The organism is [Scytonema hofmanni] UTEX 2349, from assembly GCF_000582685.1.
GTDB classification, from domain to species: domain Bacteria; phylum Cyanobacteriota; class Cyanobacteriia; order Cyanobacteriales; family Nostocaceae; genus Hassallia; species Hassallia hofmanni.
Genome location: NZ_KK073768.1, coordinates 1,543,271 through 1,600,941, shown reverse-complemented (window position 1 = coordinate 1,600,941; position 57,671 = coordinate 1,543,271). Strand labels below are relative to the sequence as shown.

General features: G+C 40.6%; 50 protein-coding genes and 1 tRNA gene (2 of these 51 running past the window's edge). 36 read left to right on the top strand and 15 right to left on the bottom strand.

The genetic code is table 11. The annotated features are described in order from the left end of the window. Positions 1-438 carry the end of an iron uptake porin gene (locus TOL9009_RS0112300; protein WP_029633072.1) on the top strand. 1,299 nt of this gene lie to the left of the window's left edge, so only the last 438 of its 1,737 coding nucleotides appear in the window; its start codon lies beyond the left edge, outside the window; it ends in the stop codon at positions 436-438. A gap of 205 nt (positions 439-643) precedes the next feature. Here the strand turns inward: TOL9009_RS0112300 and TOL9009_RS0112295 are convergent, their stop codons facing one another. Beyond that, positions 644-904 carry a hypothetical protein gene (locus TOL9009_RS0112295; protein ID WP_029633071.1) on the bottom strand — a complete coding sequence of 87 codons (261 nt, stop codon included), beginning with the start codon at positions 902-904 and terminating at the stop codon, positions 644-646. Between the two features lie 50 nt (positions 905-954). Between TOL9009_RS0112295 and TOL9009_RS0112290 the strand changes: the two genes are divergently transcribed. Then, positions 955-1,569, top strand: coding sequence for a DUF3318 domain-containing protein (locus TOL9009_RS0112290; RefSeq protein WP_029633070.1), 615 nt, complete (start codon positions 955-957; stop codon positions 1,567-1,569). Positions 1,570-1,693: 124 nt separating this feature from the next. Here the strand turns inward: TOL9009_RS0112290 and TOL9009_RS0112280 are convergent, their stop codons facing one another. Both TOL9009_RS0112280 and TOL9009_RS0112275 read right to left on the bottom strand, forming a co-directional pair. Then, on the bottom strand, positions 1,694-3,202 hold the full coding sequence (locus TOL9009_RS0112280) for a hydroxysqualene dehydroxylase (protein ID WP_029633069.1): 1,509 nt from the start codon (positions 3,200-3,202) through the stop codon (positions 1,694-1,696). Between the two features lie 203 nt (positions 3,203-3,405). Further along, positions 3,406-3,478, bottom strand: a tRNA-Arg gene (locus TOL9009_RS0112275). 683 nt (positions 3,479-4,161) lie between these two features. Between TOL9009_RS0112275 and TOL9009_RS0112270 the strand changes: the two genes are divergently transcribed. Together TOL9009_RS0112270 and TOL9009_RS38955 are read left to right on the top strand one after the other, a co-directional pair. Then, positions 4,162-5,310 (top strand): glycosyltransferase family 4 protein, encoded by a 1,149-nt coding sequence (locus tag TOL9009_RS0112270; protein ID WP_029633068.1) that lies wholly within the window; start codon positions 4,162-4,164, stop codon positions 5,308-5,310. Positions 5,311-6,156: 846 nt separating this feature from the next. Beyond that, the gene (locus TOL9009_RS38955) at positions 6,157-7,488 is read left to right on the top strand and encodes a patatin-like phospholipase family protein (protein WP_051502879.1); all 1,332 of its coding nucleotides are present in this window, start codon (positions 6,157-6,159) and stop codon (positions 7,486-7,488) included. 103 nt (positions 7,489-7,591) lie between these two features. Here the strand turns inward: TOL9009_RS38955 and trmFO are convergent, their stop codons facing one another. Further along, positions 7,592-8,905, bottom strand: coding sequence for an FADH(2)-oxidizing methylenetetrahydrofolate--tRNA-(uracil(54)-C(5))-methyltransferase TrmFO (gene trmFO, locus TOL9009_RS0112260; protein ID WP_038296313.1), 1,314 nt, complete (start codon positions 8,903-8,905; stop codon positions 7,592-7,594). Between the two features lie 29 nt (positions 8,906-8,934). Here trmFO and rimJ point away from each other — a divergent pair, with 29 nt between their 5' ends. Continuing rightward, a complete protein-coding gene (rimJ, locus tag TOL9009_RS0112255) occupies positions 8,935-9,501 on the top strand; it encodes a ribosomal protein S5-alanine N-acetyltransferase (RefSeq protein WP_029633066.1) in 567 nt (188 codons plus the stop codon). A gap of 56 nt (positions 9,502-9,557) precedes the next feature. On the opposite strand, the gene TOL9009_RS0112250 is transcribed toward rimJ, so the two are convergent. After that, a complete protein-coding gene (locus TOL9009_RS0112250; RefSeq protein ID WP_038296311.1) occupies positions 9,558-10,214 on the bottom strand; it encodes an SMI1/KNR4 family protein in 657 nt (218 codons plus the stop codon). Positions 10,215-10,349: 135 nt separating this feature from the next. Between TOL9009_RS0112250 and TOL9009_RS0112240 the strand changes: the two genes are divergently transcribed. Both TOL9009_RS0112240 and TOL9009_RS38950 read left to right on the top strand, forming a co-directional pair. Further along, positions 10,350-11,804, top strand: a complete 1,455-nt coding sequence (locus TOL9009_RS0112240) for a protein adenylyltransferase SelO (RefSeq protein ID WP_029633064.1) — start codon at positions 10,350-10,352, stop codon at positions 11,802-11,804. 346 nt (positions 11,805-12,150) lie between these two features. After that, positions 12,151-12,864 (top strand): class I SAM-dependent methyltransferase, encoded by a 714-nt coding sequence (locus TOL9009_RS38950; protein WP_051502878.1) that lies wholly within the window; start codon positions 12,151-12,153, stop codon positions 12,862-12,864. 114 nt (positions 12,865-12,978) lie between these two features. Here the strand turns inward: TOL9009_RS38950 and TOL9009_RS0112230 are convergent, their stop codons facing one another. Together TOL9009_RS0112230 and TOL9009_RS0112225 are read right to left on the bottom strand one after the other, a co-directional pair. Continuing rightward, on the bottom strand, positions 12,979-13,905 hold the full coding sequence (locus tag TOL9009_RS0112230; protein WP_029633063.1) for a glycerate kinase: 927 nt from the start codon (positions 13,903-13,905) through the stop codon (positions 12,979-12,981). Positions 13,906-14,023: 118 nt separating this feature from the next. After that, positions 14,024-14,356, bottom strand: a complete 333-nt coding sequence (locus TOL9009_RS0112225) for a DUF565 domain-containing protein (protein WP_029633062.1) — start codon at positions 14,354-14,356, stop codon at positions 14,024-14,026. Between the two features lie 511 nt (positions 14,357-14,867). Between TOL9009_RS0112225 and iscB (TOL9009_RS0112220) the strand changes: the two genes are divergently transcribed. From iscB (TOL9009_RS0112220) to iscB (TOL9009_RS0112210), 3 genes are all read left to right on the top strand, one after another. Continuing rightward, entirely contained in the window at positions 14,868-16,139 is a 1,272-nt protein-coding gene (gene iscB, locus TOL9009_RS0112220) for an RNA-guided endonuclease IscB (RefSeq protein WP_029633061.1), read from the top strand. A 154-nt stretch (positions 16,140-16,293) separates the two neighbouring features. Beyond that, positions 16,294-16,881 carry a hypothetical protein gene (locus tag TOL9009_RS0112215; protein ID WP_029633060.1) on the top strand — a complete coding sequence of 196 codons (588 nt, stop codon included), beginning with the start codon at positions 16,294-16,296 and terminating at the stop codon, positions 16,879-16,881. Between the two features lie 232 nt (positions 16,882-17,113). Continuing rightward, entirely contained in the window at positions 17,114-18,394 is a 1,281-nt protein-coding gene (gene iscB, locus TOL9009_RS0112210) for an RNA-guided endonuclease IscB (protein WP_029633059.1), read from the top strand. 34 nt (positions 18,395-18,428) lie between these two features. Here iscB (TOL9009_RS0112210) and TOL9009_RS47210 read toward each other — a convergent pair whose 3' ends face one another. Beyond that, positions 18,429-18,599 (bottom strand): hypothetical protein, encoded by a 171-nt coding sequence (locus TOL9009_RS47210; protein ID WP_186227542.1) that lies wholly within the window; start codon positions 18,597-18,599, stop codon positions 18,429-18,431. Positions 18,600-18,803: 204 nt separating this feature from the next. On the opposite strand from TOL9009_RS47210, the gene TOL9009_RS0112205 reads away from it, so the two are divergent. Continuing rightward, a complete protein-coding gene (locus TOL9009_RS0112205; RefSeq protein ID WP_029633058.1) occupies positions 18,804-20,717 on the top strand; it encodes an ArnT family glycosyltransferase in 1,914 nt (637 codons plus the stop codon). A gap of 95 nt (positions 20,718-20,812) precedes the next feature. Here the strand turns inward: TOL9009_RS0112205 and TOL9009_RS0112200 are convergent, their stop codons facing one another. Beyond that, the gene (locus tag TOL9009_RS0112200; protein WP_029633057.1) at positions 20,813-24,235 is read right to left on the bottom strand and encodes an ATP-binding protein; all 3,423 of its coding nucleotides are present in this window, start codon (positions 24,233-24,235) and stop codon (positions 20,813-20,815) included. Positions 24,236-24,812: 577 nt separating this feature from the next. On the opposite strand from TOL9009_RS0112200, the gene TOL9009_RS0112195 reads away from it, so the two are divergent. The 9 genes from TOL9009_RS0112195 to TOL9009_RS0112155 all read left to right on the top strand — a co-directional run bounded on the left by TOL9009_RS0112195 (position 24,813) and on the right by TOL9009_RS0112155 (position 34,245). Continuing rightward, positions 24,813-25,118: a circadian clock protein KaiA gene (locus TOL9009_RS0112195; protein ID WP_029633056.1), complete on the top strand. Its 306-nt coding sequence runs from the start codon at positions 24,813-24,815 to the stop codon at positions 25,116-25,118. 171 nt (positions 25,119-25,289) lie between these two features. Beyond that, a complete protein-coding gene (kaiB, locus tag TOL9009_RS0112190) occupies positions 25,290-25,607 on the top strand; it encodes a circadian clock protein KaiB (protein ID WP_029633055.1) in 318 nt (105 codons plus the stop codon). A gap of 72 nt (positions 25,608-25,679) precedes the next feature. Beyond that, a complete protein-coding gene (gene kaiC / locus TOL9009_RS0112185) occupies positions 25,680-27,242 on the top strand; it encodes a circadian clock protein KaiC (RefSeq protein ID WP_029633054.1) in 1,563 nt (520 codons plus the stop codon). 70 nt (positions 27,243-27,312) lie between these two features. Then, complete coding sequence (locus TOL9009_RS0112180; protein WP_029633053.1) at positions 27,313-29,475, top strand: TolC family protein; 2,163 nt, start codon at positions 27,313-27,315, stop codon at positions 29,473-29,475. Between the two features lie 659 nt (positions 29,476-30,134). Then, positions 30,135-31,505, top strand: coding sequence for a hypothetical protein (locus TOL9009_RS0112175; protein WP_029633052.1), 1,371 nt, complete (start codon positions 30,135-30,137; stop codon positions 31,503-31,505). 140 nt (positions 31,506-31,645) lie between these two features. Then, on the top strand, positions 31,646-32,317 hold the full coding sequence (locus TOL9009_RS0112170; protein WP_029633051.1) for an OmpA/MotB family protein: 672 nt from the start codon (positions 31,646-31,648) through the stop codon (positions 32,315-32,317). 197 nt (positions 32,318-32,514) lie between these two features. Further along, on the top strand, positions 32,515-32,988 hold the full coding sequence (locus TOL9009_RS0112165; RefSeq protein WP_029633050.1) for a type II toxin-antitoxin system VapC family toxin: 474 nt from the start codon (positions 32,515-32,517) through the stop codon (positions 32,986-32,988). A gap of 4 nt (positions 32,989-32,992) precedes the next feature. After that, a complete protein-coding gene (locus tag TOL9009_RS0112160; protein ID WP_029633049.1) occupies positions 32,993-33,181 on the top strand; it encodes a hypothetical protein in 189 nt (62 codons plus the stop codon). Positions 33,182-33,513: 332 nt separating this feature from the next. After that, a complete protein-coding gene (locus TOL9009_RS0112155) occupies positions 33,514-34,245 on the top strand; it encodes a TerC family protein (RefSeq protein ID WP_029633048.1) in 732 nt (243 codons plus the stop codon). 103 nt (positions 34,246-34,348) lie between these two features. Here TOL9009_RS0112155 and ndk read toward each other — a convergent pair whose 3' ends face one another. Continuing rightward, positions 34,349-34,798 carry a nucleoside-diphosphate kinase gene (gene ndk / locus TOL9009_RS0112150; RefSeq protein ID WP_029633047.1) on the bottom strand — a complete coding sequence of 150 codons (450 nt, stop codon included), beginning with the start codon at positions 34,796-34,798 and terminating at the stop codon, positions 34,349-34,351. 204 nt (positions 34,799-35,002) lie between these two features. Here ndk and speA point away from each other — a divergent pair, with 204 nt between their 5' ends. Then, positions 35,003-37,027, top strand: a complete 2,025-nt coding sequence (gene speA, locus TOL9009_RS0112145; protein WP_029633046.1) for a biosynthetic arginine decarboxylase — start codon at positions 35,003-35,005, stop codon at positions 37,025-37,027. Between the two features lie 16 nt (positions 37,028-37,043). Then, positions 37,044-37,172, top strand: coding sequence for a hypothetical protein (locus tag TOL9009_RS49265; protein ID WP_260675884.1), 129 nt, complete (start codon positions 37,044-37,046; stop codon positions 37,170-37,172). Here the strand turns inward: TOL9009_RS49265 and TOL9009_RS0112140 are convergent. The 3 genes from TOL9009_RS0112140 to TOL9009_RS0112130 form a co-directional block, all read right to left on the bottom strand. Further along, positions 37,152-38,321 carry a sugar phosphate nucleotidyltransferase gene (locus TOL9009_RS0112140; protein WP_029633045.1) on the bottom strand — a complete coding sequence of 390 codons (1,170 nt, stop codon included), beginning with the start codon at positions 38,319-38,321 and terminating at the stop codon, positions 37,152-37,154. The genes TOL9009_RS49265 and TOL9009_RS0112140 overlap by 21 nt on opposite strands. A 336-nt stretch (positions 38,322-38,657) precedes the next feature. Then, positions 38,658-39,446 carry a segregation/condensation protein A gene (locus tag TOL9009_RS38945; RefSeq protein ID WP_038296307.1) on the bottom strand — a complete coding sequence of 263 codons (789 nt, stop codon included), beginning with the start codon at positions 39,444-39,446 and terminating at the stop codon, positions 38,658-38,660. Between the two features lie 65 nt (positions 39,447-39,511). After that, complete coding sequence (locus TOL9009_RS0112130; protein ID WP_029633044.1) at positions 39,512-39,877, bottom strand: lipopolysaccharide assembly protein LapA domain-containing protein; 366 nt, start codon at positions 39,875-39,877, stop codon at positions 39,512-39,514. 213 nt (positions 39,878-40,090) lie between these two features. Here TOL9009_RS0112130 and TOL9009_RS45525 point away from each other — a divergent pair, with 213 nt between their 5' ends. The 5 genes from TOL9009_RS45525 (at position 40,091) to TOL9009_RS0112110 (ending at position 46,184) form a co-directional block, all read left to right on the top strand. Next, the gene (locus TOL9009_RS45525) at positions 40,091-40,306 is read left to right on the top strand and encodes a hypothetical protein (RefSeq protein WP_186227541.1); all 216 of its coding nucleotides are present in this window, start codon (positions 40,091-40,093) and stop codon (positions 40,304-40,306) included. 641 nt (positions 40,307-40,947) lie between these two features. After that, positions 40,948-41,727 (top strand): heterocyst development glycosyltransferase HepC, encoded by a 780-nt coding sequence (gene hepC / locus TOL9009_RS0112125; RefSeq protein WP_029633043.1) that lies wholly within the window; start codon positions 40,948-40,950, stop codon positions 41,725-41,727. Between the two features lie 291 nt (positions 41,728-42,018). Continuing rightward, positions 42,019-43,872: a heterocyst formation ABC transporter subunit HepA gene (gene hepA / locus TOL9009_RS0112120; protein ID WP_029633042.1), complete on the top strand. Its 1,854-nt coding sequence runs from the start codon at positions 42,019-42,021 to the stop codon at positions 43,870-43,872. Positions 43,873-43,896: 24 nt separating this feature from the next. Next, positions 43,897-45,138 carry a glycosyltransferase gene (locus tag TOL9009_RS38940; protein ID WP_051502876.1) on the top strand — a complete coding sequence of 414 codons (1,242 nt, stop codon included), beginning with the start codon at positions 43,897-43,899 and terminating at the stop codon, positions 45,136-45,138. Beyond that, the gene (locus TOL9009_RS0112110) at positions 45,135-46,184 is read left to right on the top strand and encodes an NAD-dependent epimerase/dehydratase family protein (protein ID WP_029633041.1); all 1,050 of its coding nucleotides are present in this window, start codon (positions 45,135-45,137) and stop codon (positions 46,182-46,184) included. The genes TOL9009_RS38940 and TOL9009_RS0112110 overlap by 4 nt, the downstream gene beginning before the upstream one ends. Before the next feature lie 18 nt (positions 46,185-46,202). On the opposite strand, the gene TOL9009_RS47205 is transcribed toward TOL9009_RS0112110, so the two are convergent. Then, the gene (locus TOL9009_RS47205; protein WP_186227540.1) at positions 46,203-46,343 is read right to left on the bottom strand and encodes a hypothetical protein; all 141 of its coding nucleotides are present in this window, start codon (positions 46,341-46,343) and stop codon (positions 46,203-46,205) included. Between the two features lie 30 nt (positions 46,344-46,373). Here TOL9009_RS47205 and TOL9009_RS0112105 point away from each other — a divergent pair, with 30 nt between their 5' ends. From TOL9009_RS0112105 to TOL9009_RS0112065, 9 genes are all read left to right on the top strand, one after another. Next, positions 46,374-47,558 carry a glycosyltransferase family 4 protein gene (locus TOL9009_RS0112105; RefSeq protein WP_051502875.1) on the top strand — a complete coding sequence of 395 codons (1,185 nt, stop codon included), beginning with the start codon at positions 46,374-46,376 and terminating at the stop codon, positions 47,556-47,558. 5 nt (positions 47,559-47,563) lie between these two features. Further along, positions 47,564-48,706 carry a glycosyltransferase gene (locus tag TOL9009_RS0112100; protein WP_029633039.1) on the top strand — a complete coding sequence of 381 codons (1,143 nt, stop codon included), beginning with the start codon at positions 47,564-47,566 and terminating at the stop codon, positions 48,704-48,706. Then, positions 48,706-49,587, top strand: coding sequence for a glycosyltransferase family 2 protein (locus TOL9009_RS0112095; RefSeq protein ID WP_029633038.1), 882 nt, complete (start codon positions 48,706-48,708; stop codon positions 49,585-49,587). The genes TOL9009_RS0112100 and TOL9009_RS0112095 overlap by 1 nt, the downstream gene beginning before the upstream one ends. Before the next feature lie 78 nt (positions 49,588-49,665). Next, positions 49,666-49,788, top strand: a complete 123-nt coding sequence (locus tag TOL9009_RS45520) for a hypothetical protein (RefSeq protein WP_260675883.1) — start codon at positions 49,666-49,668, stop codon at positions 49,786-49,788. Between the two features lie 9 nt (positions 49,789-49,797). After that, positions 49,798-50,799, top strand: coding sequence for a glycosyltransferase family 2 protein (locus TOL9009_RS0112085; RefSeq protein WP_029633037.1), 1,002 nt, complete (start codon positions 49,798-49,800; stop codon positions 50,797-50,799). A gap of 70 nt (positions 50,800-50,869) precedes the next feature. Further along, a complete protein-coding gene (locus TOL9009_RS0112080; RefSeq protein ID WP_029633036.1) occupies positions 50,870-52,087 on the top strand; it encodes a glycosyltransferase family 4 protein in 1,218 nt (405 codons plus the stop codon). Then, positions 51,990-52,970 carry a glycosyltransferase gene (locus TOL9009_RS0112075; RefSeq protein ID WP_029633035.1) on the top strand — a complete coding sequence of 327 codons (981 nt, stop codon included), beginning with the start codon at positions 51,990-51,992 and terminating at the stop codon, positions 52,968-52,970. Before TOL9009_RS0112080 ends, TOL9009_RS0112075 begins: the two co-directional genes overlap by 98 nt. Continuing rightward, positions 52,967-54,445, top strand: coding sequence for a glucose-6-phosphate isomerase (locus TOL9009_RS38935; RefSeq protein WP_051502874.1), 1,479 nt, complete (start codon positions 52,967-52,969; stop codon positions 54,443-54,445). Before TOL9009_RS0112075 ends, TOL9009_RS38935 begins: the two co-directional genes overlap by 4 nt. Further along, positions 54,442-55,590 carry a glycosyltransferase family 4 protein gene (locus tag TOL9009_RS0112065; RefSeq protein WP_029633034.1) on the top strand — a complete coding sequence of 383 codons (1,149 nt, stop codon included), beginning with the start codon at positions 54,442-54,444 and terminating at the stop codon, positions 55,588-55,590. Before TOL9009_RS38935 ends, TOL9009_RS0112065 begins: the two co-directional genes overlap by 4 nt. Positions 55,591-55,755: 165 nt before the next feature. Here the strand turns inward: TOL9009_RS0112065 and TOL9009_RS0112060 are convergent, their stop codons facing one another. Then, positions 55,756-57,671 carry the 3' portion of a GumC family protein gene (locus TOL9009_RS0112060; RefSeq protein ID WP_029633033.1) on the bottom strand. It continues 316 nt past the right edge of the window, so 1,916 of the gene's 2,232 nt are visible here — the last part of the coding sequence; the start codon falls outside the window, past its right edge; the stop codon is at positions 55,756-55,758.

Below are 57,671 nucleotides of genomic sequence, written 5' to 3'. Positions count from 1 at the left end.
TACGGTGTACAAGCTGCTTTTAGACTTACCCCTAAGTTGCTACTGAATGGTTGGTATGGTTATACTGATGCTGAAGCGCAGAACACTGCTAACTCAAACGTCAGCGGTGTTCCCATAACCGTTAGAAGTGGTGATAGTGCAACATTCAACTACTGGGGTGCCAGCCTCGGTTTGCAAGATATTGGTACAAAGGGTAGCGTGCTTGGTTTTATCTTTGGTCAACCACCCAGAACTGCCAGCAATGATGCTAATGTGACTTCTAATGGTAGAGGGCTAAGAGATACAGATACCTCTTACCATTTAGAAGGTCTTTACAAGTTCCGACTTAATGACAATATTGCTATTACTCCCGGTTTATTGGTGATTTTGAGTCCTGAGCATAACGATCGCAATGACACCATTTATGTAGGTACAGTGCGTACCACTTTCAATTTTTAACGAAGCCCTGACGACTGGAATTCGCGGCGTTGTTGTGCGTAGGAAGCCCTGGCGAATAGAATTCGCACGCCACGTGCTTCAAGTCGGCAGAGCCGCCCAACGCAGTGGCTTGGCTATACAAACAAAGCCCACCTACGTGGGCTAAAGAGGTAGGTAGATTAATATTAGCCCGTTTGTAGGCGGGCTTTTGTTTGAAAAAATTTGGTTATATGGGATGATTATCTTGTTGATTCGATAAATCTGTTGGAGGGCGATCGCTACTCCAAGCCCACCACACATAACCACAGTTACAATGGTAAAATTCTTGCCATTTGCGGCGATGTTCTTCTGTAATGACAGGCGATCGCCGATTCAGCCAAACTTTTTCTGCTTCTAAGCTACTTGCCTTGCAGTTAGGACAACAAAACTTATAAGCATGAATTGCCTGATTTGTCCATTCAGGTGGGATAAGAGCAAAAGCTTCCATGTAGCACAAATTCGATCTTTCATTGCTCATTATGCCTAATAATATTAATCATGGAGCCTAATGTTGAAATTCGTCGTTTGTTAGATGTGATGCCGGCTTCTGGACGAATGACGATAAAACTCGTCAGCAAACCAGAACAGCCAAAAGTGATTGATGCTTCTTTTCCCTTACCCTGGAATCAGGAGCGACCAATATATATTAACTTTGATTTATGGCGTCGCCTGAAGAAAGAGCAACGCGACTTGCTGCTATTGCGGACAATTAGTTGGTTGACCGGGGTAAAATGGTTTAAACCCAACATTTATCAAGGTGTGGTGGTGGCGGGTATTTTAGGCGGATTCGTGGAATCAGCCCAACAAGATGTGGTAGGTGTAGTTGTCGCTGGAGGATTAAGTGCGATCGCCTTAATTCGCATTTGGCGGATTAATAGTTCCCAAGAATTAGAGTTAAATGCTGATACAGCCGCAATTAGAATCGCACTCCGTCGGGGTTATTCAGAAACTGAAGCCGCAGAAAGTCTATTAACTGCAATTGAGACGGTTGCCAAAATTGAAGGACGTTCCGGTTTAAATTTTAACGAATTAATTCGCTGCCAAAACTTACGAGCGATCGCTGGTTTGTCTGCGATCGGTGTCCCAGAAAATTATAAAAATAATCCCATGTAATTCTCAAACGTTTTTGCGCCTAAAATAATCAAACCCTTGTAGAGACGTAGCAGTGCTACGTCTCCAAGATTTGCGGATAACGCATATTTAATTTCTACTAAAGAGTGTCTATTACAAATTGCCATCATGGCAACCAAAAATCAGGCAAAATAGATTTACCCAAGTCACGAACTATTTTATTAACACCCCTCGCCATCTGAATATGCGCTTCATCCGCTTCTACAGGTAAAATCTCAGCAGGTTTACCCTGTTTTAAATAATCAACTACCAAATTCGCCGCTTCTAAACCTGTGACATAAGCCTTTTCTTGTGACCATGAACCGTGACGATTAACAATCCAATCACCACTCATAAATACATTCTCATAACTTGTCGAAGCTGGCAACATATAGCGATAGCTACCAGGTGCAAAATGAGATACAGCGTTTGCTAAACGAATTACGCTACTATCAATCACTTTGGCTTGACGAAATTCCGGTATACAAGTTGCTAAATCGCGTTGAACTCTCTGTACAATTTCTTCATCGCTTAAATTAAAAAATTGATTGGCATGATAAAAATCTGCTTCAATAACTGTTCCCGGTTCATTTTTATATTCATCATGTAATTCATTCAAATTAAAAAATGTCCATCCAGTAGTAGCATCAAAGCCAAAGCAAGCATTAGAAGGACGCGGAATTTGAATTTTTCGGTCAAACCATAAACGAGTTGCTAAAACATCAATTCCCCCTAAATTGCTCAAATTTCTAAATTCTTGACGGCTTTGTAAGCTATGGCTACTAGAAACAATTTTCTTCATTCCCGTTATACCAACTGCGAAAATTACCGCATCGGCATCAAACACTTCATCACCGCAGACAACACCAGTTGCCCGATTATTATCAACTATGATGTCAGTAACGCGACGATTTGCTAACCCCTTCGCACCAGCTTGTTTAATTTTTTCTACCCAAGGACGAAATATTTTTTCTCCAACTGTTCCCCGACACCAAACTACATCAAAATCTGGTTGATGGGCGAGAATAAAAAAGTATAGCATTCCCAAAGTTGCTGCGGCAGAACATTGTTCACCTGGGGCAAATAAACCTACCAACAACATCGGTTCAAAAGAGTCACGATAAAGCCGCGCTGAAACACCAAAATCTTTGAATAATTCCCGCGCTGTCACAAAGTCGTAACGTCTCCAAGCTTCATCGGAATTATCAAAGTCAATTAAGGCGTAAAGTAAAGGTAAGGCGCTGATTCGATCTATTAATGGTAAACGTTGAAACTGTGTATATAAAAATGTTCCTAGAGGTGTAGGGAGTCGCGGCAAATCTTGAAAAATTGGTGATTCAACTTCTAAACCAAAAGGCGAATATTGAGATGAACGAGTCCAAGTTGTAAAGGGATTTATTCCTAGTTCATTAATAAGAGAAAATATATTTCTGTAAGGATACCAAAAGCCATGAACACCGGCTTCTACAGATTGTCCCCCTGCTGTTTTCCAACCCGCTACCAGTCCACCAGGATTAGCACCGGCTTCGAGATGCGTCACATCATAACCTTGTTTGGCTAAGTAGTAAGTTGCACTTAAACCAGCCCAACCTGCACCTACAACTACCACGCGTTTTTGTTGTGAGTCTTCTGTCATGATAGTCTCCTGTTTTTTAGTCCATCGAAAATTTTATCGCAAGTTGCAATTTTAACAGTTAGTACATTACGTAGTAAGGACTTCAGTCCTTATCTTATAAGATGAAGACTGAAGTCCTCACTACTGAAAACCTCTTTTTATACCCCAGGTTTTGTAACTCATGCGCCGCGATCGCCTGTGGGATTTCCTTATTTAAATAAAAACGAGCGCGGAGGGATTTGAACCCCCGACCGACAGAACCGGAATCTGTTGCTCTATCCACTGAGCCACGCGCCCATATTATTGTCTACTATAACATATAAGTGCTATAAGTTCAACATAAATCCGGTTAACAGAGATAATTCATCGGATCTACGGGTTAACAATCTTTTCGCACTTCAGAGAAATTGGAAAGCGATCGCACTATCATGTTGTTCAAATAATCACAAATACCATAAAGATTATTGCCACTCTTTTGATTACGTGTATCAATTTTTCAGCCTTTTTCTAACACAAAGATTACACTGATACAGCGATCGTTGTTTACAACCCCGTTAATTTATCTAATAGACATCGACCGAATTTAATGATGTGTTATAAACCTTTGTAGAGTCTTAGCACTGCTAGGTCTCTACAAAGGTTTCACTCCTATGTCTAATAGACCTAATTCCTAATTTTACCTAATTTTAACCTAACAAAAACCTTCCGCGTTGATGACGCTGGTACTATTATTAAGTAGTCAAAAATAAAGTTTTACAAATAAACACAAGAATATCAGATTCGCTTAAATACTTACAATTAAATCTGTAAACATAAAGGCTATGAAGATTTTATATCGTAAGTAATTTACCGAAGATGATATGAGATTCATTCAAACTGTATAACTTGATTAATCAAATTCTATCTGAAGTTTCACATTGCCTTATCTAATCAAAACTGGGTGAATATTAATAATCCTTAGCTATTAAAAGGCATTAATCATGAAACTAGCTTACGTAACAACCTTTGAGCCATTAGACATGACGAGTTGGTCAGGCAGTAGTTATCACCTGGCTAAATCCCTTGAAAATCAATCTATCTCACTTGAGTATATTGGACCACTCAAACGTAAATCTTCAGTAGTAAGTGATTTTAAAACTCGTCTACATAAAAAACTATTCAAAAAAGATCGTCTTACTTGGGTACAACCAACTGTCCTCAAGAAATATGCTCAAGAAGTTTCTGATAAGTTAGCCAGTTCTGATGCAGATATGATATTCAGCTTAGGGACATCTCAAATTGCTTATCTAGAAACAAAGAAACCAATAGTGTATATGTGGGATTGCACTTTCTCAGGTCAAAGCGATTATCCTATGTTTCGCAATCTTTCTCCAGAATCTATAAAACTTGGAAATCGCATGGAGCAACTAGCATTAGATAAATGTAAACTTGCTATTTTTTCATCGGAATGGGCGTATAAAACAGCTATTAATAATTATGAAGTTGATGAAAAGAAGGTTAAAGTAGTTCCTCTGGGAGCAAATATTGCCTGTAACAGAAGTATTAATGATGTAATTGATATTATTAACTCTAGAAGTTCAGAAAAATGTAATTTGTTATTTATTGGTATTGACTGGTTCAGAAAAGGAGGAGAGATTACTTACAAGATAGCTAAAGAGTTAAATAGGTTAGGTCTAGAGACAACATTAACTATTGTTGGATGTCAACCTGAAATAAACGAAACTCTTCCGAACTTTGTCAAAACATTAGGATTTATCAATAAATTTGAAAGTAGCGGGCTTCAAAAAATTGAAAAGTTATTAGCTGAGTCTCATTTTTTAATTATGCCTTCAATGGCAGAGAGTTATGGTATTGTGTTTTGCGAAGCAAGTTCTTTTGGCACTCCGTCATTAGCAACTAATATTGGCGGTATTCCAACAGCAGTCAAAGATGGAATAAATGGCAAACTCTTCTCTTCATATGCCGATGTTACAGAATATTGTGAATATATTTTGGATTTATTTCAAGATTATTCTAAATATAAATCTTTAGCCTTGTCTTCGTTTCAAGAATATCAGTCCCGGCTAAATTGGTCAGTGACAAGTAAGACTATAAAAGAACTTTTAACAGCTACGGTAAGTTTTGGTTGAAGAATAACGCTAGAATATACATAAAATGCCGCAAAATATCAGAATTTTTGGAAGCGATCGCACTTTCATGTTGTTCAAATAATCACAAATATCATAAAGATTATTCCCACTCCTTTGATTTACTCACTCAAAAGCGGTATTTATCAATTTTGTCTGCTTTGTAACATAAGGATGACAGCAGCTGATGAAGTATTTTTTCAGTAATAAAAATATAATTTGAGGCTGAGGCAAAACCACAACCATTTACAAACTTTAATATTTATTTAAGTATAATCACTGAAGGGTAAATCTGATTGCTGCATTTAAACTGTTTGGCTGAAGGGTAGTGAGCAAATAATTCGTAATTCGCAATTCGTAATCAAGAGGGAGAAAAATCCCTCAATCTATTAAAGTACAAAAACCTAACTTGGTTATGGGAAAATTACCAATTACGAACTACAAATTACCGTGATATGAGTGTTACAGAACTCAACATTCAAGAATAATTTAAGAGTCTGACTTGAAAACCGCTCTCCAGTCTAGGATTCGTACTACTCCATTAGAGGTTGTTTGAAAAGTAGTTAACTGTGATTTTAGGCACTTGTTGATCCCCCCTAACCCCCCTTAAAAAGGGGGGAACCGGAATTAAAGTCCCCCTTTTAAGGGGGATTTAGGGGGATCTAAAACGTTTTGCTACCAACAAGAGGACTTTTCAAACATCCTCTTACGGTAGTGATTTTTGCCCTTTGCTTGTAACTTTACTTTTACCTTGTTCGTGACCATTTTGAACATATGGTGAAACTAAAAGGTTATGGTCTTTTGGTCTGATTTTAAGCTTTCAAAATCATTAATTTTTAGGAAATAATCATGGTAAATAACAGCGACAAACCATTCAGAATTCTCAGTTTAGATGGTGGTGGTATTCGTGGGATAATATCAGCTCTTATACTTCAACAAGTAGAAAAAGAGTTAGAAGAGAAAGGTACAAGTTTACTAGAACACTTTGATATGATTGCTGGGACTTCTACTGGCTCTCTTTTAGCAGCAGGTGTTGCGATTGGTAAACCAATAAAAGATTTGATTGAAATGTATGAGAAGGAGGGAGAAACAATATTTCCCTATCATGGTTTTTGGAGTGTTTTCAATATAGTAAAAAGAGCAAAAATAATTTTAAAATATGGATTATCTTCGCCTAAATATGATAACGAAGGCTTAATTAAGGTTTTAAAAAAAGTTTTAACAATAAATGGAAAAGAAGTTACCTTAAAAGATGTAGGTAAAAATGAAGGACAAGAAATTCCTAAACCAATTTTGTTAATTCTTGCTTACGATACATTATACAGAAATACAACTTTTTTTACTAATTACTATGATCGAAAAAAAGCTCGTAACGAACTTCCGTGGTACTTAAAGCAACCTCTTTGGAAGATTTGTGTTAGTTCTGCATCTGCTCCTACCTTCTTTCCTGGATTTGAATTAGACCATGAAGAATATCTATATGCAAACTACGATGAAAAGAAAATAATAAAAAATGAAAAAGGAGAGGAGATACGAACACAATGGAGTTTTCCCCATGTTGATGGTGGAGTAACTGCTAACAATCCTTCTCTATGCGCGATCGCTCATGCCTTAGATTTGGGCTATAAACTCGAAAATATATCCTTACTTTCGATTGGAGCTGGTCAAGATACCGAACCATATGAATTTAAAAAGATGAGAGGTTGGGGACTAATAGGATGGGGAACTCGCATTTCTAATGTATTTATGGCTGGTCAAGGAGAACTTCAGGATAGAATTTGCAAAAGCTTAATGGGAGAAGAAAAATATTTACGTCTTCAATTTGAATTAAATCAAACTGTGTATATAAAAGAAGATATACAGGAAGGTAATGAGTTATATAACAAAATGTGTAAAGAAGTATTAAAAGGGCAAAAAATTACTCCAAACCAAGACATTCTTTCAGCCTTGAAAGAATTTGCTCAGAAGCCTGTAATCGAGAACAAATATTTACGAAAAAATTCATTAATTAAAAAAAGAATTGATAACGATATGGCTAATGCTAGCTTGGGCAATATACAAGTGTTGAAAGAGGCTGCTGTAAAATACATTAATGGCGATAAAAAGAATGAATCCTCAGAAGTACAAAAAGCAATCAAAAAATTTATTCGAGAAGAGGTACTGGTAACATTTAGCAAATAATTAAAACCTAAAAATTACTTAACAAAAACATCGCAACCCTCGTAGAGACGTTCCATTGGAACGTCTCTACAGATATGTGTGATTTGCGCTCCCATGATATGACCTATAACTGATTAGCTTTCCATGCAGCAAGGTCAGCTAAAGAGCGATCGCGATAACGTCCGTAACGCTCCGGTTTACTCTTGACTTTAACACCCAACTCTGGTATAATCCCGAAATTTGGCGGCATCGGTTGAAAATGCTTTGGTGAAGCGGAACTAATAAACTCAAACAATGCCCCCATCATCGTTGTATTTGGTAGCGTCAAAGCTTCTTTACCCAACGCTAACCGGGCTGCATTCGTTCCCGCCAGCCAACCACCGGCAGATGCTGCGGTGTAGCCTTCAGTACCAATCAACTGCCCAGCTGCAAGTAAAGTTGGGCGCTGCTTAAATTGCAAACTTGCAGACATCAACTGTGGGGCATTAATAAAGGTGTTGCGGTGCATCACACCCAAACGGACAAACTCGGCATTTTCCAAACCGGGAATTAGCTGAAATACTCGCTTTTGTTCGCCCCAACGCAGATTAGTTTGAAATCCTACCATATTCCAAAGTTGACCGGCTTTATCTTCTTGGCGCAACTGCACCACAGCGTAAGGACGTTCCCCAGTGCGACTATCTGACAATCCTACAGGCTTAAGCGGACCATAACGCATGGTATCTTCACCGCGTCGTGCCTGTTCTTCAATTGGCAAACAAGCTTCAAAAAACTTTGCTGTTTCTCGTTCAAAATCTTTTAATTCAGTTTGTTCAGCTTTACGGAGTTCTTCCCAAAACCGCAAATACTGTTCTTTATTCATCGGACAGTTCAAATAAGCAGCTTCGCCTTTGTCGTAGCGCGACGCCATAAAAGCAATATCGCGATTAATCGATTCTCCCACAACAATCGGGCTAGCAGCATCAAAAAAGCTGAGATATTCCATCCCACTGAAGCGTCGCAAATCTTCCGCCAAATCGGGACTAGTTAATGGACCTGTTGCTAAGACCACAATTCCTTCAGGAATCGCGCTTACTTCCCCGCGACGGAAATCAATTAAAGGATGTTTAGCTAAAGTTTCGGTTAAATCTTGGCTAAATTGTCCTCTATCTACAGCTAGCGCACCACCTGCGGGAACAGCGTGTTCATCAGCTTTGGAAATGACGATAGAATTGAGTTGTCGCAGTTCTTCATGTAATAGACCGGCACAGCGATCGCTTGCCATTGCCCCAAAGGAATTACTACATACCAACTCTGCCAAATGTTCTGTATGATGTGCCGGACTAAAGCGTTTTGGTCGCATTTCCCAAAAAATCACCGGCACTCCCGCAGACGCTATTTGCCACGCTGCTTCTGTTCCCGCTAGTCCACCTCCAATCACTTGTATCGGTTGTTGCATAGTTAAATTTTTAATTCCTTCATATTTCTATGATATTAGAACCGCCATTGATCACAAGCGATCGCCTATTATTACGACTAGCAACCAAAGAAGATATACCCCAAATTATAAACTACTTCACACACAACAAAACTTATCTAACACCATTCTATCCTCAGTGGAACGAAAAATTCTTCACACAAGAATATTGGCAGATACAAGTAGAAATAGATTTACAAGAATTTATTAATGATCTAGCATTAAAACTGTTTATTTTTGTCAAATCAGAACCAACAACAATTATCGGCAATATCAACTTTCGTAACATTATTCGGGGAGCGGCTCAATTTTGCTCTGTAGGATACAGTATTGCCGAAAATGAACAAAGTAAAGGTTATATGACAGAAGCACTAAATGCAGCAATTGAATATGTCTTTCAACAATTAAATTTACACCGAATAATGGCAAACTATATGCCTCACAATCAGCGTAGCGGCAATTTGTTAAAAAGGCTAGGATTTTTTGTAGAAGGGTATGCTAGAGATTACTTGTTAATTAATGGGCAATGGCAAGACCACATCCTGACGAGTCTCATAAATCCTAATTGGCAAGCTTAAAAATCTAAAATCCAAAATCGTATAAAATGCACCCATACGCCTAAATTAGGCGATACCTAGAAAACTTGCAGTAGACTTTGGTTGAGCCAGTCTTCATACCAATCATAAAAACTCAAAGGTTCCTGTTCTTCTTCACATGATTGAAAGTCATCTGGATCGTCTGCATGGAAATAATGACAAAAATTTAAAGTAGCAGGATAAATTCCAGCATCATTAGTCCGGTCATCTATCCAAATTTTTCCCTCTTGTTCTCCAGTCACAACTAAGATAGCGTAAATCCCACAACCATAATGTGCAATGGTGATAGTTCCCTGTACAAATTTGTTATCAAAGTAAGGGTTGCTCTCGCAATCAGCTTTGTCTTTCATCATCAAAGTTAAATCATTCCACGCCTCTTTTAAGGGAAATGGTTTGCACAATAAACCTTCATTTTTTTTACTCGGTATTGCTGTTATTTGAGTTTCATTTTCCAAGTCTGGTAGTCTGTATAAACCGTATCCTGGTCCAGTACCGCCATTACCAACTTCTAACAAAAAGTTTCGATATTCACAGGGTAGGCGAATATTATATTTGAATTCAAAAGCTTGAATTTCTCCTTCCTCCAAGCAAGAATTGAATTGATATTGGTGTGATTCTGAACCAAAAACCTGAAATGTTGTATCTAAAATTGCTAATTGAGTCAACTTGTTTCTTATTTGCCAAAGTTTATCCATTTTGCGCTCCAGAATTTAAAGTTGCGCTGCCATAGACAAATTTTAGCGAGCCTTGTTCAATTAAAGCTAATAAAAGTGCTGTCATTCCCCACCAGAGGTAGTATTAAAGAAAGAATATATCAAGTTTGGCTCGTAATGACTTTGGCTGAAACTCAAAACGACGCTTCTAACAATCCTTTTGTTGCTCTCAACTACGAACCAGCTTTAGAATCTCTGGGCGATGACTACTACGACGAAGTTGCAGCAGCAGAATTTCCCCAACACATCCTGCGGTGGCGTAACGACGAACTTCTGCCGCGTTTGGGGCTAGATCCCCAACTCGTATCAGACGAAGATTTTATCGTCGCCTTTGGCAAATTCGTTGGGCGGAAACCATTGTTAGCGCTGCGTTACCACGGCTATCAATTCGGTGAATACAATTCCCGCTTAGGTGACGGCAGAGGCTTTCTCTACGGGCAAGTACGCGGCACTGATGGCGAATTGTACGATTTTGGCACAAAAGGTTCTGGCAGAACGCCTTACTCCCGTGGTGGAGATGGAATGCTCACACTCAAAGGTGGTATGCGGGAAGTTCTTGCGGCAGAAGCGCTGCATTATATGGGTGTGCGAACCTCGCGCTGTTTAAGCTTGATTGAAACAGGTTTATCTTTGTGGCGTGGTGATGAACCTTCTCCGACTCGCTCATCAGTAATGATCAGAATGAGCAAATCTCATATTCGCTTTGGCACTTTTGAGCGACTGCACTATTTTAAACGTCCAGATTTAACCAAAAGGCTTTTAGACCACGTAATCGAACAGTATTACTCACATTTAATAACTAGAGAAGATAAATACGCTTTATTTTATGCAGAATTAGTTAAGCGAGTAGCAGAACTAGCAGCGCAATGGATGGCAGGGGGCTTTTGTCATGCGGTCTTAAATACTGACAATATGTCGATTACGGGTGAAAGTTTTGACTATGGACCTTATGCATTTATTTCTAGTTACGATCCGTACTTTGTCGCTGCGTATTTCGATGCTTATGGGCGCTACTGCTACAGCCAGCAACCAGGTATTTGTAAGTTAAATTTACAAATGCTTCAAGAACCGTTAAAGAGTGTTTTTGCTCAAGATGACATGGAGTTTGCAATCTCAACTTTTGATGAGCATTATCATAATGAATATCGCTCTTTGATGTTGAAAAAATTAGGCTTTGAACAGTTGCCTATATCAGAAGCTGAAGAACTTTTAAAGGCAACTATTGAATTCTTAAAGATGTATCCAGTTAGTTATCATCACTTTTTTGCAGAAATGGCTAGCAGCTTTTCTACCAAGTGGGCAGATAATGCTAGTGATATCCTCAGAGATTCTGAGATTGGGCAATCTTTAGGAGCAACAGAGTTATTTGTCAATTGGTCTGGTATATATCATCGAATTTTGACTAATTTAACTGCTGAAGAGGTAGAAAAGGTTGGTAAGTGCTTAACTCGTTATAATCCGCAAACACCGTTATTAAGACCTCTGATTGAATCGGTTTGGGAAGCGATCGCTCAAGAAGATAATTGGCAACCTTTTTATGAGTTAATTGTAAAAATTCGGTCGGGTCAATAAAAAAGAGACGTTCCACCGGGAAAAAAGCGACGTTCCACCGGGAAAAAAGCGACGTTCCACCGGGAAAAAAGAGACGTTCCACCGGGAAAAAAGAGACGTTCCACCGGGAAAAAAGAGACGTTCCGGTGGAACGTCTCTACAGGATTTTGGGTTTTACCCATGTATTTCATTTACCTGAAATCTGCGGTAGGATGCTCTTTGCTGTTGGTGAATGGTAGGTCTACACTTAAGGAATTTTCAGATTGAAATGTACGTTTTTAGTCAAATGCTAAAAACTTACTAGACAAAAGTAATTATTCATTGTAAATTTGATTGAAAATATTAGATAATTTTTTCTTATTTTACTATGGAACAATATCAAAAAACCTCAACTACTGATATATTTGCCGGAATATATGCCAATAACATCTGGGGTGGAAATTTAGGAGAATTTTACTCTGGAAAAGGTTCAGACAATACTTTTTCACGAGCTTATTGTGAATTTATCACCGATTTTGCCGTGAAAAATAGTTTGAAAAATCTTAAAATTGTAGATTTAGGATGTGGTGATTTTCGAGTTGGTCAACAACTTTTGGAAAACCTAGCAAATTGTCAAACTCAATATCAATATACAGGTGTAGATATAGTACCAAAATTAATAAAAAGCCACAATGAAAAATATACTAATAGAGATATAAAATTTGTATGTCTTGATATTATGCAAGAAGATTTACCGCAAGGAGATATATGTTTAATACGCCAAGTTTTACAACATTTATCTAATCAAAATGTCAAGAAAATTTTAGAAAAAGTTTCTCAATATAAATATGTATTTATTACGGAAAGCCACCCAGTTGATGAATTAAATTGTATACCAAACTTAGATATATCAACGGGTGCTGATATTAGATTGCTATACAACTCCGGAATTTTTTTAGATAAGGAACCTTTTAATTTAACGGGTGTAGAACTAGTTTTAATTACCCCTTACGAAAAGGATATTTGTTTGTATGGTAAGCCGAGTCAACTTTGTACATTTAAAATTGAAAATGCTTTGAATTATCAAAAGGGGAAATGTTGAAGCTGCACATTTGCCCTCAGGCTGGAAGCCTGGGGCTACACAAACAAAGCCCACCTGCGTGGGCTAAATTATATACATCTTCATATAAAAACGGTATTATCCTTTACCGTCTTTCTAGGACGGGGTTTTAAACCCAAATTTCTGATAAACTGCACCAAAACTATGGTCAGTATTAATCTCGATAACTAAATCAACCAATGTGGGCATTGTTATCAATGGTTTGATGAATAATTCGGGATGGAGAGAACGCCAAAAATAATAAACAAATTGCTCTATCTCTTTTTCGCTCATACCTGATTTACCAGCAGCAATCATCTGCTGTTCTGCCTGGAGACGCCACTCTAAGGAGCATCGATAATCATTGGGATACAGTACGATTAAGCTGTCCAATCGCTGCCACAGTGGTAGATAATCGCTTAATTGACGATTCATGTCACGAGCAAATGCTTTATCTTCATCTGTAATAATTGGTGGGGGTGCAGTATCAAATGCTGCGGGATCGATGGGTTGCACGCCAACAAACCAACCTTCAAATAAAACAATATCTATATCTTCGACAATTTCTGGAGTGATTCTATCACCCGCACCCCCGTAAGCAGATTTATCAAAGCGGGGAACTGCTACTGGATTTTGTAAGTGGCGAATTCGATCTAATACAGTTAAGCCTAAGTCTATATCATGGGTTCCTGGGGGACCACGCCAAATTAAACGGGGGTCTTGCTGTGTTAGTTTCAGGCGATCGCTATAAGTTTTGTATAAGTCATCTAATGATAAACTCAGGGTGTGATATCCCAACTCTTTCAAAATCAAGGTAAGAACCGCGCACATTGTCGTTTTTCCGGTTCCCTGTCCTCCTAAAATTCCCTGTATAAATGGACGCCCCAACTCTTGACGGCGTGATGCAAGTTGCATTGCCAAAGGTAGCCACAAATCTGACAACACACCTAACATCGCGTCGGGTTGACGATGTAGCCTAGTTTCGCAAAACTCCCTAAAAGCTGGGTAGATCGATTTCAAAAGATGTAATTGGGCATTGGGCATTGGGCATTGGGCATTGGGCATTGGGCAGCAGGAAGGGGAAAGGGGAACGGGAAAAGGGAAAAACTTTTCTTCCTTTACCCTTTACCCTTTTCCCCTCATAAAATTCCTCCTTGTCTCCTCAAGATCCCAGCTTGAAGGCTTCGAGAAATAGGCTGTAGGTGAAACCAACTTTTAAATAGTTTAGCGATTCTATCCAGAGCGATCGCCTTGCTAAAATGCTGCTACGGTAGAATATTCTACTACTAACCTCGATCACTACAACTAAAGTTCCCGCTACCACAATATCCCATTCAGCAGTTTGTCCGGCTGTGGTAGCAACTGCCGATCCCAAAAAGAAACCGAACAAAAAACTAATCAATAGCAGCGATAGTCGTCGCCAAGGATTGAAAAACCATTCCCTTAGGCGGCTAGCGATCGCATTCGACAAATTATTGAGACGAGTATTTTGCATTTCCTAAGATTTTTATGCAAAAGTTAAAATATTATGAAATACTTCTATATTAAGAATATCGGCTTGAGGAGAAGTTTGTTTAAATAGTATTGTAAATATCTCTTGATTTTTTACGTAAATAAAAAATTATACATCTTGTCATCCTGAGCCAAGACGAAAAGCTTGTTGGTACGACTTTCCTACAGGTATAGTTTTGCTAAAAATGATATTTTTGATACACTTTATCTGCTAATTTCAAGAGTAGCCGCTCGGTAAAACCTACCCAGAGTTAGACATTTATTCACATCTCTACCGAGCGTGCAGACTAAGACTTTCGAGGTCTACGATTTTTGAGTCATGACACCAACGAATGAACGCTAGTTTGTTGCTCTGTCGATTGTCATTAAGGCACGGATTAACGGTTTATAAATCCGCGTGTGGCAGTCACTCGCAAGCTCTTAAATCATTGTCGTTCGCGAAGCGTCTCCCCTTGGGAGAGGCAAACATTACTTAGCAATAAGGCTGACAGAATATGTCAAATTACGTTTTTCTGATTGACCAAAATAAAGCTCCTCTCAATCCAGTGCATCCGGCACAAGCTAGAAAGCTTCTGGACTCTGGTAAAGCTGCCGTGTTTCGTCGCTATCCGTTCACTCTGATACTGAAGCGAGTCATTGAAAATCCAAATGTGTATCCACTTGCGCTCAAAATCGACCCAGGCTCAAAGTTTACTGGCATTGCACTAGTTACAAATCAAGGCGATGTCATTTGGGGAATGGAGTTACAACATCGTGGTCAGCAAATCAAGGACGCGCTACAGCATCGTCAAGCGGTGCGTAGAGGACGAAGAAATCGGAATACTCGTTATCGGCAATCTCGATTTCTTAATCGCAAACGTCCCAATGGTTGGTTGGCTCCCTCACTGCGACATCGTGTTTTAACAACTGAAACCTGGGTAAAACGCCTCCAGAGGTTTGCCCCAATTGGAGGAATTGTTCAGGAGCTAGTTAAGTTCGATACTCAGGCAATTCAAAATCCTGAGATTTCAGGAATTGAGTACCAGCAAGGAACTTTAAAAGGTTACGAATGCCGTGAGTATCTATTAGAAAAGTGGAATCGCCAGTGTGCTTACTGCGGTGTCAAAGACGCTCCTTTGGAAATTGAGCATATCCAGGCAAGGTCGAAAGGTGGCTCTGACCGGATATCAAATCTCTGTTTAGCTTGCCACAAGTGTAATCAGCGCAAAACAGACAAAGATATCAAAGACTTCCTCAAAGGTAAGCCAGATGTCTTAAATCGAGTATTGCGACAAGCTAAAACACCACTCAAAGATGCAGCATCGGTCAACTCTACTAGGTGGTCGCTGTTCAATACTCTTAAACAGATTGGATTGCCTGTTAGTACTGGGACTGGAGGACAAACTAAGTTCAATCGGGTTCGGTTTGAGCTACCGAAAGCTCACTGGATTGATGCGGCTTGTATTGGTGTAGTCGAAACCATCAAACTTGTTACGACAAAGATTTTGAAGATTAAGGCAACAGGTTTTGGTGGCAGACAACGCTGCCAAACGGATAAATTTGGTTATCCACAAAAACATCGTCCACTTCGTCCAATTCTAGGGTTTTGTACTGGTGACATTGTTCGCGCAGATGTCCCAAAAGGTAAATACGCTGGAACTTTTACAGCACGAGTCTGCCCAATGTCGCGTGGTTACGGTGAGTTTGTTATTGACAAAAAACGGAGGTCTGTCAAATTGGAATATTTAACACCTGTTCACAGGAGGGATGGTTATGACTACGCCTAGACCTCGACAAAATGACCAGATGTGTAGAGATATGTACAGAAATCAAGCTACAGTTTCTCACCCATAAAAGGCAATTTTTTTGAGTTGCTTTTTGGATAATAGGCTACTATTTGGGCAAGCCTAAAGAAAATACTTATTTCTAATAATTATCAATATGAAGTCGTCAGTGTATCGTAACGCTACTGTCGTAGCTTGTGCTTTGGGGCTGCTTGGACTGCTGATGGCATACTTTCAAATAAGTGTGTCTTTCGAGTCGGAAAAGCCAGAAAAGTCTTTTCTTCCGCCTACAAAAAAGCCTGAAAAGCAGATAACAGATTCTGCACCTGTTTTTGAGAACAAGGCAGAATACACCAGTAAAGAGACTGGTAATTCCGTCTTAACATATAGTAATGATAACTCGGCTCCTAAAACGGGGGATCAAGGCAGTTTGCGAATGAGCAATCAAACAGATCAGCCTGTGCGACTAGCAATGCTTCAGCGATCGCCTGTAAAAACTGCTCCCGATCAAACTAACTCTTTCGATGTGCCAGCGCATTGGGATTTTGCCCCTAGAGAAGGTAATGAGAAGGGACTAATTCTTTCTTTGCCTCAGGGTAACTTCAAGCTAGAGAAGGGAGATATTTTAGTCGCTTTTGCCCAAGATGGTTCTCGTCGTTACTGGGGACCCTATGTTGTCGGCGAAACTCCCATACCTGTTTGGAATGCTCAAGGCAAAGAATGGCAATTAATTCTAAGTCAGTAAACTACCCACCACTGAACGGAGTACCGTTTCAGTGGGGGCTTTGAAAGCCCAGAGTTTACCCGACTAAGTGTTGAGTCACTACGATTTTTGGGTCATCTCACCTACGAATACGCAGCCAGTTTGTAGCTCTGAGGTTAACAGTTAAACAGGTGTAATGGGTTAGATCGCGTGCTGTTAGCGTAAAAGCCTTTAAATCATTGTCTAGGCTAACTTTACCCGAAAGGAGGGACTTATGTCCAAAGTATTCGTTATCGACCAAAACAAACGACCGTTAGATCCCATACACTCAGCACAGGCGAGGCAGTTATTACGAAACAAAAAAGCAGCAGTTTACCGTCAATTTCCATTCACAATTATTCTCAAAAAATTATGTCCTAACCCTGAAGTTCAGTCACTGCGATTAAAAATCGACCCTGGTGCTAAATTTACGGGCATCGCATTAGTTAACGATGCAAGTGGAAAGGTTGTATTTGCTGCTGAATTAAAGCACAGAGGTTTTGCGATTAGAGATGCTTTGACATCTAGAAGGCAATTAAGGCGTGGTAGACGCGCTAGGAAAACTAGATATCGCAAACCAAGATTTTTAAATAGAACCCGTCCTGGCTTGTTAGCACCAAGCTTGCAAAGTCGTGTTGACAATATAAAAACCTGGATTAATAAGTTACGTCGATTTGCACCAATTACGGCTATTAGTCAAGAGTTAGTGCGCTTTGATATGCAGTTAATGAGGAATTCAGACATTCAAGGAAGCGAATATCAACAGGGGACTCTCCAAGGTTATGAGGCTCGTGAGTACTTGCTTGAAAAGTGGAATAGGGAATGCGCTTACTGCGGGATTAAAGATGTTCCTTTTCAAGTTGAACATATTCATGCGAGAGCCAGGGGAGGGTCTAATTCAATCACAAACCTCACTCTAAGTTGCGAAAAATGTAACGTCAAAAAGGGGACTAAAGATATCAAAGACTTCTTAAAAAAAGACCCAAGTAAATTAGAAAAAATCTTGAAGCAAGCAAAAAGACCGTTGGCAGATGCGGCAGCCGTTAATACAACACGCTGGGCTTTGTTTAGAGAGTTAGAATCAACTGGATTACAAGTAGAAACTGGTTCAGGCGGTTTAACCAAGTTTAATCGTAGTCAACAAATGCTCCAAAAAACTCACTGGCTAGATGCGGCTTGTGTTGGGAAATCCACTCCAATTCTCAACATTAAAGGTATTAAACCATTGTTAATCACAGCTAACGGTCACGGGTCTAGACAATCATGTAGAACCGATAAGTTCGGTATTCCAAATCGGCACGTACCTAGAGAAAAAATACATTTTGGTTTTCAAACTGGAGACATTGTTAAAGCAATTGTTACTACTGGTAAAAAGATTGGTAATTATGTTGGAAAAGTGGCGATTCGTTCATCTGGTAGTTTCAATATTTCAACTAAAAACGGATTGATTCAAGGAATATCTCACAAATTTTGTAAACGTATTCATGCAAAGGATGGTTATTCGTATGCAACGTAAGCCCAAGAAATTGGGAATTACTCAACTGTTCCTCTCATTGTTTTCGCATTCGCTCAAAGGCATTCAAGGAACGTTTCGTAATTCCCCCTCCATTCCTGAGCCAGCGCGTTGGGCGGCTCTGCCGACTTGTAGCGACTGGCGTCTCACCACCAATCTGAGTACAGATTTGGTGGGAGTCTCCTGGAGGATTAGATGAATTGGGCATTGGGCATGGAAAGAATCGTATTATAACGGGCATTACTTTCAAAGAATTTGTTTAATTCCTATTGCCCATTGCGATCATGCCTAATTAGAAAGAACAAAACTTAAGTTTTCAACGACTATTGACTAGTTGTCGCTGACTAGTAACTATTGATTGTTATAATCCGCGATCGCGAACTAGTAATTAATGACTAATGACTGATGACCAATGACTAATCGCGCAGTTGACCGATGGTTCAACAATTTAGGAAAGCGTCCAGTTCTGGCTGTGACTCTATCGATTTTGTGGTTGATTTTGATTGTTTGGGTGGGTTATGGGTGGAATTTGGGCAGTATTGGCTTGATTGATGAGACTGAGCCGTTGTTTGCCGAAGCTTCCCGCCAAATGTTCGTTACGGGTGATTGGATCACGCCGTTTTTCAATGGTGAAACTCGTTTTGATAAGCCTGCTTTGATTTATTGGTGTCAAGCGATCGCCTATGCAATTATTGGGGTGAATGAATTTGCCGTGCGTCTGCCAAGTGCGATCGCTGCCCTTGCTGTGATTAGTCTGTCGTATTACACTTTGCTCATGTATCTGGCTAGACTTGACGAGTTAGAGCATATTTCTCGCCCGACTCGACGCTGGTTAACAGCTGCTTTAGGAGCCGTTATCATGGCACTGACTCCAGAAATGATTGTCTGGGGAAGAACAGGTGTCTCAGATATGCTGCTAACTGGATGCGTAGCAACAGCTTTGTTATGCTTTTTTCTCGGCTACGCAAAGGAGGGAATGGGCAATGGGCAATGGGCAATGGGCAATGGGCAATGGGGAAGAGATACAGAAGTGAATTCTTCCCAATCCTTAATAGCTAATCGCCAATCGCTATTGCCGAATAAGTGGTATTTAGCTTTTTATGTGCTAATTGCTGGGGCGATTTTGACTAAAGGACCGGTGGGAATTGTCTTACCGGGGCTGATTATCGCAGCGTTTTTGCTTTACGTAGGTTCGTTGCCAGAAGTGTTGCGAGAAATGCGCCTTTTGATGGGGATGCTGATTGTCTTTGGTTTATCAGTACCCTGGTATGTGTTGGTAATTTGGCGCAATGGTTGGAATTATATTAACTCGTTTTTTGGCTATCACAACCTAGAACGCTTTACAGAAGTCGTTAATGGTCACAGAGCGCCCTGGTATTTTTACTTTGTAGTAGTGCTGCTAGGCTTTGCGCCATACTCAATTTACTTGCCGGTTGCGATCGCAAGGCTGAAGTTTTGGCAAATAAAATATTGGCGCTCTCAAGAACGCTCTCAACAACTTGGTTTATTTGCTTTTGTCTGGTTTATTGTTATCTTTGGCTTTTTCACCGTTGCTGTCACCAAACTCCCCAGTTATGTTTTACCTTTAATGCCAGCAGCGGCAATTTTAGTGACGCTCTTCTGGAGCGACTTTTTCTTAGATAAGGGGATTGTGGGAGTGGGGGGACAAGGGGTAATTTCTTCTGCTTCCCCTGCTCCCCCTGCTCCCCCTGCTTCCCCTCTCCCCCTCTGGAGTGGCTGGGTAAATGTAGCGTTTTTATCGGCGGTAGGAGTAGCATTATTTCACTTACCCCAATTATTAGGTAAAGATCCAGCTGCACCTAACTTTCCCCAACAACTTCAACAGTTAAATTTACCGATGTTGGGGGGTGTAATTTGGCTACTTTCTGCGGTAATTATTGCGGTTTTATTATTGCGTCGCGTTTGGCTACCGATTATCGTTGTAAATTTACTGGGATTTACGGCATTTTTAATTGTTGTGCTGACGCCTGCTTTATTTTTGGTAGATCATGAGCGTCAGTTGCCCTTAAGAGAATTATCAGCGATCGCAGTCCAAGCAAAACAACCAAATGAAGAATTAATCATGGTTGGGTTTAAAAAACCAACTGTGGTATTTTACACTCAACAAAATGTAACTTTCTTCAAATTTACTGAACAAGCTCAAAAGCATATCCAAAAACAAGCAGCCAATAAAGCACAACCGGACTCAGTGCTGGTTCTCTCTCAGCCGAAAAAGTTGATACAAATGGGTTTGCAACCAGCCGATTACGAAAATTTAGGTACCAGTGGTGCTTATCAATTGATTAGAGTGGGTTTGAAGAATTAGTGGATAGTGGGAATTTAAAGAGGGGGAAAGGGGAAAGGGAAAAGGGGAATAAAAAGAAATTTTGTGAATTTCACTTGCCCAATGCCCAATGCCCACTAACCACTTTTCAAAGCTTGATTAATCTGGTTTAACAAATCTTCCATCGAGATTGAGCGGGGCAAAATCTGAGTAGCGATCGCATCCACAACCGTTTCTATTGACTCCAATTTATCCTGAGTTTTTTTCTGGTTTTTATTATGCGCTGAACTAACCTCTTCCGGATTTAATCGCTGGTCAAGTACTAAAATCGGTGGCAAATCAAAAGGCAATTGTCCTAATGTTTTCAGTGCGGCTCGCGCTTCTTTTTCATTAGAAGATTCACCTAAACAAATCAACAATAAATCAACGCTATGGTGGCGAATTTGTTGTAACATTTCTGCCCAAGAGCGACCCATTGCGGCTTTGAAACCTGCTGTTTGTAGATACTGAATTAAAGCTTGAAACCACTCCGAACCACGCTCGGCTGTTAAATTGTTGAGTGCGGAATTATTGGACGATCCATAATGGCTAATCTGCTTGCGCGTTAACTGTGGCAGATCGGGCAACATGGTCAAATCAACTACTAACAAGCTGGGTGGACAGCACATCCCAGAAGCAATTTGCAGCACTGACAGTAAAGCGTCTGTTTTCCCTGTTTGACTATTGTTACCGTTGGTAAATGACGACAAGCAAGGAAATACAGAAAGTCCATCCACTTGTGAAGCTTCTAATGTCGTTGCGACATCGCAGGTAACTAATGGTAAAGCTGCCAAACGAGAGTGTTGACTGAGTTGTTGCAAATAATCTTTTGGCTGGGAAATTTCTTTATCCAGCAATATTACATCGAACTGCCAAACTCGCGCCAAAAGTTCTGCCTGATCTAAATCATCAACTTCGATTACCCGATGTTCTCGCAGTGATGGATGGGGATTGACAGATTCTAATTCGGAATTGACCAACCGAAGAATTCGCAGTGGAGTATGAATATTGATTTTTGTACCATCTTGACTCAGTTGCTGCGCTTCTGGTGCTGCACACAACTTTTCTAAAAGTGGTGCCAAAACCTGATGCTGCACTGGTAAGCTGATAAAACCATCGGCACTATTAGTAAATGCTTGCTCTTTTTCGGCTCCTGTAGCTGTCACAATCACTGGGATGTGACGAGTTGCAGCATCCGATTTAATTAAAGTCAGCACATCCCAACCCGATAAAAGGGGTAACAATGGATTCAAGAATACAGCTTTGGGTTGCAAACGACGGGCTTTTTCAACTGCTTCACATCCCGATCGCGCAATCACTACCCGATAACCCAAACCTGTCAACTGCTCGGTGAGTTCTTCAATATATCGAGGTACTGCCTCAACTACTAACACTAAACGTTGTCCGCTAGCGGCAAGATTGGCAGGAGTTGAAGACACGCTGACACGAGAACGAGGCAACACGGGAAAGCTATCCGCGTCTTCGATTTTATCGGCTACGGTGTCTTCTATTTCCCCCATATCTTGATCGCCGAAGTTTGTTTTTGGAGGACTGGGGGGTAATAGTAAAGTAAATTGGCTGCCTTTGCCTTCACGAGAGAGAAAGCTCACATCACCACCGTGGAGACGTGCCAAAGCTCTAGTTAATACTAGCCCTAAACCTGTACCTTCAAATTGGCGGGTGAGGGGATTTTCTAGTTGTTGAAATTTTTGAAATATTAAGTGCTGTTGATGTTCGGGAATGCCTATACCTGTGTCCCAGATTGTAAAAGCAATCCAACCTTCCCAACGACTTACCCGCAGTCCAATTTCTCCACCTGTTTCGGTGAATTTGAAGGCATTGGAAAGCAAATGTACCAACATTTGCCGCAAGCGTAATTCATCGGCGATGATTTGGTCTAAACCTGGTTCAATACAAAGGGTAAATCGATGATCCAGTGAACGTGAAGCTTGAGGTTGGATGTTGACTGGAGTTTTACTCTTTTGAGTGTGGATGGCTTTTGCTTCGGATGCAGCGCGATCGCATACTGCACGAATTTTTGTCGGTGTAAAAGTTAACTCCATCTGTCCAGTTTCCATGCGGGTCAAATCTAAAATGTCATTGACCACACTCATTAAATGTCGTCCGCTTTGATGAATCAATCCCGCGTAACGCGCTTGACGCTCGTTTAATTCTCCTAATTGTTGATCTACAAGCAACCTTGATAATCCTAAAACCGCAGTCAAAGGTGTTTTTAATTCGTGACTAATACAAGCTAAAAATTCATCTTTTAAACGATTCAATTGAACTAAGTCGGCATTTTTTGCCACCAGTTCTTTACAAAGTTGCTGCTGTTCAGTTACATCAGTTGCTAAAATCAACCACAATTCATTACCTGTTGATTCCTGTGTAGAGGGCATTTCTAACTCACCACCCAGGATTTTAAATTCAATGCTATCTAAGGGAATTTTCGCAAATTGCCAAACTCGCTCTTGACCATTTTGCACTTCCAAAATGCAGGTGCATATTCCTAAATTTCTATCAAAAAAGCATTGATTTGGGGCATTAGCTTCAGTAAAGATTTGCTCCGGTAATTTTTTGATTATTGGTATCGTTTCTCGTGGTGAAAAGTTTTTTTTCGTTATTACTTCATTCCGGGCAGAGGAAGTATTTTCTCGACAATTAATTTGAATATCTCTAGATATATCCTCGTCCAAAACGTTACATGTGTTAATGATATTGCCAATCGTGGCTGTAGGATATTCTGATTTTTTGTTTTGTGAATTTAATATTTCTCCTATTTGTTGCCTTACTCCTTCTGGATCTTTCAATCCACCTAATTGTTGCCACCATGCTGGGTTTTGGGTGACTACTTCGCCACTACTAGTTTGCAACATTAAGGGCCAAGGTAATCGTTCCAATAACTGCACCAGTGGTTTGTGTCTATGTGGCTGATATTGTTCTTGTTTGGACGATGTTTGACGACAAACTCCTCTGGGTCTACGCTTGGGTATTGTGGTACTCCTAGCATTTTTCTGCTCTACATGAGAGCGAGATTTTTGGGCATATTTTTTGCCCACAGAGCGATCGCTCTCTGTTGCATCAATTTCCACTTGCGCTAACAATCGTAACAGGCTAACTGTATCTAGCAACCCCAAATATTTTTTACCCCGATCAATTATCGCCCAATTTAAGTTATTGCTTTCGTCACTTTGAGAACGCAAAAATAAGCCAAATTGATCCACATTATCAGATGCAGACAATGTTTGTATTGGTTCAATTAAAGCTTTATCTAAAATTGAGATTGGCTGCTGTAAATCTAAAAATTTAAAATTTCCTTGGCGTTGTTTTGCCGCCAAAAATTGTGGTATTAAACGGGATGAGTACAGCAACCCTATTGGGTATTCTTGCTCATTCACCACTACGATGCGATCGCACTGTTGTTGGGCAAATATTTCTAGCAAAACTCCCAGAGTTGTTGTTTCTGTACAACTCGGTACGGTTGCCACAAAATCATAAAGCGGGTACTGTAACATTGGCATAAAACTTTGGTTGTCATTCTTCCTGTGGAAGCTCCAGCATCACCACCTGCTTTTCGTAACTAGCCGATGACGTTTCCGGCTAAAGCAATATCCGACGAAGACTCAAATAGCCCTATTGTGGTTACAAATTCAACGCCATTGTTTCAATGGGCGAACAAATCGATAGTGTCTGTTCTGTACTTAGCAGAAAAGTTAACAATTATTACGGCGGTGTGAAACTAAGCCGCTCGTCACTTTTGTCAAGCATCCTTAAGTGTATCCTCCTGTGTTTAAATCGAGAAAGCAATATTCTGTAGCTAGAACAATTATGGCTCTAAAGATTCGCTTTTAAACCTTGAGGAATTATAATGATTTAGAATGCGACAATCCTTTAACTTCGTTTAAATATCTTATCAAGGAGTAAATTCCCAAAATCTATATTTAGATAGATACAGCAGATTGCGTTGTTATTAAATACAGGTAGAGACGTAGCAATGCTACGTCTCTGAGCGGGTTTTGGGTTTTACGCATGTACCTCCTAAACCTGAAATATTATAATTTATTTACATTGCCCAAAACCTCAGCAGTTTTTTAGCAGATGACGAGAGCCGACCAGCAGGCATTGTTGCAGCAACTTAAATCAGATTACCGACAAATTCTTATTAATTACTTTACCACAGACAAAACACTGAAGGAAAAAATTGATAAATTTATCAATGGAGTATTTTGTGCTAATATTCCTGTGCCCCAAATTATAGAGATTCATATGGATTTAATTGAAGAGTTTTCCAAACAGCTAAAATTAGAAGGAAGGAGCAATGAATCGTTACTTGATTATCGGCTGACACTGATTGATGTTTTGGCTCACCTGTGCGAAGCATATAGAAGTTCGATTTCTAAATAAATTGAACGCTTTTTGGAACACCAGTATAAAAGTTACCGAGGGTTGGAAACGTTCTTTTAAACATGCGATCGCTCTTAATGCCCGAACCAACAGTGCGTAGACCAAGATTGACTTGTTGCTCCTAGCTCCTACGTGTGCGTAGTTTAATTTCTTACTATAGCCTGTACTTTTATGAATAAAGTCCGAAAGACCTATGTTCTCAAACTTTATGTAGCAGGGAACACCGCCAATTCAGTACGGGCGTTAAAAATACTCAAAAACATATTAGAGCAAGAATTTCAAGGTATTTATGCTTTGAAAGTAATCGACGTACTCAAAAACCCGCAACTAGCAGAAGAAGATAAAATATTAGCCACACCGACATTATCCAAGATTTTGCCCCCACCAGTTCGCAAAATAATTGGTGATCTTTCAGATAGAGAAAAAGTGTTGATAGGATTGGATTTACTTTATGAAGAACTAACTGAAGAAGACTATTTTAGCGAATAGATTATTTAATCAAAAACTAGCAGTTTTAGTCATAGAAATGGATTTGATTTTGATTTGTTAATTTAACTGGCAATGAATGAAAACGAGCAAACACAAGCTAGCAATACCTTACCAAGTAGGGGTTTAGAAAAAATTCGCACAATGATCGAGGGGTTTGATGACATAAGTCATGGTGGTTTACCTCTTGGTAGAACTACTTTAGTCAGCGGCACCTCTGGAACCGGCAAAACTTTATTATCTCTTCAATTTCTCTATACTGGTATCACCTACTTTGATGAAGCGGGAGTATTTGTTACCTTTGAAGAATCGCCAAGTGATATCATTAAAAATGCGGCTATTTTTGGTTGGAATTTACAACACCTAATCGCTGAAGGGAAATTATTTATTCTTGATGCTTCTCCCGATCCGGAAGGTCAAGATATAGTTGGAAACTTTGACCTTTCAGCACTCATTGAGCGACTGCAATATGCAATTCGTAAATATAAAGCAAAACGAGTTTCAATAGATTCTATCACAGCGGTATTTCAACAGTATGAAGCTGTTGGAGTCGTGCGACGGGAAATTTTTCGCCTTGTTGCACGTCTTAAACTACTAAATGTCACCACAATCATTACTACCGAACGCGCTCAAGAATATGGTCCTGTAGCCTCTTTTGGGGTAGAAGAATTTGTTTCGGATAATGTAGCAATTGTCCGCAACGTTTTAGAAGGAGAACGCCGGCGTCGCACAATTGAAATTCTCAAATTGCGCGGTACAACTCATATGAAAGGTGAGTATCCTTTTACTATAACCAATGCCGGAGTTAATATTTTTCCACTGGGAGCCATGCGCTTAACGCAAAGGTCTTCTAATATCCGCGTATCTTCTGGAGTGAAAACTTTAGATGACATGTGCGGTGGTGGTTTCTTTAAAGATTCTATTATTTTGGCAACAGGAGCTACTGGCACTGGTAAGACTTTATTAGTTAGCCAATTTATCCAGGAAGCTTGCCTTAATAGCGATCGCTCAATATTATTTGCTTATGAAGAATCACGCGCTCAATTGTCTCGAAACGCTCAATCTTGGGGAATTGATTTTGAAGAATTAGAACATCAAGGTTTATTGAAAATAATTTGTACTTATCCGGAATCTACCGGTTTAGAAGACCACCTACAAATTATCAAATCAGAGATTGCTGAATTTAAACCGGCTCGGATTGCGATTGATTCTCTTTCAGCACTAGCAAGGGGAGTAAGCAATAATGCATTTCGGCAATTTGTAATTGGGGTTACGGGTTACGCTAAACAAGAAGAAATTACAGGTTTTTTCACAAATACAACTGACCAATTCATGGGTTCTCATTCAATTACAGATTCTCATATTTCTACAATTACTGACACAATTATCATGTTGCAGTATGTAGAAATTCGCGGCGAGATGTCAAGAGCCATTAACGTATTCAAAATGCGCGGTTCTTGGCACGATAAAGGTATCCGGGAGTACAATATTACCGCCGATGGTCCAGAAATTAAAGATTCTTTCAGAAACTACGAAAGAATTATCAGCGGTGCGCCAACCCGCGTTAGTATCGATGAAAAGGCGGAACTTTCTCGCATCGTCAAACGTTTTGAAGACAAACAGAGTTCCGATTCCTAAACTTGGCATCGTGCTACATTCTGTGGTGAGTAAAAGATTTCTGCCGCTTGATTTCGTGTGAGGGGATGCGGTGAAAGTACAGCAATTATTCCATAGCTTCTTGCCTGGTGTGATAGTAATATTAGCAATTCAGCCTGCTTCGGCTGAAACAGTAAAAGTAAATCAAGTACAGGTGGCTGCTTCTGGTAATGTCTCAAGTTCCACACTTACAGACATCATCAATCAAGGACTGCCCAATACCGCCAGAAATAGTATACCAGATGTCATAAAATCTGCCCGGACTACAGTTACAGTTAAGCCTTTAATTCGTAACACTATCCCACCAACAGTGACGGGCAAGACTGGTGTGTTAATCGGACAAAAAGGTATAGTATCCAGTTGGGTGCCGAGTGAAAATTATTTTGAGTTAGGAGATAAAATTCGTTCTCCCATCGCTTTTGAAAAACAAAGCGCGATGTCTAATATCAAGCCGCTGGGCATCTACTCATTCAAATTAGCACAAAATACACCGGCTTCAGTTTCCCAAAAAGCAACTACATTTCCGGCACCGTTGACAAACAACAAAAATCCGGATACTCAGTTGCAGACAGTATCACAAGTTTCAACTTCTGATTCAACAGCAGCAAGTTTACTAAACAAAGAGCAGATTTGCCCCCAACAAGGACAAAGCAGCCAAAACTTTTCCTTAACCGATGGGGTAATTGACTTAAAAGCCTGCCGACAAAGACAAAATAATTCTACTGGTGGTAATTCGGTAACTCAGGCACAAACACCCAGAACCACACCAATAACACCGATTCCTACCCCCGCTCCTGGAGGAGGAGTGCAAACACCAACACCAACACCAGTAACCCCCGCATCTACACAGTCCGTAGAAATTCCTGATTATCTCAATCAAAATCCAAATCCGTTGCAGTTTCCTACTAAACCAGAAGAAGTAAGGTTACAGGGAACTCAGCCGATTACTTTAGCACAAGCGCTGGAACTGGCACGGCGAAATAATCGCGAGCTACAGGTATCATTATTCCAGCTAAAACGCTCTCAAGCGGCTTTACGCGAGGCTCAAGCCGGTTTATTACCCACTCTTGATCTGAACGCTGGTATAAATCGCACTCAATCTGCCGGCGGTCAGCGGAGTGCGGAAATTCAAGGAGAGTTCGCTAATTCAGACCTAGCTCGTGCACAGAGAGGAAACCAAGGTATAGATGAACCCACTGACTCTTTTAGTGGTACCTTGCAATTTAGTTATGACATCTATACCTCTGGATCTGGTTCGGCAAGGAGAAGAGCTGCTCACGAACAGGTACGGTTTCAAGAGTTGGATGTTGAGCGTCAATCCGAAGTAATCCGGCTGAATGTCTCCACTGATTACTACAACTTACAACAAGCAGATGAAAGCGTGCGGATTAACACTGCGGCTGTGACTAATGCCCAAGCTAGTTTACGAGATGCACAAGCTTTAGAACAAGCTGGGGTGGGTACGCGGTTCTCTGTATTGCAATCACAGGTGAATTTAGCAAACGCTCAACAAACTCTAACTAATTCTATCTCGCAACAGCAAATTGCCCGCCGCCAGTTAGCCACTCGGTTGAATTTGAGTCAGTCGGTGAATGTTGTTGCCGCAGATCCGGTAAGATTAGCAGGTCTTTGGAATCAAACGCTGGAAGAAAGCATTATTCTAGCTTTTCAAAACCGTCCGGAATTGCAACAGCAGTTAGCACAACGTAACATTTTTGAGCAACAGCGACGCCAAGCGCTTGCACAAATAGGTCCACAAGTTAGTTTAGTTGCCAGCTACGATCTGCAAGATCAGTTTAATGATAATGTTGGCGTTACCGATGGTTATTCTGTGGGAGTCCAAGCAAACTGGAGATTATTTGATGGAGGATTAGCAAGAGCGCAGGCAGATCAAAGAAAAGCTGATATTGCGATCGCCGAAACTCAATTTGCTCAACAACGCGATCAAACCCGCTTTGAGGTAGAACAAGCCTTTTCTAACCTCCAATCTAATTTGCAGAACGTCAACACTGCCACAGGTGCCCTAGAACAAGCTAGAGAGTCTTTGCGGTTAGCGCGTTTGCGATTTCAAGCTGGTGTAGGTATTCAAACGGAAGTAATTGACGCTGAAACCGCACTCACTAGAGCCGAAGGAAATCGAGTCCAAGCTATTTTGGATTACAACCGCGCTTTAGCTAGTTTACAACGCTCTGTCACCTCTAGAGCGTTGCGCTAGGAACCCTTCTTTGGAAGTCAAAAGTCAAAAGTCAAAAGTTAAAAAGCTTATAGGGCAGACTTTTTGGCGATTTGAAATGGGTGGTTTATTTACGCCATACTGTACTAGTTAGTGGATGGTGGATGGTGGTTAATTGTCTCCCCATCCCCCATCTCCTCTCTGTCAATACGGTTCGGTTAAGGGTTGTTTGTAAAAATATCAATGGCAACGAACCGAGTACTAGTTCCTGTCCAAAAAAAACTCAGCCAAAACACATCTCCAGAGTCATAGGTAGAGACGTAGCATTGCTACGTCTCTACAATGGTTTCGGGCAACGGATCTGACTTTTCACGGTATCTGGAAAACCTCTCTCTAAATCTCTCTCCTAAAAGGAGAGAGACTTTGAATTTTCCCCCTTCCCTCTCTTCGAGACGCTTTGCGAACGTAGGGAAGGGGGTTAGGGGGTTAGGTCAATCGTTAGCTTTTCCACATAACGTGAAAAGTCAGGGCAACGGATAATTAATTTATGGAGATGTCCAAAGAGGACTTGCCTCAAGAATTGCTATTTGATCGCAAAAGTTAGATCAGCCTTATTTGTGGGAAAAATAAGTTTGTTGAAAGCTTTAGGCAAATAAGGCAAAAGCATTAATGGCTGAAGCTAAAATCACAAGGGGTGTTGTGTGAAATTAGCACAAATTTGGGACATAGTTTGGGATAGCGAGCCTTTTCATTGGGCAGTTGCCATTGTATTATTTGTGGCAATTATTCTTGAGTTTTATGCATTATGGCAGTATTGGTATTTAGAATGCGGAGAAACAGCAGCTGCAATTCAGAGTTTGAGAAATCCGAAAAAAATTCAAAAACAGGATAATTTAAAGGTTCATCAGTGGAAAGACGAACATCTACAAATTAAAAATGGCAAATTCATACTTATAAAGTATCCATCAATTTTAGCGCGTCCAATACCTCGCAGTTCCCTGCGCTTCGTCACTACTTTGTGTACTGCAATCGGTGTTTTGGGAACGTTTTATGGTATTCAAGAAGGATTACAAGGAATCAATTTAGATACAACAAGTCCCCAGCAGCTAATGAATTCCAGTAAGGAATTATTGGTGGGAATGAAAACAGCTTTTTCTACTTCCTTGATGGGACTTGGTTCTGGTAGCTTGTTCACGATAATTTTGTTTATATGTGATTCACTACGTCAGAAACGACGTGATGATTTAAGACAAAAGTTGAAAGCGATCGCTACTTTAGAAACAACAGAAAATGCCAACTATGAAATAGCACAAGTTTTTCACCTTGTAGCAGACAAGTTGACCGGGATAAACTTGAGTGCTGAAGCTATTGGTGAAGCTGTAGGACAGCAGATGCAGTCAGTTATGTTACCAACGCTGCAAAATATCTTTCAAGAGCAGCAAAAGCTTAGAGAACTTCAAGAAAATCAAGGACAAAGAGTTTTACAAGAACTTATTAAAGATTTGCGAATAGAGGTATTTGAACCGATAAGCGATCGCTTAGATAAAAGTGCAGAATTAACTCAGCAAGCTTCTGAAGCTGTGCTAACTCTCCACAAAGATTTAGGAAGTTCCATCGTCACAATTCAAAACTTTCAAAAAGAGACTTTAGTTAGCCTTCAAGATTTCGCTGACAATCTCAAACAAACTTTGAATCAATTTCAAACAGATACAAAAGGTGTTTTAGAACAAACTGCTCATGATATTAATCGAGCTATTGAGCAAAGTATTCAAGGAATGACAGCTCAACAAAGTGCTTTTGAAGCAAGTGCAGAAAATGCCGCTGATACATTCCGAGGAATTAGAGAGGAATTGGAAACAGCGTTGCAAAAACGAGCAGAAGTAGAAAAGCAAATGCTTCAAGCTACTCGCACTGGAATTATCCACATTCTCGCACAAGCAAATACAGCCTTCGAGCAGCAGACTAACACTTTGGAAACAGTCGGTAATCAAGCTTGCCAACTGATGAATCGCAGTCAAGAGAATTTTATTGCCACATTAGGAAATGCTACAAAAAATAACAACGACATATAGCGGTTCTCGGTTGAGTGAAGTTGATAAAACCTCATCCCGTCCGTTCCGGACACCCCTCTCCTTAACAAGGAGAGGGGAAGGGGGTGAGGTTCTATATTGCATTGCCATGCAACCCACTATAGATAACGGCAATAATCATCATGAATGATTTCACAAAAGGCGATTTTTTGGAATCAGAAATTGTTGAAGATGATGATTCTAGCATCTATTTATCTATTGGCGATTTGATGTCAAGTTTGTTAATGTTTTTTATGCTCCTTTTTATCACAACACTACTTCAGTTAGCAGAGAAAGATGCACCAAAAAGAGTAGTAATTGGCAATGTTGTGGGACAAATGAAAAGTAACAACATTAATGTCAAAGTTAACTCAGAAAACGGGGATGTAAGTATCCAAGAATCGATTTTGTTTGCTAAGGGAAGTACCGAATTAAAACCCGAAGGTAAAGACTTTCTGCGCGGCTTCATTCCGGTTTACAGCGGGGTAATTTTATCCAACCCTGAATTTGAGAAAGAAGTTAGTCGCGTAGTGATAGAGGGTCACACAAGCTCAGAAGGAGACGAAAAAACTAATTTAGAACTTAGCTTACTGCGTTCGGCTTCAGTTTATCGATACATTTTCTCGGAAATGAATTTTCCGACCAAAGTACCTTTAAGCCAAAAAATATTAGCTGCTGGTCGTGGAGAAATAGAAGCTGATAAAACTCGCGATAATCCAGGCGATCGCAAGGTAGTTTTTCGCTTTCAATTTCGTACTGATGATTTCAATCAAAAAAATCTTAAAAATATTTATTTAGAGCAGAAAAAGCTATAATTTTTCAGTTTCCTACTACTTCACTACCGGAACTTTCTCAGTATTGCCCCGATCAATTAATTCAGATTGCTAACCAGTCCAACAAACCGAGTGATTTTATGCGATCGCTAGTTTTAGAGGTTGATTTTTGGGAGTCCCTAAAAATTAACAGCAGAAACTACTTGGGTTAAAATAAAAAGACAAGTAGACGCAGATAAATGTCAGAAAGTGTTTATATAGATACCAGTATTTTGGGGTATCTCACCGCCAGAGCAACTAAAAACTTGATTATTGCCGCTAATATTGAGATTACAAGAGATTGGTGGGAATCTCGCAGAAATGACTTTGCACTTTATATCTCGCAAGTTGTTCTGGACGAAGTAGCTAAAGGTGATGCCCAAATAGCTATTAAACGCCTTGAATTAATCCAAAATCTCCCCTTACTTAAACTTAATCAAGATGTCAAAAATCTGGCAGCACAATTTTTACTTAAAAGTAATCTTCCACTAAAAGCATCTGATGATGCTACCCATATCGCAATAGCAACAGTTTACGGACTGGATTATTTGCTAACGTGGAACTGCAAGCACATTGCCAATGCTCAGATCCAAAAAAAACTTTCACAAATTAGCACTGAGTTTGGGTATGAACTACCAATAATCTGTACACCTTATGAACTTTTAGGATTGTAATTTCATGTGGAAAGACGAGATTGTAGAAGAAATCCATCGAATTCGTGAAGAACACGCTAAAGCATTTAATTATGATTTGGAAGCTATGTTTGTTGATTGGCAAAAGCGACAAGCTGAAAGTGGACGAAAGATAATTTCAACACCTCTCAAACAATCTCAAAAACCAATGCAATCAACTGAAATTAAGGATTAGGGAAAATGAAACAGAGTCAGCAGGCGATCGCACAGAATTAGGCATGTACATTTTAGGCGATTTTGTCTGATGCGCAAATGCAGAGTATCAACAAAGATGAGAGCAATTGTTTTATGCATTAATTAATTGTTTTGTCAATAGAGGATGTGCGATCGCGTTACCTTCACCGGCAGCAAATTTTTTTTAATTGTGCGGTCATAGATACGCATAGCGCAAACAGAAATCACCCCCTTGCCTGTTAAGCTGTATTAAAGAGGGAAATTAATCCCTATTTTCAATTTATACTTCCCCTTATACTGACTTTTTCAAGGTGCGGTTCCAAAAAAATCTGAATGTTAGACCAAATTTTTGACTATCTTCACTTTCACTTCAGCGTCGAAGCACCTCTAGTGTTACTCGTTCTGATTTTACTAGAGGCGGTACTATCTGCTGACAACGCGATCGCCCTCGCTGCGATCGCTCAAGGACTCGAAGACAAAGAACTCGAACGTAAAGCCCTCAATTTCGGCTTAGTCGTTGCCTATGTGCTACGCATCACCCTAATTCTCACCGCAACCTGGGTGCAACAATTTTGGCAATTTAACGTATTGGGTGCAGTTTACTTGCTGTGGCTGGTATTCCAACATTTTACCTCAGAAGAAGGCGAAGATAATAAGCATCACGGTCCCCGCTTTAACTCACTATTGCAAGCGATCCCCGTGATTGCTTTCACTGATTTAGCATTTTCTTTGGATAGCGTGACAACAGCGATCGCGGTTTCTCAAGAAAGGTGGTTGGTACTCACAGGCGCAACAATTGGTATTATTACACTGCGATATATGGCGGGTTTGTTTATCAAATGGTTGGATGAGTATGTTTATTTAGAAGACGCAGGCTATATCACTGTAGCGTTAGTAGGCTTGCGCTTGCTCTTGAAAGTCGTCAATGATAGCTTTGTCCCGCCAGAATGGGCGATGATTGGTGCGATCGCCCTCATTTTCGTCTGGGGTTTTTCTAAGCGCACTACCCCAGAACTATCAGAAAAACTGGAAAAGAGCGAAGTAGTGGAAGGGACTAGGGACTAGAGACTAGGGACTAGGGACTAGGTATAAAAGATTTAAAGATGAAGCATTAACATCTATCCTCTAACCCCTAGCCTCTATCCTCTAACCCCTAGCCTCTCCTAAATTACTCGTGCAACCAACGCATAATATCGGGTTGCCAAACGACTAACTCATCTTCCTTAAACCATAAGGAAACTTCATTTTGCGCGGTTTCCGGAGCATCGGAACCGTGTATGATATTGCGACCAATATTTACACCTAAATCCCCTCGAATTGTCCCTGGTTCCGCATTCAGAGGGTTTGTAGCGCCAATTATCTTTCTCGCAGAGGCGATTACGCCATCACCTTCCCAAACCATTGCTACCACTGGTCCAGAGGTGATAAACTCCACCAACCCAGGAAAAAAGGGTCTTTCGCGGTGAACATCGTAGTGCGCTTCAGCCAATTCCCGGCTGGGTTTGAGAAACTTCAAGCCAACCAAAGTAAAGCCTTTCGTTTCAAAACGACGGATAATTTCACCTACTAGTCCGCGCTGTACCCCATCAGGTTTAATTGCTAAAAATGTGCGTTCCATTGCTATCTCCTCAAACTTAGTGAATTTGTTCTTTGTTAGTAGTTGATGGTTAGTTGTAACTACTAACCACCAACCACCAACAACTAACTCTCAACCATTGACCAATCAGAGTTTATCTTAGAAATCATCTCTGGGTGCATATACGTTGCTTTATTAATGCGTTAAATTGATTACTTGTGGGTGACACACAGAGGTCAGAAAGAAATGCGTGTTGAGTCAACTGATGCATCGGAAGAGGTGGTGCAACCTCCGGCTAATGGACATAAAGCTGAAGTGAAGAATCAAAAGCAAAAAAAGCTGCTACCACCTAGTACCACTAGCGACGCGTCTAGCGTCAGCTGGAAAATTGAGGATAGCGAAGCCCTTTACCGCATCGAAGGTTGGGGACAACCTTATTTTTCGATTAGCGCGGCAGGTCATATCACGGTTTCTCCAAAGGGCGATCGCGGAGGTTCTCTAGATTTATTTGAATTAGTCAATGCCCTAAAGCAGCGTAATTTAGGATTACCTTTATTAATTCGATTTTCCGATATCTTGGAAGACCGGATTGAGCGATTAAATGCATGTTTCGCCAAAGCGATCGCCCGCTACAACTACGCTGGTATTTATCGTGGCGTGTTTCCCGTAAAGTGCAACCAGCAACGGCACTTAATTGAAGATTTGGTCAGATTTGGCAGACCTCATCAATTTGGCTTAGAAGCCGGTTCCAAGCCAGAATTAATGATTGCTTTAGCGATGCTGGATACACCGGGAGCATTGTTAACTTGCAATGGCTACAAAGACCGGGAATACATCGAAACGGCGATGTTAGCCCAAAGACTAGGACAGACCCCGATAATTGTCTTAGAACAGATTGAAGAGGTCGATTTGGTCATTGATGCCAATCGCCAGTTGGGGATTAAACCAATTTTGGGGGTTCGCGCTAAACTGAGTACCCAAGGCATGGGACGCTGGGGAACATCATCCGGCGATCGCGCTAAATTTGGTTTGACAATGCCGGAAATAATCGATGCAGTTGACAAGTTACGCGAAGCTGATTTGCTCGATTCTTTGCAGTTGTTGCATTTCCACATTGGTTCGCAAATCTCCGCCATTAATGTCATTAAAGATGCCATTCAAGAAGCCAGCCGCATCTACGTAGAATTGGCGATGCTGGGAGCTGATATGAAATATCTTGATGTCGGCGGTGGCTTGGGTGTAGATTACGACGGCTCGCAAACCAACTTCTATGCCTCGAAAAATTACAACATGCAAAACTATGCCAACGACATCGTGGCAGAGTTAAAAGATACCTGCGCTGAACGGCAAATACCCGTACCAACACTGATTAGCGAAAGTGGACGAGCGATCGCTTCCCATCAATCGGTACTGATTTTTGACGTTCTCAGTACCAGCGAGATTCCCCTCGATCCACCAGAACCCCCACAAGAGGGAGAACCCCCGGTTATTAATTACCTTTGGGAAACCTACCAAGGCATCAACAAGGAGAATTTCCAAGAGTTTTACCACGACGCTGCTCAATTCAAAGAAGAAGCCATCAGCCGCTTCAACTTGGGAATTTTGCGCCTCAGAGAAAGAGCCAAGGCAGAGCGGCTCTACTGGGCTTGTTGTCATAAAATTCTTGACATAACAAGACAGGAAGAATACGTACCTGACGAGTTGGAAGACCTAGAGAAAATAATGGCTTCCATCTATTACATCAATCTTTCAGTGTTTCAATCAGCACCTGATTGTTGGGCGATCGATCAACTATTCCCCATCATGCCGATACACCGCTTGGGAGAAGAACCGACGCGACGGGGGATTTTGGCGGATCTTACCTGCGACAGTGACGGCAAAATAGACCGCTTTATTGACCTGCGCGATGTCAAATCAGTCTTAGAACTGCACACCTTCAAGCCAGGAGAACCTTACTATTTAGGGATGTTCCTGAATGGAGCTTACCAGGAAATCATGGGCAATTTGCATAACTTATTTGGCGACACCAACGCAGTTCATATCCAACTAACTCCTAAAGGTTATCAGATTGAACACGTCGTCAAAGGTGACACCATGAGCGAAGTAGTCAGCTATGTGCAGTACGACTCCGAGGATTTGGTAGAAAAAATCCGCCAGCGTTGCGAACTAGCTTTAGAAGAAAATCGCATTACCCTAGCGGAATCTCAGCGACTGCTACAAACTTACGAACAAAGTTTGCGGCGGTACACATATCTTGATAGTAATGGTTAGGAAAAGGCAATGGGCAATGGGCAATGGGCAATGGGCAATGGGCAATGGGAATAAAGCCAAATTTCTTTCCATGCCCCATGCCCCATGCCCTATGCCCCATGCCCATTGCCCAATACCCCATTCCCTAATTGCCGTTTGTTCCTAACAATTCAGCGATCGCTTGCCGTTCAGCTGGGGTATGAGATGGTACTGCTTGACGAGCATCGGTAATTAACCAGTCTAATGCAGCAGCTTTGACATCTATGGACGCGCCAGTTTTATCAACGCAGTAACGCCCATACACCAGCTTATCAACCAAGCTTACCCCAGGACCCAGGCGCGAGTATTCAAAAATCACGCTGTTGTCTACGGTTGCACCACTACATACCCAACAATTGGGACCAATCATCGTCGGACCGACGATTTTTGCGCCGTCTTCTATCCTGGTCATGCCACCGATGTAAACTGGACCTGTGATATCCACTTTGTCCCAATTCACGGCAACATTTAAGCCAGTGTAGATTCCTGGAGCAACTTCGTGACCGGGAATTTGCACATTTTTAATTTCGCGTAACAGCACACCGCGAATTGCCCGCCAGTAGTCTGGTACTTTACCAATATCTACCCATTCAAAGTCCATTGGAATGGCGTAAAAGGGCGCATCTATTTCTACCAGTTTGGGAAATAATTCGCCACCGATGTCGTACTCTACGCCGGAGGGGATATAATTAAATACCTCTGGCTCAAAGATGTAAATACCAGTATTGATATTGGTACTCTTAGCTTCTTCTACTGACGGTTTTTCTTGGAATGCTTTGACGCGACCATCTTCATCGGTGACGACCACACCGTAACTAGAAACTTCTTCTAATGGGACAGATTTGGTAATAATGGTAGCGATCGCCCCTTTTGATTTATGCCACTTAACCGCAGCTGTCAAATCTAGGTCAATTAAAGCATCGCCGCACAACACCACAAAGGTATCGTCAAAAAACGGCGAAAAGTCTTGTATACGGCGCATTCCGCCAGCCGAGCCAATAGCTTCCCCTACCAGTTTACCTTCGTCATCAATTCGCCCTTCAAAGGAATATGCAATCTGTACGCCAAACCGCTGACCATCACGGAAATAGTTTTCAATTTCTTCAGCCAAATGGCTAACGTTAACCATAATTTGGTCAAAGCCATGCTGACGTAACAGTTCTAGTAAAAATTCCATCACTGGCTTTTGCAGGATGGGAATCATCGGTTTGGGAGTTGTATAGGTAATTGGACGCACGCGAGTACCTTTGCCCGCTGCGAGAATCATCGCCTTCATAAAAGTTTATTCCTCAACCACAAGCCAGTTTACTTTGCTCGAATGATACTTAATCATCAGTTTATTTTTAGTCTAAGTCATCCTGAAAAACACGGATAACACGAATGTTCGGTTTACGTGTAAGTATACTATTCCGCAAGATGACAAGCGATCGGTTATCTTTTCAATTTAATCGGATTTTGGGGTTTGCATTGATCAAAATCTGTAAATCATCTATGTTGTTCCTCCCGTTACAGTTGCCCCAACTAGCCCTGAAAGAACTGCGTACACTTACTTGTACAAATGAAAATTTCTTCTTCCCCCTTTCCCCCTCTTCCAAGTCAGGTATTGGAAGAATCAACAGAGTAAGCGAATTTTAATTTCCTCGTAGAATTGCTCTTGACATAGCTCTACCTTAGATTGAGCTGACAGCAATAGTAATGCCCAGAAAACGCTGACTAGATGACTGTGTTTTGATTTATGTGCCGAACTGTTATGATATGGTTTCTTTGTCTGAGTCCACAATTCTACTAGTTGTTCCAAATTCAACCAATTTTCTTCCAAGCACAATTTTGTGGCTCTTAGATGCAATACTTCCTCCAGTTCTCCAGCCACTTCCGTCAAATTTTCCTGGTGAGCTAACTCTAATGCTGCCCGCATACTTTGGATACTGGGCTGATGCCGGGGACGGATAGGTTTGCTGACTTTATGTACAAGTTTGAGTTGATTCTCCATGATCTGCAATTGCTCGATCAACTCTTGCAGAGTCACGCGGCGTTTTGGCGGTGGCATCGCTGCCGGACGACGGCGCAATGCCCGTTCTAATGGCAACCGATGAAGAGAATATACTAACCCCGAATCGTTGTCTGGCAGTACATCATCTAGTACAACATCTGGTTCATCTGCCGCTGCTTGCATTTGCATTAAGGTGTTTGCCTTGAACAAAACCAACATCGATGCTGACAAAAAAGCCTGCCCAGATTGCGATAAATCAGCTTCATAGCCTATGCGTGTTGTCTCCGGTGCCATTAATTCTAAGTAACGGTCAATTACCTCAATTACCTGCACATCCCAAGGGTCAATTTCCCCCTGTTCAGCTTGGTGAATCAGGTGTGCAATTGTTTCCAACAGCCCGTCTGGTGTCATCAACAAGTCCTAAGTAAGTCGGTATTTTAGTGGATAAATTGAACTGTAGACTTATTAGACGCTACTTAGCGTGTGTTCGGCACATTCGTCTGTGTTTGTTTTGTTGAGGAATCAGAGGAAGGAGGTAGCGCAAGTTGTAAGGATTGAACTTCGGCTTGGTACTGTTCAACTTTTGACTCTAGTTCTTTAATTTGGACTTTTTGTTTGCGTTGTGGACCAGACAATAGTTGTCGCTGCAATTGTGTCCACATACTAAATAGCCACGCAAAAACTGCGCCTATACCAGTCGCTAATAACAATTCAACTGCTATCGGTGCTTGTACCTGTAGTCCAGGAAGAATATAAATTGTTCCTAGGTTGGTGTTCTCTAGAGTAAATAAAGCCAAAGCTAAACAAAGGATAAAAATGATTAAAAAATTTACTTGTTTCATTTATTACTACTTCCTCCGTAATTAGTGAGCTGCTAATACTGCCTTGACATTGGCAATCAATACCATTTTGAATTGTCAGTGGCGATTGTGCAACTTTTGATTGGTGACATTTTTAATAATTGCTTTCGTTGCACCTCTACAACAAAATGGTATAGAAACAATTCAGTATAAATGGTTATTTTATACAATTATTTATTACGAGGTAATCACACGGTGAACGGCTCGAAAGCAATGATACCTTTAATCTGGGCAATATCAGCTTTTTTCATCTTTAGAGAGAACCGTAAAAATAAATCTCTAGCCCTCGGTACTCGCCAGGACGGAAACCGACTCCGCCGACTGACCTCACCGTGTTTTGAAATTATTCGCACGGCTTGTGCGGATCTAGGTATGACGAAAGTGAGATTTATTTACGCTTATGTACCTTAGGCTGAAAGTTAATAATTTGACAAAGAATATTTCAGCTAGAAAAACATTATTTGCAACAAGCTACGAAGTTAAGGTAATTTAAAAACCTTTATTGAGAATCTGATATTGGGCTTTTTTGTGCAAACGCTTATATGACAGCAGTTTTAGCGACTTTCACTTCACCGGAATCCTGACAATTAAGCTTATGTTTGATAGCCAAAATACAATCATGTTAAGATTACTTAACGATATTAGTAAAAAGCGATTGGGTAGTTCCACCATAGTGATTCATATCAACTTAATAATTCTCTGAAAAACAGACGGGCTATTTAAAGACTAAATAAAGAATCTATCTAAACAATGGTGATTTCTACAGGATCTTATATTCTAGATATTGAATCCCGCTCCAAAAAGCTAGAACAAAAAAGTGGAGTTATTTTTTTTAGATTTATCTAAGAACTAGCGTTGTTACTTTTTTATACATCTTTTATAATTTTTTTTGAAAGATGTGCATTTGCGTAGAAGGCAAGTTATAGTTTCATATTTTCCACCTAATTAATATCACTTTTTGGAGCATAAAATTAAGATTCGGCAAGAGTATTTGGCTTTGATAGCCTATGATGTCAGGTCGGCAATCTACCACTGTATAAGCCCAAAAACATATGACAATTTCCATAATTCCACCTTTTAATTACTATACTGTTACCAAGCAAGACCAGGATTGTAGTTCATACTGCACACTCCAGTGGCGAAGAGGTCAATTGTTGGTGAAAGCTCCTGGACAACTTTTGCAGCCATATCTGCTTTCATTGGATAATGAGCAATTTTTAGTAAAGTGTTTGGAACATTCGCCAGTAAGTTTGGTTCGCATAGATCCAAAGCTGGGTGAGTACTGGGTAAAAGTTTGGGCTACAGCATGTGAACAAGCATCGAAGCCAATATTTTTACGCATACCCTCTGCCGAACATCTGTCCAAACAAGGTAGTCCTTGGAGATTTTTGCAACAGCTATTTGATTGGATTCTTGCCTTAGTATTTTTAGTTGCAGTCAGTCCCATAATGCTGATATTAGTTTTGCTGATGCGTATTTACTCGCCAGGAACATTTTTTGAGCGTGAGTGGCGCGTAGGAAAACGCGGTAAACTATTTCGGGCGATCAAGTTTCGCACAACTTCCAACGATTTGTCTGAAACAGGACAAAACCAAAACGCCGCACGCTTGGGGCATTGGATGCGTAAGTACAATATAGATAATCTACCACAGTTATTTAATGTTCTACAGGGCGAAATGAGTTTAGTCGGGCACCGTTGCTGGACTTTGGAAGAAGCTGTGCGTTTAAGTTCTGAGAAACAACGAGAACTCAATAAATTACCAGGAATTACAGGTTATTGGGAGGTAGAGACAGAATCGAAGCAATTGCATCTCGATAGTCAAGCATCGTGATTTGAACTACTTGCTAAGTCTTTTGATGGGATACTAGTATAATACATGACTTACTAATTAGTGATGTATATGCTGTATCCCTGCGATCGCACACAGACTAGAGTTATTCCTAGTATATTTAATTTTGGGAAAAGCCATTCTTGGTGGATGGTGGATTAATTTAGTAGTTTTTTTATTATTCCATCAAGACTTAAAAATATTTTCCATTCGTATATTAATATATACAAAAATCGATAAATTCCCATGTATTAAGATAATACATGCTGCTCAAACAACAGTTTAAAAATACCAATGTACCTCAAACTTTACCAAGAATTCCGCAATTTGTTTAAGAAGACTAAGTTTTGGGAGAACAACTATTTGTTCTTGCGAGAGTTTAAAACTTTCCGAAAAATTGCCATTTTGGCTTTAGTATTTTCCTTTCTCGGAGCAACTTTTGAAGGGATTAGTATTGGTTTTTTACTTTCATTTTTGCAAAACATAACAACTGTTAATGCTACACCAATCCAAACGGGAATAAAATGGTTTGATATTTGGGTATTAGGAATTAATACATCTGCAATTAGTCGTTTATATCGAATATCTACTCTAATTATATTAACTACTTGGCTACGTGTATTATTTAATTATTTAGGAAACTTATATACTGAAATAGCTCAATTACAGCTAGGCGATCGCTTACGTAAACAAATTTTTGAACAATTAGAAAAAGTCTCATTAACTTACTTCTCTAAAACTCGTTCCGGCGATCTGATAAACACGATTACAACAGAAATTGAAAAAATAAAATATTCTTTTAGTGCTGGATCATTTTTGTTAACTAGGACATTAAATCTTAGTATATATTTAATAACGATAATTTTTATATCGTGGCAACTTACCATTTGCTCGGTACTTTTATTTACGCTGTTAGGCGTTGCATTATCAACACTAAATGCAAAAGTGCGAGAAGAAAGTTTCAGTTTATCATCTGCCAACAGTAAATTTACCTCAACAGCAATAGAATTCATTAACGGGATTCGCACCATCCAAGCATTTGGTACTCAACAATTTGAGCGTAAGCGTTACTACGAAGCTAGTGAGGAAGTAGTCAGGACTTATACTAAAGTTACTTTAATTGGATCGTTGTTAAAGCCCATCACTGAAGGTGTTGGTACGACATTTCTTGTCGGGATGATTATTTTTGCATTTACTGTATTTGTTGCCAATGGAACCCTACAAGTTGCTTCCTTGTTAGGATTTTTCTTTGTCCTGTTTCGCATCGTACCAATTGTTCAAGATGTGAATGGTGTTAGAGGAACTATTAGTATGCTTCAAGGTTCAGTAGATAAAGTAAAATCTTTATTGACAACCGAGGATAAAGTTTACTTTGATAACGGAACTCTTGAATTTAAGGGTTTAAAGCGGTCAATAGATTTAATATCTGTAGACTTCGGCTACGATGCCAAGAATCTAGTTTTACATAACATTACTCTTAGCATTGAACGCGGGAAGACCACAGCACTAGTTGGAGGTTCTGGTGCTGGAAAAACAACACTAGCTGATATAATTGCCCGGTTTTACGATCCAACCGAGGGAAATGTTTTGATTGATGGAATTGATTTGCGGCAATATGAAATTAATACATTACGCCACAAGATGGCTATAGTCAGTCAAGATACTTTTATTTTCAACACTTCTATTTGGAACAATATTAGTTACGGCACATCAGAAGTAACGGAAGATGAGGTTCGAGAAGCTGCCAGATTAGCGAATGCACTGGAATTTATTCTAGAAATGCCTGAAGGTTTTGAAACACAGTTAGGAGATCGGGGGGTACGGTTATCCGGAGGACAACGACAACGAATCGCTATAGCTCGTGCTTTATTAAGAAACCCAGAGATTTTGATTTTAGATGAAGCAACCAGCGCATTAGATTCTTTATCAGAGCGGTTGATTCAAGAATCATTAGAAAAGCTTTCTGTAGGTCGAACAGTGATTGCGATCGCTCATCGTCTCTCCACAATTGCTAAGGCAGATAAAGTTGTAGTACTAGAACAAGGACGCTTAGTAGAACAAGGAAGTTATCAAGAGTTGCTTAACCAACGCGGCAAACTTTGGGAATATCATAAAACTCAATATCAAGAACTAGGTCAGACAGAGTAAGAAGGAATTTAAATTTATAACAATATGGATAAATATTTACCTCGGTTACTTTTTATCAGTGACGTTACATTAAATGCAGAAAGCACAGGTATTAACCGAACCCTCGTTAATCTTTTTGAAAGTTATCCTGCTAGTAGCTTCATGCTATATGCTCCTAATAAAGATTTAAAAAGTCTTCCAACTTATCCTCCTTTAGCTGAGAACGTTGCAGCTTTTCCCAACTACTTTTTACCCTATTTAAGTAATCGTTTAGGTATTTTATTCAATCCCCCACTAGAAAGTATAAACTTTCAATTGTTCCAGTCTCTACCTCTTGCCGACCGTCAACAGATTGATGATTTCTCTCCAGAAGTAGCAGTTATTTGTCCAAATAGTCCTTTAGGTTTAATCGCTGGCTATAAAGTAATTCAAGAATTAAATATCCCATTCCTCATCTATTTTATGGATGACTGGATGGCATCATGTAAGATTAGTTGGTTAAGTGGAAATATTCAGTCTGTTTGCCATTTTGTGCTCCAACAAGCAGATGGTTGGCTGATGATTAGTTCCCAATTAGAAAAAGACTTATCGGAGCGATATAAGGTTTATCCTGAGCGATCGCTCGTTGTTCACAACCCCGTTAATCTATCCAATAGACCTACCCCTAATTTTACACCTCACCTGAGCGGAACCTTCCGGGTTGCTTATGCTGGTGCTATTTGGTCGATGCACTATGATGCTATTGCAGTAATCGCAGAAGCAATTTACGAGATGAGAAAAGATGGAGTAGATATTGAATTAGTTCTTTACACAAACGAAGGGTTTTGGGAATCCCATAAAGCAAACTGGGATTCTTGGCAAGTCAGATACGGTTCTTTTATCCAGTACGAGAAACTTACCGAATATTTACAACAAGCTAATTTATTACTAGTTGCATCGTCTTTTCTGCCTGAATCTGCCCATATTGTTCGTTCATCTGTCCAAACAAAGCTAACAGACTATATGGCATCTGGACAACCTATTCTCTCCTGTGGTCCTGATTATGCTATTTGCAATGATTTTGTCAGAAATTGGAACTGTGGTTTCGTTTGTGAAACTAATAAAATAACAGAGATTAAAACTCTTTTATTAAGCATTATAAAAAATCCCGAAAAATCGTTATACTTGGCTCAAAATGCCTATGAAGTAGTCAAGGACAATTTTGAAATGGGCAGAGTGAAATCCAAACTCTACAATTTCATTAATCAAACTCTATCTGATAAAACAAATAAGGTATTGCAAAAATGAAAAAATTACTTGTAACTGGTTCCTCAGGATTAATTGGTTCTGAAGTTTGCCTACATTTTGCCGCTCAAGGTTGGGCAATTCATGGTGTTGATAATAACCAGAGGGCTGTTTTTTTTGGACCACAAGGAGACACTCGCTGGAATCAAGAGCGTTTGAAATCTCTAATCAAAAACTTCCTACATCATGAAGTAGATATTCGCGATCGCCAAGGTGTTCTAGATTTGATTGATAGCCTAAGACCAGATGCGATCGTCCACGCAGCAGCACAACCTAGCCACGATCGGGCAGCAGCAATTCCCTTTGACGACTTTGACACCAATGCTGTCGGGACATTGAATCTTATAGAAGCGACTCGTCGATTTGCACCAGAAGCTCCTTTCGTACATTTATCTACTAATAAAGTATATGGGGATGCACCTAACGAGATTCCAATGATGGAGTTGGAAAAACGCTGGGATTATGCTGACCCAATTTATCACTATGGTATTCCCGAAACATTCCGTATTGACCAATCCAAACATTCCCTATTTGGTGCTTCTAAAGTTGCTGCTGACATTATGGTGCAGGAGTACGGTCGATACTTTGGTTTGAAAACTTGTTGCTTGCGTGGTGGTTGTCTTACAGGTCCAAATCACTCCGGAGTGGAATTGCATGGATTTCTAAGTTATCTAGTGAAATGCAACTTGGAACACCGCACCTACAAGATTTACGGTTATAAAGGCAAACAGGTACGCGACAATATTCACTCTTATGATGTAGCTCGCTTCATTGAAGCGTTTATTCAAGATCCTCGTTGTGGCGAAGTTTACAATCTTGGTGGTGGTAAAGAAAACACATGCTCAATTTTAGAAGCATTTGATATCGTTGCTTCTCTCAGTGGTAAAAAAATGGAGTATGAATATGTAGACAAAAACCGCGAAGGCGATCACATCTGCTACTACAGTGATTTGCGAAAGATGCAGCAACATTATCCTCAATGGTCAATTACGAAGTCCCTAATTGACATCTTTACTGAGATTACTAAAGCTTGGCAGGAGCGATTATAGCAATTTTCAGGAATTGAACTATAAACTACTGTAATCTGAATATAGATTGATTGTTTGATTAGATGCCAGTATGGTGGCAGCATCGGCGATCGCCCGATAGTCGGTGCTGGTTTGTGTAGTTACCAAGGATGTTGGAGAAAAAATAATAGTAGTTGGCAATCCGGCAAAGTTTTTGAGGAATGTAGAAATATGATATTAAAAACTAGAAAAAACACCTCTACAGTAACTTTAGATAAAGATAATAAAATCACCAAAATTTTTATTGTATGTTCAGGTCTTGGTCATGTAAAGCGAGGATATGAATCTTTTACTCAAGAATGTTTTGATGCTTTATCCCAAGAACCTACCCTTGATATTACCTTATTTAAAGGTGGTGGAGACTCTTCGGAAAAAGAAATTGTTTTGTGGAACCTAAGACGTGATGATAAATTCGCCATATTCTTAGGAGATATTACAGAAATATTATTTCGTAGAGGTGAAGGATATTTTATTGAACAAATAACATTTTTCTTGAGCCTTGTGCCTCACATCCAAACTAAGAAACCAGATGTTATTTTCTTTAGTGATGAAAATTTAGGTAATTTGCTTTGGTACTGGCGCCGCTTGAGTAAGCAAAATTACAAACTTTTATTTTCCAACGGTGGTCCAATACTTCCACCTTTCCCCCGCTGGGATCATGTACAGCAACTAGCTCCTATTCATTTACAAAATGCATTAGAAGCCGGACAACCATCAGAGAAACAAACTTTAGTTCCCTATGGTATCCAGATGTCTTCTCAATTGCAAATACTTACACCCAATGAACGAGAAGCTTTACGCCATAAACTGAAATTGCCTGAGAAGCGTCCTTTGATTGTCTCGGTTGGAGTTATCAGTAAAAATCATAAACGCATGGATTACGTGATTCGTGAGATTGCGAGTTTGCCTGAACCACGTCCCTATCTTCTCTTACTAGGTCAACAAAATTCAGACTCACCAGAAATTATCAACCTTGGTAATCAACTCTTAGGTGCTGAAAACTTTCAGGTACGAACTGTCCCTCAAAAAGAAATGGCAAATTACTACAAAATAGCTGATGCTTTTGTTTTAGCTTCTTTAGGGGAAGGGTTTGGACGTGTATTTTTAGAGGCAATGTCTCATGGTTTGCCTTGTCTTGCTCACGAGCATAAAGTTATCCGTTTTGTATTGGGTAACAATGAGTATTTAGATAATTTTGAGATCCCAGGGAATTTAGCTTCTTTAATACCCCAAGCCCTACAAGAATCTCAGGATGTCTCTAAGCGCCAAAGACGTCATGAGTCTGCCTACAATCGCTTTAGTTGGGACAAATTAGGCTTAGATTATGTCAATTTAATTCACAATGTAAACACATAACCTATATGTTTGTAGTTGCATATTTATATAATTATAACGGGATGGCATCATGGTGCTGGGAAGCAGCACATGCTCTTCATGAGCTAGGTCAACCTGTTTTACTAATTTGTGCCAATGAAGTTAAACTTCCAGGCACTCCTGGGGTTGATATTATCCGATTTAACCCAGAGTCAAAAGAGGTTACAAGTAAGAATATTATTGCACGCATTGCCCGCGAGTTTAACGGTCTTTCTTCAAATTCTTCTGGCTTTACTTACGAGTTACACAAACATTTGCAACAACAAAGCATTACACCATCTGCTTATTTCTTGAATCAATCTAATTTAGAAGATCCACGGGTGAATGTGCCTCAGTACGTTGTCGGATGGGCATACCCAACTTCCTTGCAAGGCTACATATTAAAGATTAGTAAATTCGCCAAAGGTAAAAGTTTAATAAATTGGGTGAGAGAATTCATCCTTAATGTCGGATGGTGGCGGAAAGATTGGCGTTCTTATAGAAGTGCTACTTCGGTTTTGCCAGTGTCGCAAAAAATGGGTAGTGAGTTAATTTCTCAAGGTGTGAAAGCGCGTGTTATTTATCCAGGAACTTTTATTAGTACAGCAAAGCCTTGCAAGCATGACCAGAACCTCCCCAAATTGTTAATCGCGGCACAATCGTTAGAGGAATCAAGAAAAGGAGTTGCCTGGATGATTGGTGCCCTCAAATCTGGAATTCATCAAAAATTTAGTTTGACTTTAGTTGGAAACGCAAGTGATCCTTTCAAGGAATGGGTGTGTGCTGACGGCTTCCCCGCAGAATTTAAAGGATTTGCACCTAGAAGTCAGTTGCAAGAATTAATGACTGAACACGATGTATTTCTATTGGGTTCGTGTCTTGATGACTGGGGCTACGTACTTGTAGAAGCAATGAGTCAAGGCTTGAGTGTTGTTGCGCCAAAAATATCACCCTTTGATGAAATTATTGGCGATTCCGGAGTTTTTTACTCTTTATCTTCAGAAGAAGACTTCAGAGAAAAGGTTTTTGATCTACTTGATAGTGATTTGCTATCTCTAAGAACTGCTGCTTGGGAAAGAGCTAATAAGCTGTTTTCTAGACAAGTATTTGGGCAAAGTCTTTTAACCACTTTTTTGGAGACAAAACGCTAATGAACCAGTTTATGATAAGTGTGATTATTCCTACCTACCATCGCAATGATTTGCTGGCAAAATGCTTGGATCTTCTAGCACCTGGGGTTCAAACCTTTCCAGCAGATAAGTACCAAGTAATCGTTAGTGATGACGGCTATAAAACAACTGCAGAGGAGATGATTCGTGAGCATTATCCTTGGGTGAAATGGGTTGCAGGTCCAAGGAAAGGTCCAGCAAGTAACAGAAACAATGGTGCTAAGTATGCTCAAGGTGAGTGGCTGGCTTTTATAGATGATGATTGCTTGCCAAATCCAAATTGGTTAAGTGGCTATGCAGAAGCTATTAAAGGTGAGTCTCTGGCTTTAGAGGGGGCAATTCATCCCTTAGGCGATCGCAATCAGGATTTGTGTGAGTGTCCTGTTAATCTGACTGGTGGATGTTTTTGGTCTGCCAATATTGCAGTCAAGCGATCGCTATTTGAAGAAATTGGCGGATTTGATAGTAATTATTCTTTAGCTCTCGGTGAAGATGTCGATCTACAACAACGCTTGTCAGCACTTACAAAGATTTCTTTTGTACCGAATGCCCGGGTTGACCACCCAGTAAGGTTAATTTCCTTAAAACAGGCAATAGCAGCCATTCCTAAGCGATCTGCTGCTAATGCATATCATATGAACAAACATAAAAGAGCTAATGGTCATGAAAATGCCCTCGATATAACCTTCTTTTTTGCCAAATATACCATCGGATTGCTTCTTAATAACTTACTTAAAGGAAAATTAAAAAGCGTCTTAATAGAGTTGATGACGTTACTTGTCGGCGTTCCTTTACTTTTTAAACATCTTTGGCGTATTGAATCCACAAATGTTGCTAACTCCGATACCAGCATCTCTATATAAAAAGCAGCAAATAAAACTTAATTTTAGTATGTTAATAACTTTTCATTTCTTCAGACGAGAAACTACGAATAAATGACTATGAACAAAATTGCGAAAATTGTAGTAATGACTCCTGTTAAGAATGAAGCATGGATTGTTGATCGCTTTTTGTCTGTCACTAGTCAGTTTGCCGATTACATAATTATCGCCGAATATATATAAGGTGTAAAAATGTTTGTGGATATTAAATTAAACAAACCTTTAGTCAGTGTTGTTATACCCACTTATAATCGACCAGAGTATCTTCAAGTGGCGATCGCTAGTGCTGTCCAGCAGACTTATCAAAACATTGAAATTATCATTTCTGATAATTGCAGTACAGAAAATACTCAAGCAATAGTTGAATCTTTTGATGATTCACGCATTCGATTTTGGAGACAGCCAACAAATGTCGGAATGTTTGCTAATCAAATGCACGCATTCAAAATGGCACGAGGAAAATACGTAGCTAGTCTCCATGACGATGACATGTGGAACGAAGACTTTTTAGAAAAGCTGATTCCGCCGTTAGAAGAACATCCAGATTTAATTTTAGCTTTTTGCGATCAATACATTATAGATGCAGATGGCGTAATTGATTATGCTGGTACTGAAGGAAATACACGCTATTATAAACGTGACCAGCTTGCACAAGGAGTTCATCAAAATTTAGTCCAAATCGGGTTAATAGATAAAAGTATACCTACTGCCGCAGCTTGTGTGATTCGCAATGACTTTGTTGATTGGGATAGTATTCCTCCTGAAGTTGGCGGTATGTGGGATATATATCTGGCATACATGTGTTCTATATCTGGTCATGGAACTTATTATTATCCAGAACGACTAACTCGTTATCGTGCTCATGAGCAAACTGATACTATGCTAAGTGGTAGTCGAGATGCTCAAATAAAAATTCGGAAAGCACAAAACGAAATATTTTGTTATGAGCGGTTTATGGAAGATAGCAAATTAAAAGAGTTTAAGTCATACTTTAAACAAAAATGGTTAGAAGCTAATACAACTTTGGCTATTGGTTTGATGCGAACTAAAAAAATACCAGAAGCACGTCCTTATCTTTGGCGTGTGTTTAACGAACAAAAGTTTAATTTGCGATCTATAGTAGCACTTATAATAAGCTTTATTCCGCAACCTTTAGCCAATCAATTATTAGGAGGAGAAAAACAATTAAGTTGATGAGAGTTGGAAATTTATAAGTTTGTAAAAAACTGCGCTGGGATCAATTAAATTAAAAGGAAGGTGGTTTGTGAAACTTTGTATAGTTACGCCATATGTAATTAAAGGTGATGGTCAAGGTCGGGCAAACTATGAGATTGTCTGGGAAGCGATTCGTCGCGGACATCATGTCACTTTAGTAGCCAGAAAAGTAGCTCCAGAATTACAAGAAAATAGCCAGGTTAATTGGGTTTATTTTTCCGTCGAAGGTTATCCAACGCAACTTGTGCGGGAAATGATGTTTTCCAGGGCAAGCGCTTCTTGGTTGCGTAAACATCGCCATGAATTTGATTTAGTACAAGTGTACGGTGCGATTACTTCGGAGAAAGGAGACGTAAATACATCACAATTTGTACACACTTCTTGGTTGCGATCGCCTGTACACACATCACGAGTCAACCGTAATATTTATGGTTTTTACCATTGGCTCTACACAAATTTAAACAGCTATTGGGAAAAAAAGGCATTTCGTCAAGCGAAAGTGTCAGTGGCAGTATCTGAGAAAATCAAAAATGAATTGGTAGAAGACTTAGGAATCGAAAGCGATCGCATTCGCGTGATTTTGAATGGTGTGGATGTGGAAGAATTTGTTCCAGGTGCCACAGACCGACAAAAATTAGGTCTACCAGAAAATGTAACTCTAGCCCTTTTCGCCGGGGATATCCGTACCAATCGCAAGAACTTAGACACAGTATTACATGCCTTAGTACAAGTTCCGGATGTACACTTGGCAGTTGCGGGTGATACTGCCGGTAGTCCTTATCCTGAGCTAGCAGCGTCCCTTTCCTTAAGTGAGCGAGTACACTTTTTGGGATTTCGGCGCGACATTGCCCAACTTATGCAAGCAGCGGATGTATTCGTATTTCCCTCACGTTACGAAGCTTGCACCTTAGTCATGATGGAAGCAATGGCATCAGGACTACCCGTAATTACCGCAACTACAGCAGGGGGTGCAGAAATAGTCACACCAGATTGTGGATTTGTTTTAGCAGACTCCGATGATGCCAACGGTTTGGCAGAAGCACTGAATATTTTAAAAAGCGATCGCCATCTTAGGGAAAAAATGGGTCAAGCTGCCCGCATCATCGCAGAACAAAATACTTGGACTAGTAAGGCTCAAAGCTATGTAGATTTATTTGAGGAGTTAGTAAATGACCAGTATCACCGTTCTCATACCGACCTATCGCCGACCTCTAGACCTGGTGCGTTGCCTGGAAGCGCTGAAAAAGCAAACTCGTCAAGCAGATGAAGTATTGGTAGTGGTGCGTGATACTGATGCGGAAACTTGGACATTTTTCCAAAGCTTTAACCCGGAATCACTGCCACTACGCACCGTAACGGTGAAAGTACCGGGAGTAGTTGCAGCCATGAATGCAGGTTTGGATCTTGCACAGGGGGATATCGTTGCCACAACCGACGACGATGCAGCACCACACCCTGATTGGCTGCAACGCATGGAAGCTTACTTTTTGTCAGATAGCAGCATCGGGGCTGTGGGTGGACGCGACTGGCAGTACATAGGGGAGCAAATAAAGGAAGTAGGCGATCAATTCAGTGTCGGTCGGGTGCAGTGGTTTGGACGGGTGATTGGCAATCATCACTTGGGTGTGGGACCGGCTCGCGAGGTAGACGTACTTAAGGGAGTGAACATGGGTTTTCGCCTTTGCGCCCTGAAAGGAATGCGCTATGATGAGCGGATGCTAGGTACTGGTGCCCAAGCACATTTTGAATTGGCATTCACCCTGCCGTTGAGACGAGCGGGTTGGAAAATTATTTTCGATCCGTTAGTCGCAGTGGATCACTATCCCGCAGAGCGTTTTGATGAAGACCAGCGAGATAATTTTAATAACATCGCTTGGAGTAATGCCGTACATAATGAAACCCTAGCTTTACTAGAATACTTTTCATCAGTACAACGTATTATATTTGTGGTTTGGGCAATATTAATCGGTACGCGAAGAGCGCTAGGTTTTGTACAGTGGTTGCGGTTGCTACCCACTGAAGGAAAATTGGCGGGGCAGAAGTGGCTGGCATCTATACAGGGACGAATTCAGGGTTGGCAGACATGGCAACAGCACTATAAGACGAAAAACTTCTCAACAAACTACCTGCACCCTGGAGATGTACAGTGACTTCCAACCAGATACTTTTTAATCCCTTTTTGAAAGAAAGTTATTCTCCAGAAGAGCGATCGCTACAGGGTTGGATCGTAATTTTTTGCTTTTTACTAATTTCCTTAGCGTTCTACCTTGGTCCGGCTGCCAGCCTGCGCCTAATCTATCCGATAATAGCTTTGATTACAGCCGTGTTCCTCTACTTGCGGCATCCCATTCTTTATCTAGGCTTTACGTGGTGGATGTGGTTTCTCTCGCCGTTATTTACCCGCTTAGTTGACTTGAAGGTTGGCTGGGACGATACTCGTCAGATGCTTGTAGCACCTTATCTAGTGGTGTTTGTTAGCATCGGCACCTTATTACGATATCTTCCTAGTGCCTATCGTCAAGGTGCCTTATCTTTTATTTTGGCTTTTGCAGGGGTGTTCTATGGCTTTCTTGTTGGGATAGTTCAGAACCCACCGGTTCCTGTAGCACGCAACCTCCTGGACTGGTTGATTCCCCTCCTCTTCGGTTTTCACTTATTTATTAACTGGCGAGATTATCCTAGTTATCGCCAAAACTTTCAGCGCACATTTCTCTGGTGCGTACTGATTTTAGGAATTTACGGGATATATCAATTCGTGATAGCTCCTGATTGGGACACGTACTGGCTGGTAAAATCAAAACAGACTAGTAGTTCTGGAAACCCTGTACCTTTTGGAATGCGCGTGTGGAGTACAATGCACTCAATTGGTCCGTTTGGTGCCACAATGCAGGCTGGTTTGCTCTTATTGTTCACCAGAACTGGACCTTTAATTCTTCCTGCATCAGCATTTGGCTACGTGTCGTTCTTACTTGCACAAACACGTACCAATTGGGGGGGATGGTTATTAGGAATGATTATGATTTTAGGTTCGGTAAAGGCGCGGATTCAAATGCGCTTAATTGTTATACTTTTGGTGATGGTAGTCTGTGTCGCGCCATTGCTGACTATTGAGCCAATTTCCACCGTTTTAGCAACTCGTTTTGAAAGTCTTAGCAATCTTGAAGAAGATAGCAGCTTTAGGGATAGATCGAGCAGCTATGACAGAAACCTGAGTATAGCCCTTTCTAACACTCTGGGTAATGGGTTTGGAAGTAGTTTGAAAGTAGACGAAAAAACTGGTCGAATAGAAATATTTGTCATTGACAGCGGCATTTTAGATACGTTTTTCACCATCGGCTGGTTTGGAGCCATCCCTTATCTAAGTGGGCTAATTTTGATGCTGTATCAAGTTTCACAGTATACAGAGTCCCGTTTCGACAGTTTTATGAGTGTTGCCCGCGCAGTTGGTGTTAGTGCCTTTTGTCAGCTAATTATTGGTAGCGGAATGCTGAGTATTGCAGGCATGATTCTTTGGGGATTTTTGGCTATGGCTATGGCAGGGCATAAATACTATCAGCATCAAGGGATTACTACGTCTAATCAATATCAAAGCGTGGCTGCACTGAATCAGAGGTCTAGTACATGAAAGTTGCTATTATAATGCCACTGGCTGAACAACGCGGCGGAAGTGAAATGACTTTCTGGGACTTGCTGCAACAAGGACGACATGGGGATGTAGAGTGGCTGGTAATTTTTAACGAAGATGGTCCGTTGGTAGAGCAAGTGCGATCGCTTGGTATTTCCACTATAGTTGTCCTTGGTAGTCGTGTACGGGAATTACATCGTTTAGTCGCCACCGCAGCCAAGATCGCTTCTATAATCAGGCGCGAACGTGTAGATGTTATCATCAGCTGGATGTGGCTGTCCCACCTCACCGGAGGACTGGCAGCGCTGCTGGCTGGCATCCCTGCAATGTGGTATCAGCAGGAAATTCCAGATAATAAAAGCTTTTTAAAACGGCTGGTCAATTTGATGCCTGCGTGTGGTGTAGTTACTATTACTAAAGCTATTCAAGAGGCGCAGTCACAAATTTTACCGAAAACCCCAGTATATTTAGTGCATCCAGGGGTGGCGCTAGACCGCTTCGATCCAGCTATTCTGCCAACTCCAGCCACGATGCGCTCAAAGCTGGGTTTGCCGTTGCATGGACCTTTAATTGGAATTGTCGGACGATTGCAACGCTGGAAGGGAATGCACGTTGTTGTGGAGGCAATGCCGAAAGTCTTGCAGAAGTATCCCGATGCCCATTGTGTGGTTGTTGGGGGTAAGCATGACTTGGAACCGGATTATGAAGATTTCTTAAAAGAGAAAATAACCGCGTTGAACTTAAGCGATCGCGTTCTGACAGTTGGGCTACAGCGCAATGTGCCAGAATGGATGCAGGCGATGGATGTATTTGTTCATGCCTCTGATAACGAGCCGTTTGGTTTGGTGGTTATTGAGGCGATGGCATTAGGCAAACCCGTGATTGCTGGCAATGTTGGCGGACCGACTGAAATAATTACTGACGGTGTAAATGGACTGCTAACGCCTTACGGTGACTTTGATGCATTAGCGATCGCAATTCTCCGTTATCTTGACGACCAAGAATTTGCCCGTAATGCCGCAGTCGCAGCGCGACAACGTGCCCTCGATTTTTCTACCCAACGTTACGCCGAAAACTTTATAAATGCGGTTCGCTCTGCGGTGCCAAATGTTTCTCAAGTTAATACTGAGTTGCCTTTAACTTAGACAAAATAAGGCATATTGCAGACGTTAATAAATAACTTACAGCAGATTGTGTTGTGATTAAATACACGTAGAGACGTTCCGGCGGAACGTCTTTACATGGTTTTGGGTTTTACGCATGTACCTCTAGGGTGAAGCAAAACGCCCATTTGTAAAGATAATACCTACCTATTTTTCTATAGCTTCTTTCAACGCCAATCGTTGTGGCTTTACATAGGGTACGTAGGTACTGCTAGAATTAGATACTCCATTTGCAACAACCCCAACCAAATTTAACTTGCTCAACATCGTTGTAGCCTGTGTCAGTTGAGTTCGAGTTACCTTACCAATACTTGCCACCATGACCACGCTGCGACAAGATGATGCTGTGAGTATAGCATCCACCATGCCCAGAACCGGAGAAGCATCAATGAGTACTAGATCGTAGTTCTCCTCAAATGCTGCCATCAATTGCATCATGCGGGGGGAACTCAATAAATTAGCTGGATCGCCAGGGGAAGGTCCTGCGGTCAAAATATCAATGTAAGATGAACCTGAAGATTGAATACTAATTTGGTTGGGTAGAGCAATATCACTTGCCAGCAGAGATGAAAGCCCCTGTTCATTTGGCAGATTAAGTTGTTTATGCAGACTGGGATCGCGTAAGTTTGCATCAATTAACAATACTCTTTTGTGTAAACGGGCAGCACTCATCGCTAGACCCAATGCTAATGCTGACTTACCCTCATCCGGCAAAGCCGAAGTGATCATCAAAGATTTGAACGAAGCAACAGAATTTACCAGTTCAATATTTTTATAAATCAGATCCAGCGATTCCCAACGCGGTGGAGATTGTAGCACCTGAATTGTCCAAGGAGCTAGTACTTCTGGCTTGCCAAAAGGCAACTTGATCACTGACTCTCTGGGTTTGGCTGGTGGCAACTTAGGAGTAGTTCCCAACAACGGCAAGGAAACCTGCTTCTCCAACTGAGCAGTAGTATGAACAGAATCATCACTTGCTTCCCGAACAAAGGCAGCAATTCCTCCCAACATTAACCCTACCACTGCACCCAATAAAAGATTTTGCTGAGAGTTGGGACCCGTCCGCTCCCCTTCCTGGGGTTTTTCCACAACTTCCCAATTAAATCCACCTTTGTCAAGTTCCTGTCGCAATTCTTGCTCAGATTTCAAAAGGTCTTGCAAACGTTGACGGCTAAGTACTATCAGCGGTTGTAAGCGATTGTACTCAGCCAATAAAGCTGGGTAGCGTTTGAGTTCTTCACGCAACTGAGTCTCTTTTGGTAGCAGTGTTTGATCGCGAGCTCTTAAAGCAACTATATTTGTTTGTGTTTCTGCTAGCTGACCGGCAAGGTTGAGGTCAATTGCACTAAGCTGTCCTTGTTGTAATAAACTATCTCCAGCAGGACTGACAGTAGGAGTGCTACCCCCTAAAGTCCGTCCGACCTCTTGTTGCAATAATTGCTTCTGGGTTTGAAGTTGTTCTATCAGTTTTTGGACGCTGGGAGTCTCATCCGTGAAACGCAAGCGTTCCTGCCCTAGAGCCAGTTCTGTTCTTTGGATTTCGTTGAGTAACCCTTGGTAGCGAGTAGACTGACTCAGACGCGAAGCTACTAGGGCATTCTGTGGAGTACGCTTAAGTTGTTCTTCTAAAGATTTTTGCCGAGCCAAAGTTTCCTCATACAGAGAACGAGTGTCGCGTCGTACCTGCACAATTCTGTTCAAATCTTCTTCTAAAGCTCTAGCCTGTTGCTCTGGGTCGATAAATTTCTCGGTACTGCGGAACTGTTGTAATTTTCTCTCAGAGACTGTCAGGTCTTCACGTACTTTTTTTAACTCTTCTTTAATGTTTCTCAGACCCTTTCTTAAACGCTGATCCTGCTGTTGGATGTTATATTCTAAATAAACTTTCTGAACAGCATCTAGAACTTTTTTTGTCTTTACTGGATCTGTAGTAGTGTAGTCTGCTTGGAAAATTTTAGTAGCGATATTATCTTCTTTTCCTCTTAATTGCTCCAGAAATAAAGAGCCTTTAATTTCACCTACAGTTATATCAGGATAATCAGGTTTAAGTTTATTAACTGCTT

Coding starts and splice junctions, on each gene's coding strand:
- TOL9009_RS0112295 (WP_029633071.1), bottom strand. CDS start 904: ATGGAAGCTTTTGCTCTTATCCCACCTGAATGGACAAATCAGGCAATT.
- TOL9009_RS0112290 (WP_029633070.1), top strand. CDS start 955: ATGGAGCCTAATGTTGAAATTCGTCGTTTGTTAGATGTGATGCCGGCT.
- TOL9009_RS0112280 (WP_029633069.1), bottom strand. CDS start 3,202: ATGACAGAAGACTCACAACAAAAACGCGTGGTAGTTGTAGGTGCAGGT.
- TOL9009_RS0112270 (WP_029633068.1), top strand. CDS start 4,162: ATGAAACTAGCTTACGTAACAACCTTTGAGCCATTAGACATGACGAGT.
- TOL9009_RS38955 (WP_051502879.1), top strand. CDS start 6,157: ATGGTAAATAACAGCGACAAACCATTCAGAATTCTCAGTTTAGATGGT.
- trmFO (WP_038296313.1), bottom strand. CDS start 8,905: ATGCAACAACCGATACAAGTGATTGGAGGTGGACTAGCGGGAACAGAA.
- rimJ (WP_029633066.1), top strand. CDS start 8,935: ATGATATTAGAACCGCCATTGATCACAAGCGATCGCCTATTATTACGA.
- TOL9009_RS0112250 (WP_038296311.1), bottom strand. CDS start 10,214: ATGGATAAACTTTGGCAAATAAGAAACAAGTTGACTCAATTAGCAATT.
- TOL9009_RS0112240 (WP_029633064.1), top strand. CDS start 10,350: ATGACTTTGGCTGAAACTCAAAACGACGCTTCTAACAATCCTTTTGTT.
- TOL9009_RS38950 (WP_051502878.1), top strand. CDS start 12,151: ATGGAACAATATCAAAAAACCTCAACTACTGATATATTTGCCGGAATA.
- TOL9009_RS0112230 (WP_029633063.1), bottom strand. CDS start 13,905: ATGCCCAATGCCCAATTACATCTTTTGAAATCGATCTACCCAGCTTTT.
- TOL9009_RS0112225 (WP_029633062.1), bottom strand. CDS start 14,356: ATGCAAAATACTCGTCTCAATAATTTGTCGAATGCGATCGCTAGCCGC.
- iscB (WP_029633061.1), top strand. CDS start 14,868: ATGTCAAATTACGTTTTTCTGATTGACCAAAATAAAGCTCCTCTCAAT.
- TOL9009_RS0112215 (WP_029633060.1), top strand. CDS start 16,294: ATGAAGTCGTCAGTGTATCGTAACGCTACTGTCGTAGCTTGTGCTTTG.
- iscB (WP_029633059.1), top strand. CDS start 17,114: ATGTCCAAAGTATTCGTTATCGACCAAAACAAACGACCGTTAGATCCC.
- TOL9009_RS47210 (WP_186227542.1), bottom strand. CDS start 18,599: ATGCCCAATTCATCTAATCCTCCAGGAGACTCCCACCAAATCTGTACT.
- TOL9009_RS0112205 (WP_029633058.1), top strand. CDS start 18,804: ATGACTAATCGCGCAGTTGACCGATGGTTCAACAATTTAGGAAAGCGT.
- TOL9009_RS0112200 (WP_029633057.1), bottom strand. CDS start 24,235: ATGCCAATGTTACAGTACCCGCTTTATGATTTTGTGGCAACCGTACCG.
- TOL9009_RS0112195 (WP_029633056.1), top strand. CDS start 24,813: ATGACGAGAGCCGACCAGCAGGCATTGTTGCAGCAACTTAAATCAGAT.
- kaiB (WP_029633055.1), top strand. CDS start 25,290: ATGAATAAAGTCCGAAAGACCTATGTTCTCAAACTTTATGTAGCAGGG.
- kaiC (WP_029633054.1), top strand. CDS start 25,680: ATGAATGAAAACGAGCAAACACAAGCTAGCAATACCTTACCAAGTAGG.
- TOL9009_RS0112170 (WP_029633051.1), top strand. CDS start 31,646: ATGAATGATTTCACAAAAGGCGATTTTTTGGAATCAGAAATTGTTGAA.
- TOL9009_RS0112165 (WP_029633050.1), top strand. CDS start 32,515: ATGTCAGAAAGTGTTTATATAGATACCAGTATTTTGGGGTATCTCACC.
- TOL9009_RS0112160 (WP_029633049.1), top strand. CDS start 32,993: ATGTGGAAAGACGAGATTGTAGAAGAAATCCATCGAATTCGTGAAGAA.
- TOL9009_RS0112155 (WP_029633048.1), top strand. CDS start 33,514: ATGTTAGACCAAATTTTTGACTATCTTCACTTTCACTTCAGCGTCGAA.
- ndk (WP_029633047.1), bottom strand. CDS start 34,798: ATGGAACGCACATTTTTAGCAATTAAACCTGATGGGGTACAGCGCGGA.
- speA (WP_029633046.1), top strand. CDS start 35,003: ATGCGTGTTGAGTCAACTGATGCATCGGAAGAGGTGGTGCAACCTCCG.
- TOL9009_RS49265 (WP_260675884.1), top strand. CDS start 37,044: ATGGGCAATGGGCAATGGGCAATGGGCAATGGGAATAAAGCCAAATTT.
- TOL9009_RS0112140 (WP_029633045.1), bottom strand. CDS start 38,321: ATGAAGGCGATGATTCTCGCAGCGGGCAAAGGTACTCGCGTGCGTCCA.
- TOL9009_RS38945 (WP_038296307.1), bottom strand. CDS start 39,446: ATGACACCAGACGGGCTGTTGGAAACAATTGCACACCTGATTCACCAA.
- TOL9009_RS0112130 (WP_029633044.1), bottom strand. CDS start 39,877: ATGAAACAAGTAAATTTTTTAATCATTTTTATCCTTTGTTTAGCTTTG.
- hepC (WP_029633043.1), top strand. CDS start 40,948: ATGACAATTTCCATAATTCCACCTTTTAATTACTATACTGTTACCAAG.
- hepA (WP_029633042.1), top strand. CDS start 42,019: ATGTACCTCAAACTTTACCAAGAATTCCGCAATTTGTTTAAGAAGACT.
- TOL9009_RS38940 (WP_051502876.1), top strand. CDS start 43,897: ATGGATAAATATTTACCTCGGTTACTTTTTATCAGTGACGTTACATTA.
- TOL9009_RS0112110 (WP_029633041.1), top strand. CDS start 45,135: ATGAAAAAATTACTTGTAACTGGTTCCTCAGGATTAATTGGTTCTGAA.
- TOL9009_RS0112105 (WP_051502875.1), top strand. CDS start 46,374: ATGATATTAAAAACTAGAAAAAACACCTCTACAGTAACTTTAGATAAA.
- TOL9009_RS0112100 (WP_029633039.1), top strand. CDS start 47,564: ATGTTTGTAGTTGCATATTTATATAATTATAACGGGATGGCATCATGG.
- TOL9009_RS0112095 (WP_029633038.1), top strand. CDS start 48,706: ATGAACCAGTTTATGATAAGTGTGATTATTCCTACCTACCATCGCAAT.
- TOL9009_RS45520 (WP_260675883.1), top strand. CDS start 49,666: ATGAACAAAATTGCGAAAATTGTAGTAATGACTCCTGTTAAGAATGAA.
- TOL9009_RS0112085 (WP_029633037.1), top strand. CDS start 49,798: ATGTTTGTGGATATTAAATTAAACAAACCTTTAGTCAGTGTTGTTATA.
- TOL9009_RS0112075 (WP_029633035.1), top strand. CDS start 51,990: ATGACCAGTATCACCGTTCTCATACCGACCTATCGCCGACCTCTAGAC.
- TOL9009_RS0112065 (WP_029633034.1), top strand. CDS start 54,442: ATGAAAGTTGCTATTATAATGCCACTGGCTGAACAACGCGGCGGAAGT.